Here is a 57,671-nt window from a genome sequence, read left to right on the forward strand (position 1 = left end):
ATATGTTTCAAACAAACGTAGGAAAAGCAACGGTTGAGCTGCTTGAGCGGCTTGGGTGTGAGGTTGATTTTCCGGAGGGGCAGATCTGCTGCGGCCAGCCGGCTTACAACAGCGGTTACGTGAATGATGCCAAAAAAGCAATGAAACGAATGATTGAAACGTTTCAGGAGTCAGATTATGTCGTCAGTCCATCCGGTTCCTGCACCACAATGTTCAGGGAGTATCCGCACCTGTTTAAAGATGACCCGAAATGGGCGGATAAAGCGCAGAAGCTTGCGGATAAAACGTATGAATTAACGGATTTCATCGTGAACGTCCTCGGGGTGGAGGATGTCGGCGCAACCCTTCATAAAAAAGCAACCTTACATACGTCATGCCATATGACAAGGCTCCTCGGGGTATCGGAGGAGCCGATGAAGCTGCTGAGTCATGTGAAAGGGCTTGAATTCACGCCGCTTCCGGGCAAACACAATTGCTGCGGATTCGGAGGAACATTCTCCGTCAAAATGGCGCAGATCTCTGAACAGATGGTCGATGAAAAAGTCGCATGCGTCGAAGAAACGGAAGCAGAGGTGCTGATCGGTGCTGACTGCGGCTGTTTGATGAATATCGGGGGACGGCTTGACCGAAAAGACAAGAATGTCAAAGTGATGCACATCGCCGAAGTGCTCAACAGCAGATAAAACTGGATTCAGAGGGGGAAAGGATCATGGCGATGAAAATCGGTACTGACGCTTTTAAAGAGCGGGTATCACAGGGGATTGATAATGAATTTATGAGAGGCGCTGTTTCAGGTGCGCAGGAACGTCTGCGGACACGGCGCCTTGAAGCAGCCGAAGAGCTGGGAAACTGGGAAGAGTGGCGCTCGCTATCAGAGGAAATCAGGCAGCATGTCCTTGAAAACCTCGATTTCTATCTCGGCCAGCTTGCGGAAAATGTGGCGAAAAGAGGCGGGCATGTCTATTTCGCGGAAACATCGGAAGAGGCGTCTTCTTACATTCGCGATGTCATTCAAAAGAAGAACGGGAAGAAAATCGTGAAATCAAAATCAATGGTCACAGAGGAAATCAATCTGAATGAGGTGCTGGAACAGGAAGGCTGCGAAGTCGTCGAAACCGACCTCGGCGAGTATATTTTGCAGATTGATGATCATGATCCGCCGTCACATATCGTAGCGCCCGCCCTTCATAAAAATAAAGAGCAGATACGCGATGTGTTTAAAGAGAGGCTGGACTATCAACATACAGAAAAACCGGAAGAGCTCGTCATGCATGCGCGCACCATCCTCCGGGAAAAGTTTCTGGAAGCGGATATCGGCATTACCGGCTGTAACTTCGCCATCGCTGACACGGGCTCTGTCAGCCTTGTGACCAATGAAGGTAACGGACGGCTTGTGAGCACTTTGCCGAAAACGCAAATCACCGTGATGGGCATGGAGCGGATTGTCCCGTCATTTTCTGAATTTGAAGTGCTTGTCAGCATGCTGACAAGAAGCGCTGTCGGACAGCGGCTGACAAGTTATATTACGGCTTTGACAGGCCCGAAGCTGGAAGGGGAAGTGGACGGGCCGGAGGAATTCCATCTTGTCATTGTTGACAATGGCCGCTCCAACATTCTCGGTACGGAATTCCAGTCTGTGCTGCAATGTATCCGCTGTGCCGCCTGTATCAATGTCTGCCCTGTGTACCGCCATGTCGGCGGACACTCTTACGGCTCAATTTATTCGGGGCCGATCGGAGCGGTTTTATCGCCGCTGCTCGGTGGTTATGACGATTTTAAGGAGCTGCCGTACGCGTCTACATTGTGCGCGGCTTGTTCAGAAGCCTGCCCGGTCAAAATTCCGCTTCACGAGCTGCTTCTCAAGCATCGCCAGAACATCGTCGAAAAAGAAGGAAGAGCGCCGATCAGCGAAAAGCTTGCGATGAAAGCGTTCGGACTTGGCGCGTCCTCTTTGTCGCTTTATAAAATGGGCTCAAAATGGGCGCCAGCCGCCATGACGCCTTTTACAGAGGACGAAAAAATTTCGAAAGGACCCGGCCTGCTCAAAAGCTGGACACAGATCCGCGACTTCCCGGCACCGCATAAATCAAGATTCAGAGACTGGTTTACAGACAGAGAAACAAGTGAACGCACGAAGGAGGAGCAGTGATGACGAAGGGAACCGTTCAGAATCAGGAGAGCTTTTTAAACCGGATCGCATCACGCTTGGGCCGTGAAAGAAGAACAGGAGGCGTGGCAGTCCCTGAGTGGGCGCACCAACCGCAATATAAAACACTTGAAGGATATTCAGCAGATGACTTAGTGACAGTGCTCAAAAACCATTGTGTCAAAATCCATACAGAGCTGATTGAAACCGATTCAACCGGCCTTTACGATGCCCTCCGCGAACAAGTCAGCCGGTTTTCCGGAGGCCCTGTCATCATTCCGAAAGACTCCCGCTTTGAAGCATACGGACTAAAAAGCCTGCTTACCAAAGACTGGCCGAGCGATGGAACACCGGTCTGGGAGTGGGATGCTGACAAAGGCGAAGAAAATATCAAAAAAGCGGAGCAAGCCAATGTAGGGATCACATTCAGTGAAATCACACTGGCAGAGTCGGGGACGGTTGTCCTCTTTTCCTCAAAAGACATCGGCCGGTCCGTCAGCCTTCTGCCGACGACCTATATTGCGATTGTGCCGAAATCAAGCATTGTGCCGAGAATGACGCAAGCCAGTGATATCATCCGCCAAAACATTGCGGACGGCGTCACTGTTCCCTCATGCGTCAACTACATTACCGGACCGAGCAACTCAGCCGACATCGAAATGGATTTGGTCGTCGGGGTGCACGGACCTGTAAAGGCTGCATACATTCTCGTATCTGATCGCTGATCTCAGGAAGCCCGGCATGTGCTGCCGGGCTTTTTGCTTGAAAAAACTTCAACTTCCAATTTTTTGGCCGATGAGAAGAGTATGACTTGAAAAAGGAGGAAATGCGATGAAAAAATGGCTGATTATTGCTGTTTCACTGGCAATTGCGATCGTGCTGTTTATGTATACAAAAACAGAAGCGAAGGCAGCCGGCATGACATTAGGCTACACCACTGGAGATACGGCCTCATACAATTCTCTTACGAAATATCATTCATACATGAATTCCATCGCCACAGATACGTTTGCCTTTGAAAAAAACGGACAAGTCATTGGCGATGCCCCGAGCAAGCAGCTGACATATGCGAAAAAGAAAAAAATCAAGACATGGGCTGTCATTTCAAACTATAATGACGCCATATACGATTTTGACGGAGATTTAGCAAAGCGGGTCATGAGTAATAAAACAGCGAAAAAACGATTCACAGATCAGCTGATAGCACTGGCCAAAAAGCACTCATACTACGGTATCAATATCGATTTTGAAGCAGTGCATCCAGAAGACCGATCCAAATACTCAAGCTTCATTCAATATGTCTCACAGGTCCTGAAAAAGAAACATATTAAAACAATGGTTTCCGTTCCGGCCAAAAGCGCCGATGATCAAAACGATGACTGGAGCTGGCCGTATGATTATGCGAAAATCGGTAAATATGCCGACTACGTACAAGTCATGACTTACGACGAACATGGTATTTGGGGCGAGCCGGGATCAGTGGCAAGCACAAGCTGGATCAAAAGCTCTCTGCAGTTTTCAGTCAAGAAAATCAAAGCCAATAAAGTCATTATGGGAATCCCTGCGTACGGCTATGACTGGGATGTAAAAGACGGAAGCGGCAGCGCCATGCGGGAATGGAATGAACTTATGTCCCTCATCAAGAAGCAGAAAGCAAAGCCGGCATTCAACAAAAAATCAGGTTCGATGACGTTTTCTTACGTTGACAAAAAGAAGCATAAACATGTCGTGTGGTATGAAAATGAAAAAACCGTTCAAACGAAAAGCCATCTGGCAAAGCAATATAAAATAGCAGGTGTCTCAGTCTATGCATTAGGAAACGAGTCAGAATCCTTTTGGAAAGCCATCCAAAAAGGGACAAAATAACAGTTTCTTTTTTCTCTGAAGTTATTGACAGGGAAAAGAGAAGCACGTATATTATGTTAATATATTCAGATCATAAAATTTAAGTTTTTCAGAAAACTACAACACATAGAATGGGAGCAGTAAAAGAAAGCGATCAGAAAAGAGAGCTGCGGGGTGGTGCGACGCAGCCTGATTCTTCTTTGAACTCGCCCGGGAGTGGTAAGACGGAACGGAATAGATTGAATATTCCCTATGTTTTAACGGCTAACCTTCGTTACAGGTCAAAAGCTGGATTCTTTACGAAGAATCAACAAGAGTGGTACCGCGGTCAGCCAAAGGCTCGTCGTCTCTTTATCTATTAGATAGGAGACGGCGGGCTTTTTTTGTTTTTGAAAATGAGAAGGAGAGGTACAAGAGGATGAAAAAGGACAATCAGACGTTAAAACGCACGATGACGTCCCGCCATATTATGATGATGGCGCTGGGCGGAGCAATCGGCGCAGGTTTATTTAAAGGGAGCAGCTCAGCGATCGATGTGGCAGGTCCATCTGTCATTATCGCATACCTGCTCGGCGGAATTATTTTGCTGTTTATTATGCAGGGGCTCGCGGAAATGGCTGTGCGCAACCGTAACGCCAGAACCTTCCGAGATCTTGTCCAGCAGGTATTAGGAAATTACGCTGCTTATTTCTTGGATTGGATATACTGGAAAATGTGGGTGCTTAACATTGCGGCTGAAGCTGTTGTCGCTGCGATCTTTATTCAATATTGGCTGCCGGGCTGCCCGATCTGGGTGCTGGCATTAGGGATTTCTCTTATCGTCACGATTGTGAACTTGCTTTCTGTTAAAATCTTTGCCGAAACTGAATATTGGCTGGCAATGATCAAGATTACCGTTATTATTGTCTTTATTATTTTAGGATTATTGCTCTTATTTGTATCATTCGGTGATCATACAGCTGCCGGGTTTTCAAACCTGACAGAGCACGGCGGATTTTTCCCGCACGGCGGCACAGGGCTGATTACGGCGATGCTTGTCGTGATCTACTCCTACGGCGGTACAGAAATTATCGGTGTGACGCTTGCTGAGACAAAGAATCCTGAAAAGGTTGTCCCGAAAGCAGTCCGCAGCACATTGACACGGATTGTCGCGTTCTACCTGCTGCCGTTTTTCATCATCGTCAGCCTGATTCCATGGAATCAAGTCAATTCCGTTCCAGAAAGTCCTTTCGTCATGGTCTTTAAAATGGTAGGTATTCCGGGCGCGGATCATATCATGAACGCAGTCATCCTGCTGGCGATCATTTCTTCAATGAATTCAGGTTTATACGGATCATCACGCATTTTATATACACAGGCTACTGACGGAAGGCTCCCGAAGATCTTTTCGAAGCTCTCATCGAAAAATGTACCGATGTTTGCGATTCTGATGTGCACTTCTTCTCTCTATATTGGCGTATTGATTTCTTTGTTCGCAGGAAGCCAAACGTTTAATTACTTAATGGGATCATTGGGGTATACCGTTTTATTCATTTGGCTGATCATCGGATTTGCTCATTTGAAATCGAGAAAAGAGCAAACAGAAACACCGGCCTATTATGTAAAATGGTTCCCGTACACGACATGGTTTGCGGTTTTGGCGTTACTCGCCATTCTGATCGGGGTCATCATGACAACGTCAATTGTCATTACCCTCATCACTGCGGCGATTTATCTTTTGATTACAATTTTTTATTGGATCAATGGACGTAAACATCAGTAAATGAGAAACCTCTTGTCACAACGACAAGAGGTTTTTTTATTATTGTGCAGCCTTCTCATTTACACCAATCGCCGCCGCTTTCTGTGCTTTTGATTTTGAATTCACGAGGCAGATGCTCGTCACAATCAACAGCAGACCCGCCAAGAGGCTTAAGGTAAGCGGTTCATGAAGGAAAATGGAGCTTGCCACGATCGAAATGAGCGGAATCAAAAAGGTATAGGATGCGACCTTGCTTGCTTCCCCTGAACCGACAAGTGTAAAAAAGACAAGCCATCCAAGCGCGATAACGAAGACAGAGATGAACAACAGGCTCGTAATAAACGGAACTGTCCATTGGATTGCAGAAAAGCTTTCTGTCCAAAAGCCGGATATAAGCAGAAACACGCTTCCGATCGTCAGCTGCAAAGCGACCATCCAGATGGAATCGACGCGGCTGCCTGTTTTTTTCATATATATTGTCCCGAGCGCCCAGCTGAGTGCGGAGCCGAGAGCCAGCAGAACCCCAATGACAGAAATATGCCCGCCAAAGCCTGCGGCACTGATGACAGCTACTCCCGCAAAACCGAGGATAAGCCCGATCACTTTCAGCGCAAACATGGATTCGCCGAGCCAAAGCCAAGAAAACACGCCCATCAGCACCGGCTGAAAGAAGACGATCGCGGAAAACAGTCCCGCCGGGAGGTAATTCAGCCCGATCGTTTGCAGGCCGTAGAATAACGTAATATTTAAAAGTGCAGAAACAAGATAAATCGGCCACGTTTCTTTTAATCGTAATTTATGAATACGCGGCAGTGCGACGATGACCAATAAAAGCCCGCCGATCAGTGTCCGGATGCCCGCGAACAATAATGGCGGCGAATAGGCGAGCGCTGCTTTCGACAACGGCCAATTGATGCCCCACGTGATGACGAGAAAGGCGAGAAGGATAGCTGTCTTCGTTTTTGAAAGCTGTTTCACTTTTCAATCACTCCTTGTAGAACTTTTCCATTATGATACTGTAGAATATAAGATAAATAAAATGAATCTTTTTTATAAGGAGCATAAGTAAATTGTTATGACCATTACACAATTAAGGGTTTTCGTAAAAATAGCTGAAACGGGGAGCTTTACAAAAGCGGGGCAGGCGCTGAACATGACACAGCCGGCTGTCAGCCATGCGATTTCTGCGATCGAGGCTGAGCTTGATGTGAAGCTGATCATTCGAGACCGCCGCAATGGCCTGATGCTAACCGATACGGGGAAAAAGATCTTAGTCCACATCAGGGAAGTCTTAAAAGGCATTGAAAAAGTTGAGCAAGTGGCAGCCGCGGAAAAAGGGCTTGAACTGGGAACGATCCATATCGGCACATTCTCAACTGCCTCGGCTTATTTTATGCCGAAGCTGATCAGTGAGTTTAAACAAAAATATCCGAAACTGGAGCTTGTGCTGCACGAAGGAACGGTAGATGAAGTCAAGGAGTGGCTTCACACGCGGATGATAGATGTCGGCATTCTTCTGTATCCGACGGAGGAAATCGAGTACATTCCGCTGAAAAAAGACAAAATGTCCGTCGTTCTCAGGGACGATCACCCGCTTTGCAGCCGTTCGGCCATTACGCTGAAAGATCTCGATCACGAACCGATGATCGTCTGTGACGGGGGCTATGAATCACCTTTTATCGATATGTTCAGGCAGGCGGGCGCTACACTGCACGCCGCTTTTACAGTCTATAACATTAACACCTCGATCAGTATGATCAGAGAAGGACTGGGCCTGGCGATCTTATCAGAAATGTCCATGTCGGGCATGCCGCTGCCGGAGCATGTGGTGACGCGGGATCTGGACCCGCCGGTATACCGTGATGTGCAGCTTGCTGTTCCGTCGCTAAAGGAGGCTTCTCTGGCGGCTAAACTCTTTATTGATATGGCGCAGGAGCTGTTTGGGGCAGAATAACGGTGCCAAACCGTTCGTTTTATATTGTTCGAATTTCATCGAATCAAATTCTTTTATTCCTGATTGCAGTTGTGTTATGGTGTGATAGAAGTCCTTTCGATCATGACTTGACAGCTTGAGGCTGTTTACTGATATCACAATTGCAAAGGAGAAAAACATGTCTACTCAACAACGCAAAGATACCTTGCTTTCTGTCTTGAATTTATCTCCGGTTGTTCAGGGAGGAACGGTTGCGGAATCATTCCGAAACAGCATGGACTTGGCGCGCCGTGCTGAGGAATGGGGCTATCATCGCTACTGGCTCGCTGAGCATCATAATATAGAAGGTGTCGCAAGCTCTGCCACCGCGGTTCTGATTGGCCATATTGCGGGCGGCACAAAGAAAATCCGCGTCGGTTCCGGCGGTATTATGCTTCCGAACCACTCATCACTAGTGATTGCCGAGCAATTCGGCACACTGGAAACGCTGTATCCCGGACGGATTGATCTGGGGCTCGGACGTGCTCCGGGAACGGACCAATTGACAGCAAGAGCGCTCCGCAGAAACATCAACAGCGGTGAAGATTTCCCGGAACAATTAGAGGAACTGCGCAATTACTTTAAACCATCCGGAAATGTGCGCAATCAAGTCCGCGCCATTCCGGGAGAGGGCATAGATGTGCCGATTTGGCTGCTGGGCTCAAGCGGCTTCAGCGCCCGTCTGGCAGGCGAACTAGGTCTTCCGTTTGCATTCGCCGCTCATTTTTCACCGGCGAATACGGTTCCCGCTTTGGAGCTGTACCGCAATTCCTTTACGCCGTCAGACGTGCTCGATGAACCGTATGCGATGGTCGGCGTAACCATTATCGCGGCAGATACAAACGAGAAAGCGCAGCACCTTGCGACTTCGCATTATCAAAGATTTCTTGACCTTGTCCGCGGCACGCCGAATCAGCTTAAGCCGCCTGTTGAGGATATGGATCAAATCTGGAGCCCGTATGAAAAAGCAATGGTCAATGAGCAGCTGAGCTCGACGATTGTCGGCGGTCCGGAAGAAGTGAAGGCGAAGCTCGAAGACTTTGTCAATACGACACAGGCTGATGAAATTATGGTCAACTCAGAAACCTTTGAACATACAGATAGAATGCGTTCGTTTGAAATCATCGCAGACGTTTGGAAAAACAGATAACAATTATAAAAAAAAGCAATGTAGCGGGGAGACCCATACATTGCTTTTTTATTCATTCAGTTTTCGTGCGGACTGGCGGATGATCAATTCAGGCTCAAAAATGACATCCTCCTGCTTCGGCTTTTTATGCTCTAAGCAGTCAATGACATATTTGGCAGCTGCTTTTCCAAGCACGGATTTCGGATGCTTCACAGAGGTTAATTTCACCTCGGAGATTTGCGCAAAATGCGAATCATCATACCCGACGATAGACATATCCTCCGGCACTTTGATATCCATCTCCCGCAGCATATCAATCACCTTCAGCGCAATTTCATCGTTATAACAAAGAATGGCTGTCGGCATATGCTTGCTGTTTTTCTCCAGTGTGGCCTTCACTTTCTCCAGCAGCCTTGATTCTTTTTCCTCCGTCGTAAATGTCACAATCATATCCGGAGAAGGGAATAGCTCACGATCCCGGTGCGCCTGAATAAACCCGTTCATCCGCTTCACACCTTGTGTATCATCAGCTTTAAAAATGCCCATCATGTGCGTGTGGCCGAGAGAAAGGAGATGCTCAGCCGCCATCATGCCGCCTTTCACATCATCCAAGGTAAAACTCGGTGCGGCAAGCTCAGCGTATGAAGCGTTAATCATCGCGAAAGGAATTCCGTTTTTCTCCAAATTTAAATAGTAGCCGATATTCGGCGTTTGCAGGGCGCTTTTTGTCGGCTCCACGATAAGTCCGTCGATATTCTGGGACAGCAGGTTCTCTAACCCTCTTCTTTCATTGTCCGGGTTGTTGTTTGTGCTGGTCAGCAGCATGGAGTATCCCTGCTCGCTTAAATAAGACTCGATTCCTCTGATGATGCTCGGGAAAATATAGTCTGATATGTAGGTTGTCAGAACACCAATCGTTTTATTGGAATGCAGCGCTGACTTAGCAGAGCGTGAAGCGACAAAGGTTCCCCCGCCTTGCACGCTGTACAGCAGACCTTGTGATACGAGGTCTCCGATCGCTTTGCGAATGGTATGCCGGCTGACGCCGAATTGCTGCATTAACTCGTTTTCGGTAGGGATCTTTTGATCAGGCAGTATTTTGCCTTGATTAATCCATGAACTGATTTCTTCTTTTACTTGAGCGTATTTTGGTAACATATCTATTCCTCCAAAATGTATACGGACAAATTTCAGTATATCACAGCGTTCTTTGTAAGAAAACATTGACAGAAAATGCAAACAAGATTATTCTATATTTGTACGTACTAATTAAATGAAATTTTCGTTAAATTTTAATATAAGTACGTACAATTACAAAGGTAAATGTAAACGCTTTACTCAACATTCGGGAGGGCAGGGAAATGAAGAATACTCCAACTCAATTAGAACCAAATGCTCCTGTAACAAGAAGCCATTCAATGGGATTTGTCATTTTGATCTCATGCGCGGCGGGACTTGGCGGCTTATTGTACGGCTATGACACGGCAGTGATTTCAGGCGCCATCGGTTTTCTGAAAGATTTATACAGCCTGAGTCCGTTTATGGAAGGTCTTGTGATTTCCAGCATTATGATTGGAGGAGTGGCGGGCGTCGGGATATCCGGATTTTTAAGCGACAGGTTCGGACGGAGAAAAATTTTAATGACAGCCGCTTTGTTATTTGCGATATCAGCAATTGTTTCGGCGCTTTCTCAAGATGTGTCTACCTTAATCATTGCAAGGATTATCGGGGGCCTTGGGATTGGGATGGGCTCATCACTCTCTGTTACGTATATTACGGAAGCGGCGCCGCCAGCCATCCGGGGAAGCCTTTCTTCCTTATATCAGCTCTTTACGATATTGGGCATATCCGCAACGTACTTTATTAATCTCGCTGTGCAGCGGTCTGGAACATACGAATGGGGCGTTCACACCGGCTGGAGATGGATGCTTGCTTATGGAATGGTGCCGTCCGTGATCTTTTTCCTCGTATTGCTCGTCGTGCCGGAAAGTCCGAGATGGCTGGCGAAAGCGGGCAAAACAAATGAAGCTTTAAAGATACTGACACGTATTAATGGGGAAACTGTCGCAAAAGAAGAATTAAAGAACATTGAGAACTCTTTAAAAATAGAACAAATGGGATCGCTCTCCCAGCTGTTCAAGCCGGGTCTCAGAAAGGCGCTTGTCATTGGAATCCTGCTGGCGCTCTTTAACCAAGTCATCGGCATGAATGCGATTACTTACTACGGGCCGGAAATTTTCAAAATGATGGGATTCGGTCAAAATGCCGGATTTGTGACAACCTGTATTGTCGGTGTTGTAGAAGTCATTTTTACAGTTATTGCGGTTTTGCTGATTGATAAAGTCGGACGAAAAAAATTGATGTCCATCGGTTCTGCTTTTATGGCTATTTTTATGATCTTAATCGGAACGTCGTTCTACTTTCAGTTAACAAGCGGATTTATGCTGATCTTCTTTATTTTAGGTTTTGTGGCGGCATTTTGTGTATCTGTAGGGCCGATCACATGGATTATGATTTCTGAAATCTTCCCGAATCATCTTCGGGCGAGAGCCGCAGGGATTGCGACCATCTTCTTATGGGGAGCAAACTGGGCGATCGGACAGTTTGTGCCAATGATGATCGACTCATTCGGGCTCGCCTATACATTCTGGATCTTTGCGGTGATTAATATCCTTTGCTTCCTGTTTGTCGTTACGATCTGCCCGGAAACAAAGAACAAATCGCTCGAAGAGATTGAAAAGCTCTGGATAAAATGAAAACGCTTTAAAAGAGCAGCCCTTTCTATTGGAAGGGCTGTTTATGTTGGGATGCACCTTTTGGCGTTTTCTGTATAAGATAAAGATATAAAGGAAAAAATATTGCTGGATAAAACCCCGCGGCATGAAAACTCTGCGATATTGTCGATGAATTGGCTCTTAACAGTTGAATAAACAATTCCACCCTGTTAAAATAATTAAAGAAAGCAGAAATAATTTTTTTTGGCTATGATGGGACGTTTTTTGTCATAGCGGGACATATAATGTCCAGCAAAAAAAGGAAGGAACGTTTGAGTCATGAACCAGTTAATACAAGCTCAAAAAAAATTATTGCCTGATCTTCTGGTCGTTATGCAAAAGAGGTTTGAAATCTTGCAGTATATCAGGCTGACAGAACCCATCGGGCGAAGAAGCCTGTCTGCCAGTCTCGGAATCAGCGAGCGTGTGCTGAGGGGCGAGGTTCAGTTTTTAAAGGAACAGAACCTGGTTGATATTAAAACAAACGGCATGACATTGACAGAAGAGGGCTACGAACTGCTTTCCGTTCTGGAAGATACGATGAAAGATGTTTTAGGTTTGACGCTTTTGGAAAAGACATTAAAGGAACGTTTAAATCTAAAGGATGCCATTATCGTATCCGGAGACAGCGACCAATCCCCATGGGTCAAAAAAGAAATGGGAAGAGCAGCTGTCGCATGTATGAAAAAAAGATTTTCAGGCAAAAATATCGTCGCTGTAACTGGCGGTACGACAATTGAAGCTGTCGCCGAAATGATGACGCCGGATTCTAAAAACCGCGAGCTTTTGTTTGTGCCCGCAAGAGGCGGTTTAGGCGAAGACGTGAAAAACCAGGCGAACACCATATGCGCGCATATGGCGGAGAAGGCTTCAGGCACTTACCGGCTTTTGTTTGTTCCGGGACAGCTGTCACAAGGCGCCTATTCATCTATTATTGAAGAGCCTTCAGTCAAAGAGGTGCTGAACACCATTAAATCAGCGAGTATGCTGGTTCACGGAATCGGCGAAGCTAAAACTATGGCTGAGCGGAGAAATACGCCTTTAGAAGACTTAAAGAAAATAGATGACAACGACGCGGTGACAGAAGCGTTCGGCTACTATTTTAACGCGGACGGCGAAGTGGTCCACAAAGTGCATTCTGTCGGAATGCAGCTGGATGACATAGACGCCATCCCCGATATTATTGCGGTAGCGGGCGGATCATCAAAAGCCGAGGCGATCGAGGCTTACTTTAAAAAGCCCCGCAACACGGTTCTCGTCACAGACGAAGGAGCCGCAAAGAAGTTATTAAGGGATGAATAATCCCTCAATATAAATATCTCTCACTTATTTAAAGGAGGAAACAATCATGGCAGTAAAAGTCGGTATTAACGGTTTTGGTCGTATTGGACGTAACGTATTCCGCGCAGCATTAAACAATCCTGAAGTTGAGGTAGTAGCGGTTAACGATTTAACAGATGCTAACATGCTGGCTCACCTTTTACAATATGATTCTGTACACGGAAAATTAGACGCTGAAGTTTCAGTTGACGGTAACAACCTTGTTGTTAACGGCAAAACAATTGAAGTTTCTGCAGAACGCGATCCTGCTAAACTTAGCTGGGGCAAACAAGGCGTTGAAATCGTGGTTGAATCTACTGGTTTCTTCACAAAACGCGCAGACGCTGCGAAACACTTAGAAGCTGGCGCGAAAAAAGTAATCATCTCTGCTCCTGCTAACGAAGAAGATATCACAATCGTTATGGGTGTTAACGAAGATAAATACGATGCGGCTAACCACGATGTTATCTCTAACGCATCTTGCACAACAAACTGCCTTGCGCCGTTTGCAAAAGTACTTAACGATAAATTCGGCATCAAACGCGGTATGATGACAACTGTTCACTCTTACACAAACGATCAGCAAATCCTTGATCTTCCGCACAAAGACTACCGTCGTGCGCGTGCAGCAGCTGAAAACATCATCCCAACATCAACTGGTGCTGCTAAAGCAGTTTCTCTAGTTCTTCCTGAACTAAAAGGCAAACTGAACGGTGGAGCAATGCGTGTTCCAACTCCAAACGTTTCTCTAGTTGACTTGGTTGCTGAACTGAACCAAGAAGTAACAGCTGAAGAAGTAAACGCAGCTCTTAAAGAAGCGGCTGAAGGCGATCTTAAAGGAATCCTTGGCTACAGCGAAGAGCCATTAGTTTCTGGCGACTACAACGGAAACAAAAACTCTTCTACAATCGATGCTCTTTCTACAATGGTTATGGAAGGCAGCATGGTAAAAGTAATTTCTTGGTACGATAACGAAAGCGGCTACTCTAACCGCGTTGTTGACCTTGCAGCTTACATCGCAAAAAAAGGTCTTTAATTTATAGCTGAAAAAAGGACCTGACTTGGTTCTTTTGAATAGAAGCGCTATAATGAAAGCGGACAAGGGAAGGGGACGGACTCCCTTTCCCTTTTTCCATGAAGACCGGCTTTCAGAAAACGTTCTGTGAAAGAGAAACGACCGCGTTTCAGCAGTTTTGCCGGCGCTTTCGCCTAAGGCCGCTGCCCTGGCTTCAGACGAACTGCCCTGTGCCGAAAAAGACTGCGATCTGCCCTGGCGGAGTTATCGCTTGACCAGACGGTTTCACGTTTTTCGTGCTGTATGCAAACCATTTTGAAGGAGGATCTCCTAGGCATGAATAAGAAAACTCTCAAAGACATCGACGTAAAAGGCAAAGTTGTATTCTGCCGCGTTGACTTTAACGTTCCAATGAAAGACGGGGAAGTAACAGACGATACACGTATCCGTGCTGCGCTTCCAACAATCAAACACCTTGCAGAACAAGGCGCGAAAGTCCTTCTTGCGAGCCACTTAGGCCGACCGAAAGGCGAAGTGGTTGAGGAGCTTCGTTTAACTCCTGTCGCTGCACGTCTCGGCGAACTGCTTGGCAAACAAGTGAAAAAAGCAGATGAAGCTTACGGCGATGCTGTAAAAGCACAAATTTCTGACATGAAGGACGGAGACGTTCTTGTATTGGAAAACGTACGTTTCTACCCTGGTGAAGAGAAAAATGATCCTGAGCTTGCAAAAGCATTTGCTGAGCTTGCAGATGTATATGTAAATGACGCATTCGGTGCTGCCCACCGTGCTCACGCATCTACAGCTGGAATTGCCGAGCATCTGCCAGCAGTTGCAGGTTTCTTAATGGAAAAAGAGCTTGACGTACTCGGAAAAGCGGTTTCTAACCCTGACCGCCCGTTCACAGCAATCATCGGCGGAGCGAAAGTAAAAGACAAAATCGGTGTGATCGAAAGTCTTCTTGATAAAGTAGACAACCTGATCATCGGCGGAGGTCTTGCTTATACATTCGTTAAAGCGCTTGGCCATGAAGTCGGTAAATCTCTTCTTGAAGAGGATAAAATCGAGCTTGCGAAATCATTTATGGACCGCGCGAAAGAAAAAGGCGTTAACTTCTACATGCCTGAAGATGTACTCGTTGCAGATGATTTCTCTAACGATGCAAACGTGAAAATTGTGCCGATCTCTGAAATCCCTAGTGATTTAGAAGCAATCGACATTGGTACGAAAACACGCGAAACGTATGCTGATGTAATCAAAAACAGCAAACTTGTCGTGTGGAACGGACCGATGGGCGTATTCGAAATCGACTTGTTCGCTCAAGGAACAAAAGCGGTTGCGGAAGCATTGGCAGAGGCGAAAGATACATACTCTGTCATCGGCGGAGGAGACTCTGCGGCAGCGGTTGAAAAATTCGGCCTTGCTGACAAAATGAGCCACATCTCAACAGGCGGCGGCGCATCCCTTGAGTTTATGGAAGGCAAAGAGCTTCCAGGGGTAGCTGCACTTAACGATAAATAATCTCAAAACTGCTATAAGGAAGTGGAACAGATGAGAAAACCAATTATCGCCGGTAACTGGAAAATGAACAAAACACTCGGCGAAGCTGTCAGCTTCGTTGAAGAAGTGAAATCTTCCATTCCAGCAGCAGACAAAGCGGAAGCTGTTGTTTGCGCGCCAGCACTTTTCTTAGAAAAGCTTACTTCTGCTGTTAAAGGCACTGACCTAAAAGTCGGCGCTCAAAACATGCACTTCGAAGAAAGCGGCGCGTTCACAGGCGAAATCAGCCCGGTTGCACTGAAAGACCTTGGCGTTGACTACTGCGTCATCGGCCACTCTGAGCGCCGTGAAATGTTCGCTGAAACTGATGAAACAGTTAACAAAAAAGCACATGCTGCTTTCAAACACGGCATTGTGCCGATCATCTGTGTGGGTGAAACGCTTGAAGAGCGCGAAGCCGGCAAAACAAATGATCTTGTTGCAGACCAAGTGAAAAAAGGCCTTGCTGGTCTTTCTGAAGAACAAGTTGCTGCTTCTGTTATTGCTTATGAGCCAATCTGGGCAATCGGAACAGGCAAATCTTCTACAGCGAAAGATGCGAACGACGTGTGTGCGCATATCCGTAAAACCGTCGCTGAAAGCTTCAGCCAAGAAACTGCAGACAAGCTTCGCATCCAATATGGCGGAAGCGTAAAGCCTGCAAACATTAAAGAATATATGGCAGAGTCCGATATTGACGGTGCTTTGGTCGGCGGCGCGAGCCTTGAGCCACAGTCATTCGTTCAATTATTGGAGGAAGGTCAATATGAGTAAAAAACCAGCTGCACTCATCATTCTTGATGGGTTCGGATTACGAAACGAAACAGTAGGAAACGCAGTCGCTTTAGCGAAAAAACCGAATTTTGACCGCTATTGGAACCAGTATCCACATCAAACATTGACTGCTTCAGGCGAGGCTGTAGGTCTTCCTGACGGACAGATGGGGAACTCCGAAGTAGGTCACTTAAATATCGGTGCGGGACGTATTGTGTACCAAAGCTTAACACGCGTCAATGTTGCCATTCGTGAAGGGGAGTTCGAACGCAATCAAACATTCCTTGACGCGATTAGCAACGCGAAAGAAAACAACAAAGCCCTGCACCTGTTCGGTCTTTTATCAGACGGCGGCGTGCACAGCCATATCAACCATTTATTCGCGCTGTTAAAGCTTGCGAAAAATGAAGGGCTGACAAAGGTTTACATTCATGGTTTCCTTGACGGCCGTGATGTAGGTCCGCAAACAGCGAAAACATACATCAAGCAGCTGAACGATCAAATTGAGGAAATCGGTGTTGGAGAAATCGCCAGCGTTTCCGGACGCTACTACTCAATGGACCGCGACAAACGCTGGGACCGTGTAGAAAAAGCGTACCGCGCAATGGCGTACGGCGAAGGCCCGACATACCGCAGCGCAATGGATGTTGTGGATGATTCATATGCGAATGGTATCTACGATGAATTCGTGATTCCATCCGTCATCACAAAAGAAAACGGTGAACCTGTTGCGAAAATCCAAGATGGCGATTCTGTGATTTTCTATAATTTCAGACCGGACCGCGCCATCCAGATTTCTAACACGTTCACAAACAAAGACTTCCGCGATTTCGACCGCGGCGAGAATTATCCGAAGAACCTGCATTTCGTTTGCCTGACTCACTTCAGTGAATCAGTTGACGGCTATGTGGCGTTTAAACCGATAAATCTTGATAACACAGTCGGAGAAGTATTATCTCAGCACGGATTAAAACAGCTTCGAATTGCAGAAACTGAAAAGTATCCGCACGTCACGTTCTTTATGAGCGGCGGCCGTGAAGCTGAATTCCCGGGTGAAGAGCGTATTCTCATCAACTCGCCGAAAGTTGCAACATATGACTTGAAGCCTGAGATGAGTGCGTATGAAGTGAAGGACGCGTTGGTCAAAGAAATTGAAGCTGACAAGCATGACGCGATCATTCTTAACTTCGCAAACCCTGATATGGTCGGCCACTCCGGAATGGTTGAACCAACAATTAAAGCAATTGAAGCAGTGGACGAATGCTTAGGCGAAGTCGTTGACGCGATTCTCGCTAAAGGCGGACATGCTATCATTACCGCTGATCACGGTAATGCTGACATTCTGATTACAGAATCAGGCGAACCGCACACTGCGCATACGACAAACCCAGTCCCTGTGATTGTAACGAAAGAAGGCATCACGCTGCGTGAAGGCGGAATCCTAGGCGACCTTGCACCAACGTTATTAGACCTTCTCGGTGTTGAAAAACCGAAAGAAATGACAGGAACATCTTTAATTCAAAAATAAGTTGAAATCAAAAGGAGAGACAAAACTCATGCCATACATTGTTGATGTTTATGCACGCGAAGTATTAGACTCCCGCGGCAACCCAACAGTTGAAGTTGAAGTATATACAGAATCAGGAGCTTTCGGCCGCGCATTAGTGCCAAGCGGAGCTTCTACAGGTGAATACGAAGCAGTTGAGCTTCGTGACGGCGATAAAGACCGTTACCTTGGAAAAGGCGTGTTAACAGCTGTTAACAACGTAAACGAAATCATTGCTCCAGAGCTTCTTGGCTTTGATGTAACTGAACAAAACGCAATCGATCAGCTTTTAATCGAGCTTGACGGTACTGAAAACAAAGGCAAACTCGGTGCGAACGCAATCCTTGGCGTATCTATGGCTTGTGCGCGTGCTGCTGCTGATTTCTTACAGATTCCTCTTTACCAATACCTTGGAGGATTCAACTCAAAAACGCTTCCTGTACCGATGATGAACATCGTAAACGGCGGAGAGCATGCTGATAACAACGTGGATATTCAAGAATTCATGATCATGCCTGTAGGTGCTCCTAACTTCCGTGAAGCACTTCGCATGGGCGCTCAAATCTTCCACAGCCTGAAATCAGTTCTTTCTGCTAAAGGAATGAACACAGCTGTAGGCGATGAAGGTGGATTCGCTCCAAACCTTGGTTCTAACGAAGAAGCGCTTCAAACAATCGTTGAAGCAATCGAAAAAGCCGGCTTCAAACCTGGCGAAGAAGTGAAGCTTGCAATGGATGCTGCATCTTCTGAGTTCTACAACAAAGAAGACGGCAAATACCATCTGTCTGGCGAAGGCGTTGTGAAAACATCTGCTGAAATGGTTGACTGGTACGAAGAAATGGTTTCTAAATACCCAATCATCTCTATCGAAGACGGACTTGACGAAAACGACTGGGAAGGCCACAAGCTTCTTACTGAGCGTCTTGGCAAAAAAGTTCAGCTTGTTGGTGATGACCTCTTCGTTACAAACACGAAAAAACTTGCTGAAGGTATCAAAAACGGCGTAGGCAACTCTATCCTGATCAAAGTAAACCAAATCGGTACATTGACTGAAACATTCGATGCGATCGAAATGGCGAAACGCGCAGGCTACACTGCTGTTATCTCTCACCGTTCTGGTGAAACAGAAGACAGCACAATCGCTGACATCGCTGTGGCAACAAACGCAGGACAAATCAAAACAGGTGCTCCGTCTCGTACGGACCGTGTTGCGAAATACAACCAGCTTCTTCGTATCGAAGATCAGTTGGCTGAAACTGCTCAATACCACGGTATTAACTCTTTCTACAACTTAAACAAGTAATAAAATGACCGCCGAGATATGTCTCGGCGGCTTTTTTGTGCTTTTAGAGATCCAAATAAAGCCTCACCATATCACGGCATTGAATGCCGTTTTCAAAGATCTCCTCATCGTAGTGTCTGATAAAAAAATCATGGTCAATTGCTTGAAGGCGAAATCCGCATTTTTGATAAAGCGACAGTTGATGGATGCTGGAATTTCCAGTGCCAATCTCAATCACCTTTGCTCCCATGTGTTTCGCTTTTTCAATGGCGTCGCGGATAAGAAGCTTGCCAATGCCCTGTTTTTGCATTGTTTGTTTTACTGCGATGTTAACGATTTCTGCGGTTTGCGGTCTAGTTGTGATGATCACGTATACACCAGCTAATTCGCCCGATATATAAGCAGTGTAGCATTCTCCTCTGGCAATGTATTCATCAACAATCTCTTTTGAAGGGTCGGCGAGCAGCAGAAGCTCATACAGCGCTTGATCATGGTTTATTGCTTTTTGAATGGTGAGATGTTGCATCGTCATTCCACCTTTTCATATGTTTATAGAGATATTTTCGTGATTTCCTCCAATTTCATACCATTCTATTATAAAATATGTAACATAGGAAATATGTACAAAATAGTGGATAACAAATAGGAGGAAAGTCACATGTTTTGTAAGGAATGCGGTCAAAAAAATAATGAAGGGGCCAAGTTTTGTAAAGAATGCGGCACCCCGATTGGAGGGAGCAGCAGACAGGTACAAAAAGAAACAGCAAGCACTGCTGAAACGAGGCAGGCTCCGCGAAAACCAATCCCTAAGAAAACCATCATTTTATGGAGCAGCATTGCCGCAGCGTGCGTCATATTATTTGCCGCATATAAAACCGGAGCGTACTTTACTTCAAAGGATAGGTTAGTCGACAAGTTTGAACAGGCTATAAATGATGAGGATAAAGACCAAATCGCGTCTCTCCTTACGCCGGTAAATGACAAGCTTAAGCTTACTAAAAATAATGTAAAACCGTTTCTTACATATTTAAAGGATCATCCTGACAAAAAAGATGAGCTTTTTGCATCACTGCGTGCTGAAACACCTCAAAAGGATATCGTATACGCAGAGAAAGACGGAAAAAGCCTGCTGATATTTGATCATTATGACTTAAAGATAGCACCTGTTTATTTTGAAGTGACCAGCAATTATAAAAATACCGATCTATATGTCAATAAAGAGGATGCCGGATCTGTAAAGAAAGCGGATCAAGCACAAACCCTCGGACCGTACATTCCCGGAGAATATACAGTCTCAGCCAAACTGAAAAACGATGTAGTCGATCTTGTGAAAAAGGAAGACATTCAGGCGGTTGGCGATAACAGCTTTCGTGTGGATCTCTCATTGGAAGCAGACGATGTGACATTCAGGTTAGCGGATGACATCAAGAGCGGGAAGGGAGATTTGCTGATTAACGGCAAATCGATTCATAAAGACCCGTTCAAATCCGTAACTTACGGTCCGCTTCTGACAGACGGATCAATGACGGCTGCGGTCGAAGCGGAATTTCCGTGGGGAAAAACAAAAACAGAGGGCGTTCCGATCGATCATAAAGATATGGAGTTAACATTAATTCCTGATCAAGATACACAGGAAACGATTATGAACACGATTGTCAAAGCCACTAAGCAGTACTCCAAAGCGCTATCTGACGGGAATACAGCCCAGATGACAGAGGCGAGTGCCAAATGGAAGGCAAAGACGAAGGATACCGTCGATTCTATGAAAAACACGGATTCATATTTAAAAGACAAGTACTTAGAAACTGATTTTGACCTGGATACATTCGCGCTCTCTCAGGAAAATGACGGGACGTGGCAGGTATCGGTAATAGGGAAAGAACTTCACCAGTCTTCATCATATAACGACTATTCAAAACCCGAAATGACTGATGACAGCCCGAGTTACGAATATCTCCTTTCATATGATAAAAAACAGAAAAAGTGGATTTTCGAAGATACAGAATCAACATTCGAATCTGCCGGAACAAATTCAAAGAAAATCAAAAATGATAAACCGGAGACATACACATCCGCCTGGGCAGGCTCGAAAAACAAAAACAGTGAAAGCTCTGCAAGCGGTGATGTTACAGATGAACAAGTGACATTATTTATGGGCAGTTATCTGCAAAGTCAGGCAGATGCCGTCAATCAAAATAATTTCTCACTGATGGCAGACAGCCTTGAAAAAGGCAGTTCCCTTTATTCCGACCAGCAGCATCTCGTAACGAAATTAAATAAAGAGGGGACAACAGAAGACTTTAATAACTATAAAGTGAAAAGCTGGAGTCAAAATGGATCAGCGATTACGATTAAGACGTATGAAGAATTCTATATCACAAAATCAGGCGGCAGTCCAAAGCTTAGAACATATAACTGGACCTATACCGGTACAGTGAAGGACGGAAGAATTTATTTAACATCGATTCAATAAAAAACACCCCTATCACCAGCAGGTGATGGGGGTTGTTTTTTAAAAGAACATATAACGGAAAATCTCTTTAATATAGTGTTCGATAATAAGCTGAAATGTAACGCAGGTGATCAGATAAATCACAATCGTTGAGTAAATAATATCAACCTTTCCTTTATATGAATGCTGGTAACTGCTCAGCATTGCAGGAGGAATGGCAAAGAATGCACCGATTAAACCAACGGCTAACACGGTGAAGCAAATGTCTGTTTGTAATAAAAATAATAAAAGGGCAAGAATCAAAATAGCTGTAAACGGAATGAGAAACGCACCAAATCTGGAAAATGAATCTTTAAAAGATACTTGGTTTCCCGCGAGTTTCAAGGCGAAAAAGATCAATGCATGCAAACCGAAAATAAACAGGGCAAAGTAAATGGTTGGCTCTAAAAAGACTGCTGTAAAGCTTACGCTTCCGGGACCGTCTGAAAAAAGAGTATAAAACATCAAAGGGGTCAGCAAACTGAATAGAACCATCGTAATCACCGCGCTGATCAGCTGTTCTCCGCCTGTTGTTTTACATTCCTGATAAGGGCGTTTCAGGACGGCCAGGACAAAAGAACCGAACTGCTTTGCCGCTTGTTTTGCAGCGGCTCCGGTTTGAACTGCCTGCTGCTGGCCTGATTGACCAGGGAGCGGCGATCCGCATTTCTCACAAAACTTTCCGCCATCTGTTTGATGGCCGCATTGAGGACAATACATAAGATAACTCCTTTATCTGTAATATAGGGAAAATAGACTAATAGTTTTATTATAAAAGAAAAAAGTTGTAAAGTAACCAATATTCATACAAAAATACCACATAAAAAAAGACACGAGCCTAATACCAGCTGTGTCTTTTTTTATGCTAGTTATTCACATATTTCTCAAATACATCTCCAAAATCCTTAATATGATACTGCGAGCGAACGGATGTCAGCCATGTGAATCCGAATTCAGTCAGCTCTTTATATTGCGTTTCAATATTGACGTGCTCGGGGCGGGTATGGTGAAGAATCGTCACGGCTTTATCCAAGCTTTGTTCCGCTTGATTGATTAAAATATCATTTTCATAGGTTGTTTCAGCGATGCGAAGCAGTGCTTTATAAAGGTCTTTTAACTTTTCAATTTGGTCTTTGTGCACATCGATGTCGAATTGTTCACCGCCCAGCTTGAACTTAATCTCAACATCCAAATCGACTTTTCCGGCAGTTTCCAGAAAAACATCAGAGATTTTATATTGCGAATAAGGATAGCGTTTCAACGTTCGTTTTGAGGAAGTGGCGCGTGCGCCGTCTACATGGATCAGAGCCAGATTCGTAAAGCAGTATTCGTCTGCTTTCGTTTTAATCAAGAAATAAATTTTTTCATTGTCTTCATGCATGACATAGTCATCAGCATCTGTTTTGTCATAATCCTGAGGTTCGATAATTTTTCCGATATCAGATAAGCCCAGTGCATCTGCTGCAATTTTTTTGAACATCTGTATACGTCCTTCCTATTCCATTTGTCACTTCATTGTAGCATGGAGCGTTTCTGACAGGCTATAAACGTTTATTGAGAAATCGCCTCAAGGTACTAGGGTGGAGAATATTTCTTTTTCCTATGCAGATACTGATAAAATCCTAAAACTAAATTTTAGGATTTCATTAACAAAAGAAAGCAGTTCCCCTACTTCAGGGAACTGCTTTCTTTCGTTCTAGGCACGTATTGAAAGACTTCCTCACTCTCAAAGAATTCAATCAATCTGCTCAGCCAGTCATAGTAATGGAGCCATTCTCTTAATTCATTCAGCAACTGATTGACTTTCTCTTCCGCTTCCGGGGTTAGCCCGTCCCTTTGTAAAAGATCAGTCAGCTCCCGGTTTAATTTTTTATACAGCACTTTGTTTTTGCTTACGACCTTTGTCCAGTTCGCCGCAAATAAAGAAATGAAGGTTTGATAATAATCCTGCTCGACGTCATATAGGTCTTTTCGTACGCCTTTTTCAAACACCTTTTCGGCAATATTGGCATCGATCATTTCGCGGACAACTTGGCTCATCCGTGTTTTGCTCATGCCTGTTGCCTCCGAGAGCTCGCTTAAGGTCATCGGTTTTCGATTCATATAGATAATTCCAAGCACACGCCCGACAGTTGAAGGCATTCCAAACGTATGCATATTTTCGGCAATCTTCTCAATGAGATGCTCTTCAGCATGTTCAATGATGTCGAGAGCAGTTTTTTCCACAGCTGATCATCCCTTCAAATGGCAATTGATGGTGTCAATATAACATATTTCTGCCAGTTGTTGAAAATAGCTGAATACAGAGGAAGAGGGAGGGATCCGGCGTAATTGTAAGAACACCCTCTCCGTCTTGGTCATAACAATAAATAACCTGTAAATAACATATAATTTCAACACATTGTAAACTTTTTATTTTACAAAGTTCAAACTATAATAAGGATTATACTTTTCAGAAAATTTAAAGGAAACCTGCGGAGGTGCACGGATTGCTGAAATTGGAACAAGTATCAAAAGTATATAAAGGCGGCAAAAAAGCTGTGAACAGCATTGATTTAGATATTGCCAAGGGCGAATTTATCTGTTTTATCGGCCCGAGCGGCTGCGGAAAAACGACGACGATGAAAATGATTAATAGATTGATTGAACCATCGTCAGGAAAGATCTTTATTGACGGAGAAAATATTATGGAACAGGATCCGGTTGAACTGAGGAGAAAAATCGGTTATGTGATTCAGCAGATTGGTTTATTCCCCCATATGACCATCCAGCAGAACATCTCACTCGTACCGAAACTGCTGAAATGGCCTGAAGAAAAACGGAAAGAACGGGCGAGAGAGCTGTTAAAGCTAGTCGATATGGGCCCGGAATATTTAGACCGTTATCCCCATGAGCTCAGCGGCGGACAGCAGCAAAGAATCGGTGTGCTGCGCGCATTGGCTGCGGAACCCCCACTCATTTTGATGGATGAACCGTTCGGAGCGCTTGATCCGATTACGCGTGATTCCCTTCAGGAAGAATTCAAAAAACTGCAGAGAACCTTAAATAAAACGATTGTGTTTGTAACCCACGATATGGATGAAGCGATTAAGCTTGCTGACCGGATCGTGATTTTAAAAGCGGGAGAAATCGTTCAAGTCGGCACACCTGATGAGATTCTCCGGAACCCGGCAAATGAATTTGTTGAAGAATTTATCGGGAAAGAACGCCTGATCCAGTCAAGGCCGGATATCGAGCGGGTTGAGCAAATGATGAACAGAACGCCAGTGACGGTGTCAGCGGACAAAACGCTTTCCCAGGCGATCCAGCTAATGAGAGAAAAACGTGTCGATTCACTGCTCGTTGTAGACCGGCAAAATGTGCTGAAGGGCTATGTTGATGTGGAAATGATAGATCAAAACCGCAAAAAAGCGAGCGTCGTTGGCGATGTATACCGCTCCGATATATATACCGTGCAAAAAGGGGCGCTTCTTCGCGATACGGTCCGAAAAATCTTGAAGCAGGGCATCAAGTATGTTCCTGTGGTGGATGAGGAGAACCATTTAGCAGGAATTGTGACGAGAGCAAGCCTTGTTGATATCGTATACGATTCCATATGGGGCGAGGAAGACCAGCTCATGACGATCTGACCAGGGGAGGAGCTCTATTAGGATGAATCAAATGATGACTTTTTTGCAAACGAACGGCGGAGAGCTGTTGTATAAAACAGGAGAACATTTATATATTTCACTCATTGCCGTTGTATTGGGCATTATCGTTGCAGTGCCGCTCGGTGTTGCTCTCACTAGAATGAAAAAAGGCGCAGGCACGGTTATAGGCGTGGTCAACATTGTGCAAACCCTGCCGAGTCTGGCGATTTTAGCCTTTTTTATTCCGCTTCTCGGCGTAGGAAAAGTGCCTGCGATTGTCGCTTTATTTTTCTATTCGGTGCTGCCGATCCTGCGCAATACGTATACCGGTATCAAAGGTGTCAACAAAAATCTGCTGGAATCGGGTAAAGGGATCGGTATGACCGGATGGGAGCAGATTCGGCTCGTCGAAATCCCGCTGGCGATTCCGATCATTATGGCGGGAATCCGCACGTCAACGATCTATTTAATCGGCTGGGCGACACTTGCCTCTTTTATCGGGGGCGGCGGTCTCGGTGATTACATTTTTATCGGCTTGAACCTGTATCAGCCTGAATATATTATTGGCGGCGCCGTGCCGGTCACGATCCTGGCGATTATTATTGATTATGTGCTGGCCGTGACAGAACGAAAGGTGACGCCGAAAGGATTGCAAGGGATGAAGGAAGTTTCGTAAGGAGTTGGCTCTGTTGAAAACAAAAAAAATCAAATGGCTCGGCGCGCTCGCTCTCGCCTTTGTCCTGCTGCTGAGCGGCTGTTCTCTGCCGGGGCTTGGCGGCGCTTCAGACGATACGATCAAAATCGGGGCGCAAAGCATGACAGAATCAGAAATTTTAGCGAATATGATGGCGCAGCTTATTGAACATGATACAGATTTGAATACCGCTTTAGTGAAAAATCTCGGGTCAAACTATGTTCAGCACCAAGCGATGCTCGGCGGTGACATTGATATTTCTGCCACGCGCTATTCCGGGACGGATTTAACAAGCACCCTCGGCAAGGAAGCGGAAAAAGATCCAAAAAAAGCGCTGAAGATTGTGCAGAATGAATTTGAAAAACGCTTTGCTTATAAATGGTTTGATTCCTACGGATTTGATAACACATATGCCTTTACCGTGACAAAAAAGTTTGCGGAAAAGGAGCAAATCAACACCGTGTCTGACCTGAAGAAAAACGCTTCCCAATATAAACTGGGCGTCGACAATGCCTGGCTGAAACGGAAAGGCGACGGGTATAAAGGCTTTGTCAGCACGTACGGATTTGAGTTCGGCACAACCTATCCGATGCAGATCGGGCTTGTCTATGACGCAGTCAAAAACGGGAAAATGGACGCTGTTCTGGCTTATTCAACAGACGGACGGATTAAAGCCTATGATCTGAAAATCTTAAAAGACGATAAACGTTTTTTCCCGCCGTATGACTGTTCACCGGTGATTCCGGAAAAGGTGCTTAAGGAGCATCCGGAGCTTGAAGGCGTTATAAATAAGCTGATTGGGCAAATCGATACGGAAACGATGCAGGAGCTTAACTATGAGGTGGATGGCAAGCTGAAGGAGCCGTCTGTCGTAGCAAAGGAATTTTTAGAGAAACATCATTATTTTGATTAAGAAAAGAGGCAGATTATATGGAAGTACTACAGCAGCTAGGCACTTACTATTCGCAAAACGGCGGTTACGTGCTGCAGGAGTTTTACCGCCATTTTCTGATGTCGGTGTACGGCGTTTTGTTTGCCGCCATTGTTGGGATTCCGCTCGGCATCCTGATAGCCAGGTACAGAACATTAAGCGGATGGATTTTTGCGGTGACGAACGTCATTCAGACCATCCCGGCTCTCGCCATGCTCGCCGTGCTGATGCTTGTCATGGGGCTGGGCGCTAATACGGTGATATTGTCATTATTTCTGTATTCTCTTCTGCCGATTATCAGAAATACGTATACAGGCATTATCAGCATTGAACACGCTTATCTTGAATCCGGAAAAGCGATGGGAATGACAAAATTTCAAGTCCTTCGGATGGTCGAGCTTCCGCTTGCGCTTTCTGTCATTATGGCCGGCCTCCGCACCGCCCTTGTCATCGCCATCGGGATTACGGCCATCGGGACATTTGTCGGTGCAGGCGGTCTCGGAGATATCATCGTCAGGGGATCAAACGCAACAAACGGAACCGCGATTATATTAGCGGGCGCAATCCCCACGGCTCTGATGGCGGTGATAGCCGATTTGGTCATGGGCTGGATTGAGCGCGCGTTAAGCCCGATTAAAAAGAAAAAGAAGAAAAACCTGGCCGGCGCCGCATAAGAAAAAACGCCTTGTGAATGACAGGGCGTTTTTTTACGGCTTCGGCACATATTTAAAAATCTCTTCGCTCTCAAAAAACTCAATCAAACGGCTGAGCCAATTATAATAATCGAGCCATTCCTTTAGTTCCTTCAGCAGCTCATTCACTTTTTCTTCCGCTTCAGGGGTAAGCTCTTCATCCAAGACGCTGAGCAGCTCCCGATTGAGTTTTTTGTGCATCATTTTGTTTTTGCTGACGACTTTGCTCCAAGTGGCTGAAAACAGCGTGATAAACGTTTGGTAGTAATCCTGCTCAACCTCATATAAATCTTTTCGCACGCCCTTTTCGAACACTTTCTCGGCGATGTTGGCATCAAGCATTTCCCGCACAACCTGGCTCATGCGTGTTTTGCTCATGCCGGTCGCTTCAGATAATTCGGCCAGCGTCATCGGTTTTCGATTCATATAAATAATGCCCAGCACACGTCCGACGGTAGAGGGCATTCCAAATGCATGCATGTTTTCCGCGATTCTTTCTATTAAATGGTCCTCAGCTTGTTCAATGATCGTTATCGGATCTTTCTCCAACGGTTTCAATCCTTTCAGCTAACAATTCCGATGTCAATATACCACATTTTTGATGCGGCGGAAATGCCGCATCAAGAGAATTTGGCAGGAAATTGGAGCAATAAGGAGATCATTACAGGTCAATGCGGGTAAATCAGCGTTTATACATACTTTATAAATAATATGAACAAATTGTAAACTTTTTATTTTATAAACTTTATTCTATAATGGGAACCATTCAATTGTCTGAAAAATTAAATACAAACTGAACGAATTGAATAAACTTAACTTTGGAGGTGCGATGTTTGCTGACATTAGAAAATGTCTCGAAAACATACAAAGGCGGCAAAAAAGCCGTGAACAACGTGAATCTTAAGATTGCAAAAGGTGAATTTATCTGTTTTATCGGCCCGAGCGGCTGCGGAAAAACAACAACAATGAAAATGATTAATCGATTAATTGAGCCTTCTGCCGGCAAGATTTTCATTGACGGCGAAAACATCATGGAACAGGACCCGGTAGAGCTTAGGCGTAAGATCGGCTATGTCATTCAGCAGATCGGCCTGTTTCCGCATATGACTATTCAGCAGAACATCTCACTTGTCCCTAAGCTGTTGAAATGGCCGGAGCAGCAGCGAAAAGAGCGGGCGCGTGAGCTTCTAAAATTGGTCGATATGGGGCCAGAATATTTAGACCGTTACCCTCATGAATTAAGCGGGGGGCAGCAGCAGCGAATAGGTGTATTACGGGCACTTGCCGCGGAGCCGCCGCTTATCTTAATGGATGAACCGTTTGGGGCACTCGACCCGATTACGAGGGATTCCCTTCAGGAAGAATTTAAAAAACTGCAAAAAACCTTACATAAAACCATCGTATTTGTTACCCACGATATGGATGAAGCGATTAAACTGGCAGACCGGATTGTGATTTTAAAAGCGGGAGAAATCGTTCAAGTCGGAACGCCCGATGATATTTTGAGAAATCCGGCAGACGAATTTGTTGAGGAATTTATCGGCAAGGAGCGGCTGATTCAGTCATCCAGCCCGGATGTGGAACGGGTTAACCAGATTATGAACACACAGCCTGTGACGATCACCGCGGATAAAACGCTTTCTGAAGCGATTCAGGTAATGAGGCAGGAGCGTGTCGATTCACTGCTTGTCGTCGATGACGGGCACGTTCTGCAAGGCTATGTGGATGTTGAAATCATTGATCAATGCCGGAAAAAAGCCAATCTCGTAGGAGAGGTTTTACATGAAGATCTTTACACAGTATTGGGCGGAACACTGCTGCGCGACACGGTCCGAAAAATTTTAAAACGGGGTGTTAAATACGTACCTGTTGTGGATGAAAACCGGCGTTTAATCGGAATTGTGACGAGAGCGAGTCTGGTCGACATTGTATATGACTCTCTCTGGGGAGAAGAAAAGCAGCTCGCGGTATTGTCATAGGGAGGCGATAAGTTGTGAATCATATTGTTCAATTTTTGCAAACCAACGGGGGCGAGCTCCTTTATAAAACATATGAGCATATCACGATATCGCTCATTGCTGTTATTTTAGGCGTACTCGTTGCCGTACCCCTCGGGGTTGTGCTTACTAGAATGAAGAAGGGCGCCGGCACCATTATCGGCATCGTTAATATCATTCAGACGCTGCCGAGTCTGGCGATTCTCGCCTTCTTTATTCCGCTCCTAGGTGTCGGGAAGGTTCCAGCCATTGTGGCTTTGTTTTTCTACTCCGTTCTGCCGATTCTGCGCAACACGTACACCGGCATTCGCGGCGTCAACAAAAATCTGCTTGAGTCTGGCAAAGGCATCGGCATGACGCCGGCTGAACAAGTCCGCCTGGTGGAGCTGCCGCTTGCCGCGCCTGTGATCATGGCGGGAATCAGAACATCGACGATTTACTTAATCGGCTGGGCAACGCTCGCTTCCTTTATTGGAGGCGGCGGTTTGGGTGATTACATTTTTATCGGACTGAATTTATATCAGCCGGAATATATCATCGGGGGCGCGGTGCCCGTCACGATATTGGCAATTGTAATAGATTACGTGCTGGCGGTGACTGAACGAAAACTGACACCTGCCGGCATGCAGAGATTGAAGGAAGTTTCATAAGGAGGCGGCTCATGAAAAGAAAATATCTCAAATGGATGATCGGGTTAACGCTAGCAGCAATGCTGACGTTGAGCGGCTGTTCACTTCCGGGTCTCAGCGCTGCTTCAGACCAGACCATTAAAATCGGCGCGCAAAGTATGAGCGAATCAGAAATTATCGCCAGCATGCTTGGGCAGCTGATCGAACATCATACTGATTTCAAAACAACAACCATTAAAAATCTCGGCTCCAACGCGGTGCAGCAGCAGGCCTTAATGAACGGGGAAATCGACATTGCGGCCACAAGATATACGGGAGACGCGCTGACAGGAACGCTGAGAATGGAACCTGAGAAAGATCCGGACAAAGCGCTGGCGCTGACACAGCGGGAGTTTAAAAAAAGATACGATTTAAAATGGTATGACTCCTACGGGTTTGATAATACATATGCCTTTACGGTCAGCAAGGAACTGGCCGATCAATATCATTTAGAAAACGTATCAGACGTTAAAAAATGGGCGCCGCAATTAAAGCTGGGTGTCGATAACTATTGGATGAAGCTCAAGGGAAACGGCTATCAGGATTTTACGAAAACCTACGGCATGACATTCGGAGGCACGTATCCAATGCAGATCGGGCTTGTGTATGACGCGGTGAAGAGCAGAAAAATGGACATTGTGCTTGCGTATTCGACTGATGGAAGAATCAAGTCCTATGGTCTTAAAATGCTAAAGGATGATAAGCAATTTTTCCCGCCGTACGACTGCTCTCCGGTTGTTCCGGAACAAGTGCTCAAAGAACATCCTGAGCTTGAAGGCGTCATTCAGAAAATGATCGGGAAAATCGACACAGCCACAATGCAGGAGCTCAACTATGAAGTCGACGGCAATTTAAAAGAGCCTTCTGTCGTTGCCAAGGAATATTTAGAAAAGCATCATTACTTCGAATCATGAAAGGGGGAAGAAACCAATGAATGTGCTTGAACAGGTCATGACGTATTATGCGCAGAACGGCAGCTACGTCATGGAAGAATTCGGCCGGCACTTTCTTATGTCGGCTTACGGCGTTTTGTTTGCCGCTGTCGTCGGGGTTCCGGTCGGAATCCTCATTGCGCATTATCGCCGCTTGTCAGCCTGGGTGTTCGCCGTAACAAATGTTATCCAGACAATCCCGGCGCTCGCCATGCTGGCCGTCTTAATGCTTGTCATGGGGCTCGGCGCAAACACGGTGATTGTATCATTATTTCTGTATTCCCTTCTGCCGATTATCCGAAACACGTACACAGGCATAGTCAGCATTGAACATGCCTACTTAGAATCGGGAAAAGCAATGGGCATGACGAATTTCCAAGTTCTCCGGATGGTTGAGCTTCCACTCGCGCTTTCTGTCATTATGGCAGGCTTGCGCACGGCTCTCGTCATTGCCATCGGGATTACAGCGATCGGCACATTTGTCGGAGCCGGCGGCCTTGGAGATATGATCGTCCGCGGCTCAAACGCGACAAACGGAACAGCGATTATTCTCGCCGGCGCGATACCGACTGCAGTGATGGCGGTTGCAGCTGATTTGCTCATGGCCTGGCTGGAGAGGGCATTAAGTCCGGTAAAGAAAAAACGAACCAGAGCGAAACGCGTTCAAACAGCTGCATAGAATAGAAAAAGAGGCTTGGATGACTCCAGCCTCTTTTTTTTCTTTAGATTGTAAACTGATCCATCTTCTCATTAAGCTCCTTCGCCAGCTTCTCAAGCTCTTTAGCATTCTGGAGCACTTGATCCATGGAATGGGCGGACTGCTCGGTAATCGAAAATGTTTCTTCAATGCCGGCGGCCGACTCTTCAGATACAGAAGCGATATTTTCAATCGATTGATTGATGGTAATCGATTGGTTTGTTAACTGCTTCAGGCCATCCGTTACTTCCTTAATGCTGTCTGCAACGTGAGTGACCGATTGTCGGATATGCTGCATAGCTTGTCCGGTGTCTGTCAGGTTTTCTGTTCCTTTTTCGACTTCTGTAAAGCTGCTTTCTAAGTACCCAATGACAGTGTGGATTTCCTGCTGTGTCCCGTTGACAATCCGGGTAATATCTTGGACAGAATCAGAAACGCCGTCAGCCAGCTTTCTGACCTCCTCTGCCACAACGGCGAAGCCTTTGCCGCTTTCTCCTGCGCGGGCAGCCTCAATTGCGGCGTTAAGTGACAGCAAATTCGTTTGTTCGGCAATGCCGTTGATGACCTGAACGAGCTTGTTGATATCCTGAGAATGCTGTTCCAGTGATCTCACTTTATGCACGGCCTCCTGAACGATATGATGGATGGTTTTCATTTGCTGTAATGACGTATCCATATTTACGTTTCCGCTTACTGCGAGTTCGAGGACATTTTGAGACGTATCGCTGATTGTGATGCCGCGATTATAGGCTTTATCAATGCTTTCAGTGAACTCATTCATTGATTCTGCAATTGTCACGGCGTCTTGGGCCTGCTGTTCAGAGCCTTCAGCCATTTCGTTCATTGTTTCGGTAATATGTTTGCTGCCGGATCTCGTTTCATTTGTTGCGGTTGCCAGCACTTGTGAAGAAGAAAGAACCCGGATTGATATTTCTTTGGAGTACCCGACAATATCTCTCAGATTGCCTACCATTTTTTGCAGTGCCTCGTTCAGATCGCCGAGCTCGTCTTTTGATTTGAGCGGCTCCATGTCATTCGACAGATCTCCCTCGGCAATATGATTGGCAGACTCCTTCATGCGAATGATAGGCTTTACAATGTTTCGCGTGATATAAAGCCAGATGAAAATACTGATAATGATAGATGCTGCCAGAAGCAAAGCATTGTAAATGAGCCCTTTATGGTATACGTCCTTCGTTTCTTTTACCGCTGTGTTGCTGCCTTCTTTATTAAAGTCAATGAGCTGAGTGACTGATTTTTTCATATCCTCAAATCTGGCCTCAGTCTGCACCAATAAACCTCTTGCTTTGTCCATGTCATTCGTGCGGCCGCTTTCTATAATTTGCGTATGAATATCAGTATAGGTGTTTACTTCAGTTTGAAGCTGCTCAAACAGTTTCTGTTCTTTGTCATTGGAAATCGTTTTTTCGTAGCTATCAAGCTTTTGATTGATGTCTTCAAGGATCTGATTCATGTCTTGTTCAAGCGTATCCATTTTGCTTTTGTCTGTGAAAATCAGAAAATCCTTTTCTTTAGAAGACAGATGCTCGGTCAAATAATTAATCGAAGTAATTTCTTTGATGCCGTCAATCCATTTTGTGTTGATTTCATCTGTCTTTTGAATGATGTGCTGCATATTAAAAACGCCTATTCCGCCTATAAGTAAATTGATCAGGATCAGTGTCAAAAATACCAGGCTGAATTTGCGGGAAATCGTCAGTCGCATATAGTGGTATCCTTTAAAAACGTAATGTGTGGATGTACTATATATCGGCTGAGAAATCGTTTTTTCACTGGAAAATAAAAAATAAAAAAACGGCTCCTTTTCTCGTCTTTGAGATCAGAACCGTTTTAGCAATTAGTCAAGAAAGGAAGGGTCAATCCAATCCGTTGCCCATTTTGAAATCTCACCCAAAATGGGGGCTAGCGCCTTTCCTTTATCGGTCAATGAATATTCGATGCGAACCGGAGTTTCCGGGATGACATCCCGCTTCACCACTCCTTCAAGCTCAAGTTCTTTCAGCCGTTCTGACAGAACTCTGCCGCTTAGATTTGGAAGTGCTGCTTCAATTTCGCTAAATCGCTGCGACCCGTTCAAGAGCTGAAATACGATCAAAGCGACCCAGCGTTTACTCAAGATGTCGACTGCTTTTTCAAATCTAGGACACATTTCTGATTGGTTCATACTTTTCACCTCGTCTGTCACTATTATAACGCAAATAACGAGGGAAGGTATGCAAGCGTGATTGATAAAATGCAGAAAGAGAAGCAGGGGATTATGAAGAAGAGGCGCGTTTTTTCGCTTCCGAGGCTAGAAAATCGAAGTATTTGCTGAGATTTTCAATATCCTGCTTTGAGAGATGTTCCCACTTTTGGCTGTTGAAAATCGGAAGGTGCTCCGCTCCGCGAGTGATTGCAGTCTGGTAAATGTCATAAATGGACTGATAGCTTTCCGAAGCCTCGCGGATTTCTTCTGGAAAGGCTTGAATATGACCAGCGGCAGCCATCAGGTTTTCGTAGGGCACTTTCAGTACTGCCGCCAGTTTTTTGATAGTGGCAGGTTTTGGCGTGCCGCGCTTGCCGTTTTCAATTTTTGAAATGGTGGCCGAGCTGATGCCTGAGTACACCGCAAGCTGATTCACTGTCAGTTTGCGGGCGCGGCGCAGCTCCCGTAATTGCTGTCCGAACGGTGACATGGTGATCGCCTCGCATTCCTATCAAGAGTTAGTCATCAGCAGACCGTTTTTTGGCTTCGTCTGAAATAAACGAAAAATAATGATCCAGCATGAGCAAATCCTCTTTATTGAGATATTGCCACTTTTCGTTCTCAAGAAGAGCAAGGTTTTTCAGGTCATAGGCCTCCGCTTTTTCAAGCAGCTTGCACTTCGTTTCATAAGGAGCTCTGTCTTCATGTACTTCTTCGATGTAACCAGCCTTATACATAAGCCCTTCGTAAGGAATTTTTAAGGCCTCTGCCAGTTTTTTGATGGTGGCAGGTTTGGGAACGCCCCGTTTGCCATTTTCGATTCTGGAGATGCCGGCCGCGCTTACGCCAGAATAAGTCGCCAGCTGGTTGACTGTTAACTTTCTCTCTTCGCGCAATGCCCGCAATTGTTCGCCAAAGCTTTCCATATGTCTCACCCCGTCCCTCACTGTTACTCATATTTTAGTATGTTTATTGACTAAAGGGAATAGGTAGGCTGGAAATGTATTGACAAAAGTTAACATAAGCCGTAATGTAAAAGTATAGAAAAAAGTTTTTTCAGGAACGGAAGGTGAGGAAAGTGCCAGTAGAAAAGATACAGATTAGACGTGATTATGTCTTGCAGTATATGGTCAATAACGATTATTCCCTTAATCAGCTTGCGCTGGAAATCGGAGTCTCACCCGCCACACTGAGCCGCGTGCTGAATGGAGAAAGACGGCCGGGGCAGCTTGTGATCGGTAAAATGCTTCACTATTTTAATTTGAAATTTGAGGATCTTTTTTACTATGATTTTATTGACAAAAGTCAATAAAACAACGAAAAACGCCTGGAAGCCAAGCGTTTTCTATTTCTATGAATGATGTGTCAGCACAAACCCTGTCACCAGTTCGTTGCATGTTTTCCATTGTTTTGTCGGCAGCTGATGCCCCTGATATTCCAATCTGAAAAATTCGGCATGGCTGCAAGCTTTGCGGTAATAGCCTGAGGCTGGGAAGGTCCAGTCCCGCAGGCCGCCATACATAAACAGCATGGGCATGTGTAAATGGGGCAGCTGTTCAATGCAGTTGTAGTGGAGCGAATCCTGATAATATTGATGCCAATGGGCAAGGTCTGCTTTTTTCATATGGCCTGTTAATAGGTTTCGAAGTTCTTTGTTTTTTGTATGGCTGACGGCGAGGATTTTTATGAGCAAACGGGCGTTTTTCTCAAGCAGATACATCCCCGTCTTATGTATCTTCTCTCCGATTACGTTATGGACAGCCGGGTAAGCGCCGGACAGAACAAGATGTGACACTTTGTCCGGGCGGGTAAAGCCGATATGCTGGGCGATTAAGCCGCCGGCGGAATATCCGAATAACACAGCCTTATCAATGTGCAGAGCGTCCATGAATTGCACGATCTCATCTGCGTAATAAGAAATAGAGGCGGGCTGATCCGCGTGATCACTGTCGCCGTGGCCGCTTAAATCGGGAAAAATCACCCTGAAATGTTTGGAGAGAAGGCGCTGATAATAAAAGACCATACGTCCCATGCCCGGCGGGTGGATAAAAATGATAGGCATTCCCTGTCCATATTCCTCATAATAAAGATGTTTTCTGCTGGCTATGCTGATAAGGGGCATCGTTTTTCTCCTTTTGACCTTTTCATATGAATAGGGTAACCAAGATAAAACGTCTTATCCGGCCTTTTGGCGTCTGATACAGCGTGACATGCCAACCCTTTTCATGTAAAATAGAAGTAATGTAGGCCAGTGAGTCTGGAGGTGTAAGGGATGCACGCGGTTTTGATTACCTTATTGGTTATCGTCAGCATTGCACTTATTATTGTCGTTTTGCTTCAATCCAGTAAAAGCGCCGGATTATCTGGTGCGATTTCAGGCGGAGCGGAGCAGCTCTTCGGGAAACAAAAAGCAAGAGGTCTTGATTTGATTTTGCACCGCATCACGGTTGTGCTGGCAGTCTTGTTTTTCGTGTTAACGATTGCGCTTGCTTATATCCTATAGGGCAATGTTTGTATAAGGTCTGATGTGAAGTCAGGCCTTTTTCACGTTTCTGGCTGATATTCAGAGTGTTTTTTTCTGATCAAACTGTGGAAAACTAAAATGATCGTGCAGATAGAAAGGGAGACATGAGCATGAAAGTTGTGACACCAAAACCATTTACATTTAAAGGCGGAGACAAAGCGGTGCTTTTGCTGCACGGCTTTACAGGAAATACAGCGGACGTACGAATGCTGGGACGTTATTTGAATGAACGGGGCTATACATGCCACGCGCCTCAATATGAAGGACACGGCGTTCCCCCTGAAGAACTTGTACATACAGGGCCTGAAGACTGGTGGAAAAACGTGATGGATGGCTATGAATACTTAAAATCTGAAGGCTATGAGAACATCGCTGCCTGCGGACTGTCGCTTGGCGGGGTTTTTTCGCTGAAATTGGGTTACACTGTACCCATAAAGGGAATTGTCACAATGTGCGCGCCAATGCATATTAAGAGTGAAGAGGTCATGTATCAGGGCGTTCTTTCATACGCTCGCAATTACAAAAAGTTCGAGGGGAAAAGCCCGGAGCAAATTGAAGAGGAAATGAAGGAATTCGAAAAAACGCCGATGAACACCCTCAAGGCGCTGCAAGACTTAATTGCCGATGTGCGAAACAATGTCGATATGATTTATTCACCGACATTTGTGGTGCAGGCCCGTCATGATCACATGATTAATACCGAAAGCGCAAATATTATTTACAACGAAGTGGAAACTGATGAGAAACAGCTGAAATGGTACGAGGAATCAGGCCATGCCATTACGCTCGACAAAGAACGTGACCTCGTCCATCAGGATGTGTATGAATTTTTAGAGAAGCTCGATTGGTAATCAACAGGAGGTCGGATAATGGAAAAAGAAGCATTTATGGATAAGCTTCTCTCGTTTATGAAGGAAGAGGCGTACAAGCCTCTGACCGTTCAGGAACTTGAGGAGATGTTAAATATTACGGAAGCCGAGGAGTTTAAAGAGCTCGTCAAAGCGTTAGTCACTTTGGAAGACAAAGGGCTTATCGTACGGACGAGAAGCGACCGCTACGGCATTCCGGAGAAGATGAATTTAATAAAAGGAAAAATTTCAGCACATGCAAAAGGATTCGCCTTTTTGCTGCCTGAGGATACATCATTAAGCGATGTGTTTATTCCGCCTACTGAGCTGAATACGGCAATGAACGGCGATATCGTCATGGTTCGGCTGAATTCACAGTCAAGCGGCTCAAGACAGGAAGGGACCGTCATCCGCATTTTAGAAAGAGCGATTCAGCGGGTTGTCGGTACGTATACAGAAACAAGAAACTTCGGCTTTGTCATTCCGGACGACAAAAAAATCACGAGTGATATCTTTATCCCGAAAAATGGGGAAAACGGAGCGGCGGAAGGACACAAGGTTGTTGTCAAGCTGACGAGCTATCCTGAAGGCCGCATGAACGCAGAGGGCGAGATTGAAACCATTCTCGGCCACAAAAATGATCCGGGCATTGATATTTTATCGGTCATTCATAAGCACGGCCTGCCGGGAGAATTTCCTGCTGACGCAATGGAACAGGCATCAAGTACGCCTGACACAATTGACGAAAAAGACCTGAAAGACCGCCGTGATCTCCGTGATCAGGTGATTGTCACCATTGATGGTGCGGACGCGAAGGATTTGGATGATGCAGTTACCGTGACGAAGCTTGATGACGGAAGCTACAAGCTTGGCGTTCACATTGCTGATGTTAGCCATTACGTAACCGAAAACTCGCCGATTGACAAAGAAGCGCTCGAAAGAGGGACGAGTGTGTATTTGGTTGACCGAGTCATCCCTATGATTCCGCACAGACTGTCAAACGGCATCTGTTCCTTAAATCCAAAGGTTGACCGCCTGACACTTTCTTGTGAAATGACAATTAACAGTCAGGGACAGGTGACGGAGCACCAAATCTTCCAAAGTGTCATCAAAACAACGGAAAGAATGACTTATTCAGATGTGAATAAAATTCTTGTTGACGATGACGAAGAGCTGAAACAAAAATACGAGCCTCTCGTTCCGATGTTTAAAGACATGGAGCGTCTGGCGGAAATTCTGCGCGATAAGCGGATGAACCGCGGCGCCGTTGATTTTGATTTCAAGGAAGCGAAAGTGCTTGTCGATGACGAAGGCGCGGTTAAAGACGTTGTCATCAGAGAACGCTCTGTCGCCGAGAAACTGATTGAAGAATTTATGCTTGTGGCGAACGAAACGGTAGCGGAGCATTTCCATTGGATGAATGTACCGTTTATATACCGGATTCACGAAGAGCCGAATGCTGAAAAACTGCAAAAGTTTTTAGAGTTCGTGACGACATTTGGCTATGTGGTGAAAGGAACGGCGGGAAATATTCATCCGCGCGCGCTGCAAAGCATTCTGGACGCTGTGCGTGACAGACCTGAAGAAACCGTTATATCTACTGTCATGCTCCGTTCGATGAAACAGGCGAAATACGACCCGCAAAGCTTGGGGCATTTTGGTCTGTCAACGGAATTCTATACGCATTTCACATCACCGATTCGCCGTTATCCGGACTTAATCGTCCACCGTCTGATTAGAACGTACTTAATCAACGGCAAAGTCGATGAAGCGACACAGGAAAAGTGGGCTGAACGCCTGCCGGATATCGCCGAGCATACATCAACGATGGAGCGCCGTGCAGTTGACGCCGAGCGTGAAACGGATGATCTGAAAAAAGCGGAATACATGCTTGATAAAATCGGTGAAGAGTTTGACGGGATGATCAGTTCAGTGACAAACTTCGGAATGTTCGTCGAGCTGCCGAATACAATCGAAGGACTCGTCCACGTCAGCTTTATGACGGATGACTACTACCGATTTGACGAACAGCATTTTGCGATGATCGGCGAGCGGACAGGCAACGTCTTCCGCATTGGGGATGAAATCACAGTCAAGGTTGTCGATGTCAACAAAGACGAGCGCAATATCGACTTTGAAATCGTCGGCATGAAGGGCACTCCGCGTCGTCCGAGAGAACTGGACAGCAGTCGGAGCAGAAAACGCGGAAAGCCTGCCAGAAAGCGCGTCCAAAGCACCAATACGCCTGTTTCTCCAGCTCCGTCTGAGGAAAAAGGGGAGTGGTTCACTAAGCCGAAGAAGAAAAAGAAAAAACGCGGCTTCCAAAACGCGCCGAAACAGAAACGGAAAAAGAAGAAATAGCAGCTCAACCAGCAAATAGGGCCGCAGCGCTCTATTTGCTTTCTTTCGGAAACAGCTTTTCATTGTAGCGGTACGTGACATTTGGTAAAATAGAGCGTATCGCAAAAGGTGGACAGTTTTTCCTTAGAGAGAGGAGGTTCTGGCATGCCAAAAGGGTCAGGAAAAGTATTATCTCAAAATAAGAAAGCCAATCACGATTATTTTATAGAAGAAACCTATGAAACAGGCATCGTTCTGCAAGGAACCGAAATCAAATCGATTCGCGCCGGCCGCGTAAACCTTAAGGATTCCTTTGCCAAAATCGAACGGGGAGAAGTGTTTCTTCACAATATGCACGTCAGCCCGTATGAGCAGGGAAACCGCTATAACCACGATCCGCTCCGGACGAGAAAGCTGTTAATGCATCGCAAGGAGATTAATAAGCTGATCGGGTTAACAAAGGAAAAAGGCTATTCCCTCGTTCCGCTGAAGCTGTATCTGAAAAACGGCTTTGCCAAAGTGCTTCTCGGCCTTGGAAAAGGGAAGAAGAACTATGACAAACGGGAAGACCTGAAGCGCAAGGACGCGAAGCGGGAAATCGAAAGAGCGTTCAGAGACAGTCAAAAAGGCTTCTAAAGGCATAGTGCTTGATTCAAAAATCAGGCCTGTGCTATACTGTGTTCACGATCAGATCATAACGCTTTTCATTTCAAGGATTTTACAATTGAAAAGAACCGTGATCGTGTTATAATAAGACTATAGCCAGTTTGAGTGAGAGCTTGATATTTTCTCCCGTATTTCCCTTATAACAAGGGGACGTTACGGATTCGACAGGGATGGATCGAGCTTGAGCTGCGAGCCGAGAGGCGATCTCGTAAACACGCACTTAAATATAACTGGCAAAACTAACAGTTTTAACCAAAACGTAGCATTAGCTGCCTAATAAGCGCAGCGAGCTCTTCCTGACATTGCCTATGTGTCTGTGAAGAGCACATCCAAGTAGGCTACGCTTGCGTTCCCGTCTGAGAACGTAAGAAGAGATGAACAGACTAGCTCTCGGAAGGCCCGCCCGCAGGCAAGAAGATGAGTGAAAACATAAATATGCAGGCTACGCTCGTAGACGCTTAAGTAATCGATGTTTCTGGACGTGGGTTCGACTCCCACCGTCTCCATACATACTGACAATAAAGCAGAACCTCTTTGAGGGTTCTGCTTTATTTTTTCTCCAGATCACAGGCACCAAAAAGTGCGTACTTCCATTTCAATCCCAGCTGTTTCATACTGATTGCAGAGCAGATGTTTCACCAAACGCATTTCTGTCAATAAATAAGAGGAATCAAAAACGGAGGGATGAACGAATGAAGCTGAATTTACAAGGAAAAACCGCACTGGTGACTGGTTCGACATCGGGAATCGGAAAAGCCATTGCCTCTTCGTTAGCTGAAGAAGGCGCGGCAGTGATCATTAACGGACGCCGGGAAGAGAAAGTGAATCAGACGATAGATGAATTGAAAACACAACATTCTGAAGCGGTACTATATCCGGCTGCATTTGATTTGGGAACAGAAGAAGGCTGCAATGAGCTGTTTCAGGCATATCCAGAGGTTGATATTTTGGTCAACAATTTAGGGATTTTTGAACCGGCGGAGTACTTTGATATTCCCGATGATGAATGGTTTCGTTTTTTTGAAGTGAACATTATGAGCGGGGTAAGGCTGACACGCAAGTATTTGCACAACATGATAGAGAAAAAAGAAGGGCGCGTGATTTTCATTGCCAGTGAAGCGGCGGTTATGCCGTCACAGGAAATGGCCCATTACAGTGCGACAAAAACGATGCAGCTGTCCATTTCCCGCAGTTTGGCGGAGCTGGCAACCGGCACGAATGTCACGGTCAACACCGTCATGCCGGGCTCTACCTTAACAGAGGGTGTGGAAACCATGCTGAACTCGCTGTATCCTGATGAAAACCTGACTGTTCAAGAAGCTGAGGCACGTTTTATGAAAGAAAACCGGCCGACATCCATTATTCAAAGACTGATCCGTCCGGAAGAAATCGCCCACTTCGTTACATTTTTAAGCAGTCCGCTTTCCTCCGCGATCAATGGCGCGGCGCTTCGGGCGGACGGCGGTTTGGTTCGCAGTGTCTTTTAAACCTCTCCTTTTGGGAGAGGTTTTTTTATGTGTTGTTGATTTCCATAAATTGCTGTCGTATAATTTTGGTACCAATATAGTTTTATTAGTACCGAAAGCGAGGGATTGATTTGGAAAAAAGAATTCTGGAGGAAACCATCCGGCTGATCAGGCAGAAAGGATTTTCATTTACGATGAATGATTTGGCAGCAGTGCTGGGAACGAGCAAGCGGACGCTCTATGCGCATTATTCATCAAAAGACAAGCTTGCGGAAGCGGTTGTTGAGCAATTTATCGCAGAGATGAAGCAAATGGAAAAAGACATCTATGAAAATGAAAGTTTAGACATTCTTGAAAAAGTGAAAAAAATGCTGATCGGTCTTCCGCAGGGGATGGAACTGCTGAATATGGGATTATTAAGTGATCTGAAGAAATACCATTACGATGCGTGGCTTACATTAGATACGTTTATTAAGGAAGAATGGACAATTGTCCTTGAATTATTAAACGAGTGCAAACAGCAAAAGAGAATCAGAAACATCAATCCGGACCTGTTTGTTCACATGTATATAGGAAGCATCAACCAAGTGTATGATCCCGAATATCCGCTCAAACATCAGTTCACAACAGGAGAGGTTCTTGAGTCGATTGTAGATGTATTGTTTAACGGCATAACAGCTGATGAGGAGGCTGATGCTACGTGAATTGGCTGTTTCTATGCTTAGCGATTCTGTTTGAAGTTGCCGGGACGGTCAGTATGAAGCTATCATCGGGTTTTACAAAGCTTACTCCCAGTGTCCTGTTGATTTTCTTTTATGGCGGGAGTCTTTTCTTTCTGACGCTTACGCTAAAATCAATTGATGTCTCTGTTGCTTATGCTGTATGGTCAGGGATGGGGATTGTCCTGATTACAGTCGTTGGTTTTTTGTTTTTTCAAGAGAATGTTAGCGTCATGAAACTCATTTCAATCGGATTGATTATCGGCGGTGTTGTGTCTTTAAACCTGATCGATCATGGGGCGCAGTCTGAGCCGATACATAAAAGCGGGCAGTACAAATGAGATATATGAAACTGTTTTTTCTCGTGACTGATATCGGTTTTATCTTGTACTGGCTGTCAGCTGGGTTTTCGCTGATACCGGAAAGCTGGGCGTTTAAACATCATGCCCATCCGTTTATGATCGCCTGGAACTGGTCCTTTTTCCCGCTGGATATCCTGATCTCTTTCACAGGATTGTACAGCTTGTACTTGCAGCGGAAGAACAGTGCTGACTGGAAGCTGATGGCGCTGATTTCTCTTGTACTGACCTGTTGTTCAGGCCTTCAGGCAATTTCATTCTGGACATTCAGCCGGGACTTCGATCTTGTTTGGTGGCTGTTTAATGGGTATCTATTGATTTATCCTTTATTTTTTATTCATCTTCTCTTAAAAGAAAGCAAATGGACAAAGCAGTGCTGTTAGGCGCTGCTTTTATTTTTGTCTTTTTTTAAATCGCCGCAAAATTCGATTGAAGAACATGAACAAATCATTGCGGCATGTAGGGAAAAGGATCGGAAAAAAGCTGCCGAGCTGACGTACAGCAACTGGATCAAGCCGATTCAGGATATTGCGAATAAACTGATGTAAAACAGGCAGAGACGGTATGGTCGCTGCTTTTTTTTGCGGACATCTATTGAGAAGCGAAGGCGTTTTTGGGGCATACTATAGTGAATAATCGGGAAAAGTCCTATACATTCATAGAAAAGGATTTTGTCAAATGAACAAAACTGTTGAGAACAATCAAAGAACCATGCCAAGCATCGTGAAGGATGCCTTTCGCATTCATGCGAATCCATTTCCATGGAAAAAGGCGATCGGATCAGGGATCGCTTCAGGGTTTCCTGTGCTGATCGGCGCATTGGCGGGTCACACGGATTATGGTTTAACTGCAAGCATCGGGGGCTTTGTTTATTTATATGCGGGCGGTGAATCGTATAAAAAGCGCGCTTTGAAGCTGCTCTTGGTTTCCATTGGGATTGCGCTCTCATTTGGATTAGGCACTATTTTGTCTGGGACGGTTTGGATAATGGCGGCTGTCCTGGGCTTGATCGGTGCAGCTGCAATGTTTATTTTTAGCGCGCTCGGTATACAAGGTCCTGCGCCGATGTTTTTTGTCCTTGCATTTTTAGTCAGCTCCGGGCTGCCGGCCGATCCTTCACAAGCGTTGTTCAGAGCGGGACTGACGTTTCTCGGCGGCATTTTCGCCATGGGTATCGCCTTAATCGGCTGGTTATTGAACAAACATGGACCGGAGGAGGCGGTGCTGCAAAAAACATATCATCAGCTGGCTGCATGTCTTTCAGCCGTCGGTACGCAAGGCTTTCATAATGCGCAGCATCAGACGGTGCTTATGCTCAGAACAGCTCGTCAAACGGTTCTCGGCAAGGGGAACAGGCGGAAAAAATCACAGTCTGATGAACGATTTTTCCGCCTGCTCGAAAAAGCTGACGACATATTCCTTGCCATTATTCATTTTTCAGCTGAAACGCCAGACAGAGAGACGGCCGAGATTGAAAAGGCACTCCGTCAAACCGGAGATGCGCTGGGGCATGCTCGTAGTTCCAGTGCGTTTCAGATTAAAGAGAATGAATCTGAGCCAAGCCGGAAGCTGTTTGAAGAAATCAATGAGGCTTTGTCTATCGCTTCAGGACGGAATGATAAGCAATCGGACGGGGAACCGAGCCGCCTGCCAGCCTCTTTTTACTTTTTGAGAAATGCCTTTGACTGGCAGTCTCCTGTTTTGATACGGGCGTTAAAGTACGGAATTGTGCTGTTTGCCGCCGATATGTTTGCCCTCACATTCGGCTTTGCACGCTCCTATTGGATTCCGCTTTCGGCAGCAGCGGTCATGCTTGGCACTACTGTTCTCTTTACGCTTCACAGGGCCATTCAGCGTTCAATCGGAACCGTGATCGGTGTTGGGCTGGCAGGAGCAATCCTGTTTGTTAAGCCGGGCGGTGTTTATATTGCGTTGTGTATTGCAGCGCTGCAATGTCTTCTTGAGATGCTGATTGTCCGCAATTATGCGCTGGCGGTTCCTTTTTTGACCGCAAATGCGCTTGTCATAACAGAAAGCATGCATGGCGGCTCGGACGTCGGTTATTTTATGATAGCGAGGCTGACGGATGTAGCTGTTGGCAGTGTAATCGGGCTATTGGGAACGATAGTTTTGTGGAGACTGTTTTCAACGAAGCGGCTGCCTGAACTAATGCGAGACGTGATTCGGCTGGAAGGGCACTTTATGGAGAAACTGTTGACCGGGCAGAAAGCAGACGAGAACAAGTTAAGGGTGAGTCTGGTTAGGCTTCGGGATGCGTATGACAAGGCGCTTGGGGACTTTCCTAACGCGAATGCAGATGTGCTTTGGCCTGCCATTTCCGGTGCTCAGCACTTAGGGTATTATTTGCTCTCGGCCCAAGCCCATCATCGACCGCCTGCTCCGTTTTCTGAAAAAGAGATGAACCAGTTAAAAGTGTTTTTTGAACAGGCTGAGCAATCCGCTTTGATGAAAAGGATGCCGGCTGACATACAAGTGCCGCATGTTCCTTATTACCCGCGTATCAGTAAAGAGCTCTCCGCACTGTATTCGGGCTTGCGGACAGCTTTCGAAAAGCGAAATAATCTTTAATTCAAGATGTTTTACTTGAAAGTAATTTTTAGTGCCCCTATAATAAAGACTAATAGAGAAAGAATAATCATAATGCGTCTGTATGATAATAATTGATGTGTGATTTTTAAAAACGAAAGGGCTGGTAAAAATGGCAAAAGTATTGTATATCACTGCTCACCCGCATGATGAAGCAACTTCTTACAGTATGGCAACAGGTAAAGCATTCATCGAATCTTACAAAGAAGCGAACCCAAATGATGAAGTTGTACATATCGATTTGTACAAAGAAAACATCCCGCACATTGACGCGGATGTATTCAGCGGCTGGGGCAAGCTGCAGTCAGGCACAGGCTTTGACGAGCTTTCTGAAAGCGAAAAAGCGAAAGTGGGCCGTCTGGGAGAGCTTAGTGATCAATTTGCATCTGCTGATAAGTACGTATTCGTTACTCCTTTATGGAACTTCTCATTCCCGCCAGTAATGAAAGCGTATCTTGATTCTGTTGCAGTTGCAGGAAAATCATTCAAATACACTGAACAAGGCCCGATCGGCTTGTTAACTGATAAAAAAGCGATTCATATCCAAGCGCGCGGCGGCTACTATTCTGAAGGCCCTGCGGCTGAAATGGAAATGGGTCACCGCTACATCGGCATCATGATGAACTTCTTCGGTGTACCATCATTCGATGGCATTTTCGTAGAGGGACATAATGCGGAGCCTGATAAAGCACAGCAAATCAAAGAAGACGCGATTGCGCGTGCGAAAGAAGCAGGTAAAACATTTTAATGAAAAAGCCTCCCTTTTCTTGGGGAGGCTTTTGTTTATTTCTCCAGCATAATGGTTTGTTTCTCTTCACTGCTTTTCATCGCGGCTTCAATGATGCGAATAACATCAATTCCTTCCTCAGCGGTGACGGGCAGCGCAGCGCCTTCTCGTATACTCTCTGCTATTTTGCGGTAATAGGTAAGGTAGGAGCCATTTACTGATGGGATGGTTTCTGTTTTTTTGTCCGTGCCATGAACGGTTGTCAGCTTTCCGTAAAACTCCGGATCATCCGCTCCCCAGCTGTCATCCTCCGGTTTTCTTCCCGCTCTGAGTGCGTCTTCCTGTCCGTCGATTCCGTATTTCATAAAGCTGGCATGTTGTCCGTGGATTTGATAACGAGGGCCGTTTGCCGGAACGATCGATCCTCCGTATAGAATGGCTTGGAGTTTGCCGTAATCCAGAGTCAAATGAAAATAGTCAACGGTTTCGGCATTTTCACGCTGGGCCATTACGTTTGCAGTCACGGCTTTTGGCAACCCGAACAAATGCAGGGCTTGGTCTATGATGTGGGAGCCGAGATCATACAGCGTACCAGTGGCCGAGCCTCCTTTTTCCCGCCACCGTGCTTGAACCTCAGGTCTGTAGCGGTCATAGGAGACTTGATATGTATTGATATCTTCAAGGGATCCGTCAGCGATCAGCTTTTTAATCGTTAAAAAGTCGTTATCCCAGCGCCGGTTATGATAGACACTTAACAATACACCTTTTTCATCGGCAGCCTTCTTTAATTTCTCCCCTTCTTCGGCCGTCGCTGTCATCGGTTTTTCGATCACAACATGTTTTCCGGCCTGAATGCATGCCATAGCGTGCTCGTAATGAAGGCCGCTCGGTGTGGTGACAATGACAAGCTCAATGGCCGGGTCATTTGTGATGTCCTCAAGTTCATGCACAACTTCTGCATCCGGAAAATCCCGTTTCACTTCTTCTGTCCGCGATGTCATGACTTTGCTGATGTGATACTCTTCCAGAACAGCAAGCAGCGGCGCGTGAAAAACAGAACCAGACAGTCCGTACCCTAATATCCCAACCTTTATTGTATCCACTTTTGTTCTCCCCTTTAAAAGCGTTTTCACAAGAGATATATACCCTCCTGTATAAATGGTAAAACCTAACTGATTCATTTTTTTGCGGCGGCATGCTTAGACAACAGTTTGGACAATCAGTATAATGGGAATTAATATAAGAAACAGAGGTGTACGCATGGAGAAGCATAACGAACATAAAGCATTAAACCATAAAAGCTCGAAAGAAAAGGATCAAATCACAAACCGGCTGAAGCGGATAGAAGGCCAGGTCAGAGGCATTCAAAATATGGTGGAAAACGATAGATATTGTGTAGATATTCTTGTGCAGATTTCAGCTGTTCAGGCGGCAATGAAAAATGTGGCGCTTCACTTGCTTGAGGACCACGCCCATCACTGTGTAGCAGATGCCATCAAAAGCGGAGACGGGGAACAGGCCATTTCTGAGCTTTTGGACGTATTTAAAAAGTTCACAAAATCATAAAGTCTTTTTTTGTTGTAATACCCTACGGGGGTATGGTAGGATGAAAACAGAAAGATAAACAGGAGGAATTCAAATGGAACAAAAAACATTGCAAGTTGAAGGAATGTCTTGTCAGCACTGCGTCAAAGCTGTGGAAACGAGCGTAGGAGAACTGGACGGCGTCAGTGCTGTTCATGTCAATCTGGAAGCGGGAAAAGTCGATGTTTCGTTTGATGCTGACAAAGTATCAGTCAAGGACATTACGGATGCGATAGAAGATCAGGGCTATGATGTAGCCGATTGATTCAAGGTGTCGCGCCTTTAGGGAGGCGCGATATTTCTTTCATTTTTATATACCCCCCGGGTGTATATAAAGGAGTGAGTAGATTGAGTGAACAAAAGGAAATCGCGATGCAGGTATCGGGTATGACCTGTGCGGCATGTGCCTCCAGAATTGAAAAAGGCCTGAAGCGGATGCCCGGTGTGACGGATGCCAATGTCAATCTGGCAATGGAAACGTCAAATGTCACCTACGATCCCGCTGAGACAGGGGCTGCAGCGATTCAGGAAAAAATAGAAAAGCTGGGCTATCACGTCGTGACAGAAAAAGCTGAATTCGATATTGAAGGCATGACTTGTGCAGCCTGTGCCAATCGGATTGAAAAGCGGCTTAACAAAATAGAAGGCGTCACAAATGCTCCTGTAAACTTCGCTTTAGAAACGGTTACGGTTGAGTACAATCCAAAAGAAGCGTCTGTCGGCGATTTGAAAGAAGCCATAGATAAGCTGGGATATAAGCTTCAGCTGAAGGGTGATGAGGAACGAGAAACGGCAGCTTCTAAAAAGAAAGAAGAACGGAAGCAAACGGCGAGACTGATCTTTTCAGCGGTTCTGTCATTTCCATTGCTTTGGGCGATGGTGAGCCATTTTACGTTTACATCGTTTATTTGGGTGCCGGATATATTCCTCAATCCGTGGATGCAGTTTGCGCTGGCGACACCGGTCCAGTTTCTGATCGGCTGGCCGTTTTATGCGGGTGCGTATAAGGCGCTCAGAAATAAAAGCGCCAATATGGATGTATTGGTCGCGCTCGGAACGACGGCTGCTTACGCTTACAGTCTTTATCTTACCATCCAAAGCCTTGGTTCCCATGGGCATACAGACGGCCTTTACTATGAAACAAGCGCGATTTTGCTGACGCTGATTTTATTAGGCAAGCTGTTTGAAACAAAAGCAAAGGGCCGTTCTTCGGATGCAATTAAAAAGCTGATGAAGCTCCAAGCGAAAACAGCGACTGTCGTAAGAGACGGACAGGAGCAAATCATTCCGATAGACGAAGTACTAGTCAATGACATTGTTTACGTCAAACCGGGCGAACGAATTCCTGTCGACGGGGAAGTGGTTGAAGGCCGCTCGGCAGTAGATGAATCGATGATTACAGGAGAAAGTCTTCCTGTTGACATAAATCCAGGTGACAGTGTGACAGGTGCAACCGTCAACTCAAACGGCTTCCTGAAAATCAAAGCTGTCAACGTTGGAAAGGATACGGCACTTTCTCATATCATCAAAATTGTCGAGGAAGCACAAGGGTCAAAAGCGCCGATCCAGCGTCTCGCTGATCAGATTTCCGGCATTTTTGTGCCTATCGTATTGGGGATTGCCGTTCTCACTTTCCTCATTTGGTATCTTTGGGCGGCTCCCGGCGATTTTGCCGAAGCGATCAGCAAGTTCATTGCGGTTCTTGTCATTGCTTGTCCTTGCGCCCTCGGCCTTGCCACTCCGACGAGCATTATGGCCGGATCTGGGCGCGCTGCTGAATTCGGAATTCTCTTTAAAGGCGGCGAGCATTTAGAAAAAACACATCGTCTCGATACGATTGTTCTTGATAAAACCGGAACTGTGACAAACGGGAAGCCACGACTGACTGATGCCATTCCGTTCGGTCGTTTTGAAGAAACAGATCTGCTTCAATTTACGGCGGCAGCCGAAACGGGATCTGAGCATCCGCTCGGTGAAGCGATTGTTGCCGGCATGAAAGAAAAAGGGCTTGAGATACCGAGGCTGACCCGCTTTGAAGCAAAGATTGGCGCAGGCATTTTGGCTGAAGCCGGAGGCAAAACCATTCTCGTCGGCACAAGAAAGTTAATGGAGAGCAAACAGGTTGAGCATGGGGTTCTTCTTGCGCAAATGGAAGAACTTGAGGCAGAAGGAAAAACGGTTATGCTTGTATCCATTGATGGGGAAGCAGCGGGACTTGTAGCCGTTGCCGATACGATAAAAGACACGTCACGGGCGGCCGTGGCCCGTCTGAAAGAGTTGGGCCTGGATGTCATCATGATGACAGGTGACAATCGCAGAACTGCAGAAGCCATCGCGAAGGAAGCAGGAATTACGAGTGTCATTGCGGAAGTCCTTCCTGAACAAAAGGCGGCGGAAATTTCCCGCCTGCAAAAAGAAGGCCGTCAGACGGCCATGGTGGGCGACGGAATTAACGATGCGCCGGCGCTTGCCACAGCCGATATCGGCATGGCGATTGGAACAGGCACGGACATTGCCATGGAAACAGCGGATATTACGTTGATTCGCGGAGATCTGAACAGCATTGCCGACGCAATTCGCATGAGCAGATTAACAATGAAAAACATTAAACAAAACTTATTCTGGGCGCTTGGTTATAACAGCCTCGGCATCCCAATCGCAGCGCTCGGATTTTTAGCGCCGTGGATAGCGGGAGCGGCAATGGCATTCAGCTCCGTTTCTGTTGTTCTGAATGCGCTGCGTCTGCAGAAAGTAAAATAAAAACCGGCCATATGCCGGTTTTTGTTTTTCATTGACACTTTCTTGGGAAACGCCATATAATAGATGTAACCATTATATGAGTATGTGCTCATATATAAAAATTCATGACCAATACTCATTGATACGCTTTGAAGAGGGAACCCTAAATCGGAAGGTAAGGTGAGACTAGTGAAACAGGAATACGTTCTGGACGGTTTGGATTGCAGCAATTGTGCCCAAAAAATCGAAAACGGAGTCAAAGGCATAAAAGGCATTGACGGATGTGCGGTTAATTTTGCGGCAAGCACCTTGACTGTCTCAGCCGATGGAAAAGAAGAGCAATGGGTCACCAATAAGGTGGAGAAAAAAGTGAAATCAATCGATCCGCATGTAACGGTTCGTCAAAAGCATAAAAAGAAATCAGCTGATGACGGCTATCGTCATCGAATGATCAATATGCTGATCAGAATGGCGGCGGCTATCATACTCGGAGCAGCAGCATATGTCGTTCATTCCGGACCCATTGAATTTATACTTTTCCTCGCTGCCTACTTGATCATCGGCGGTGACATTATCATCCGTGCAGTCAAAAACATCAGCCGCGGTCAGGTGTTTGATGAACATTTCTTAATGGCTCTTGCCACAATCGGTGCTTTTCTGATTCAGCAATACCCTGAAGGTGTCGCCGTTATGCTGTTTTACCAAATCGGTGAGCTTTTTCAAGGAGCCGCGGTCAGCCGGTCCAGAAAATCAATCAGTGCGTTAATGGACATACGGCCTGATTACGCCAATGTCAAAACAGAGAACGGCATCGAACTGGTTTCTCCGGAGGACGTACAGACAGGAGACATCATTGTGGTCAATCCGGGAGAAAGCATACCCCTTGACGGTAAGGTCGTGCAGGGATCAGCGATGGTTGATACGTCTGCTTTGACAGGTGAGTCCGTTCCGAGAAAAGCTGCAGAAGGACAAGATGTGATGTCAGGCTTTATCAATCAAAACGGCGTTCTGCATATTGAAGTCACAAAAGGCTACCAGGAATCTGCAGTATCAAAAATATTAGATTTGGTTCAGAATGCGAGCAGCCGTAAAGCCCGGACAGAAAACTTTATCACGAAGTTTGCCAAGTATTATACACCTGCTGTTGTGATCATCGCGGTATTGCTGGCCTTTGTCCCGCCGCTGGTGATTCCTGGCGCCGCACTTTCCGATTGGGTGTACCGCGCACTTATTTTCTTAGTAATTTCTTGTCCATGTGCGCTTGTTGTCTCTATACCGCTCGGTTTCTTCGGCGGAATCGGCGCAGCCTCAAAGGCCGGAGTGCTTGTGAAGGGAAGCAATTATTTAGAAGCCTTGAATCAAGTCAAATACGCGGTGTTTGATAAAACAGGAACATTAACAAAAGGCAGCTTTGAAGTGACAGAAATCAAACCTGCGGAAGGATTTAAAAAGGACACATTACTTGAAGCGGCGGCATATGCTGAGCTTCACTCCCAGCATCCAATTGCTGAATCTGTGCGTAAAGCTTACGGGAAAATGCTTTCATCTGATGCGATAGAGTCATATGAGGAAATATCCGGCCACGGCATTTTTGCAAAAGTAAACGGAACAGAAATCCTTGCTGGGAATAAGAAGCTCATGGAAAGAGAACAGGTTAAGGGCGTCCCGGATGAACATGCCGGAACAATCGTGCACGTTGCTGTTGATCAACGCTATGCCGGAGCAATCATCATAGCGGATGAAGTAAAAGAAGATGCAGCACAGGCGGTTGCTGATCTGAAGTCGCTTGGAATCAAACAGACAGTTATGCTGACAGGTGATTCGAAACAAACGGGAGAAGCCGTTGGAAAACAGCTTGGCATTGACGAGGTATATGCGGAGCTGCTGCCGCAGGATAAAGTGTCGCGGGTCGAAGCATTGGAAGCCAAGCTTTCGCCAAACGAAAAACTCATTTTTGTCGGTGACGGCATCAATGATACGCCGGTGCTTGCGCGCGCGGATATCGGAGCGGCCATGGGAGGCCTTGGCTCAGACGCTGCGGTAGAAGCCGCAGACGTCGTGCTGATGACAGATCAGCCGTCGAAAATAGCGGAAGCGATTCGGATTGCGAAACGGACAAGACGAATCGTGTGGCAAAACATCGGCTTTGCTTTAGGGGTAAAAGCAATCTTTCTCATTCTTGGAGCATTTGGAATTGCGACCATGTGGGAAGCGGTTTTCTCAGATGTAGGCGTTACCCTGCTCGCTGTGGCAAACGCCATGCGCGTTATGCGTCTCAAAAACAGATAAATTGTCGGAGAGAATTCATTTTTTCGGGGTTTTCTTATAGGCACTTGTCTTGTTAAAATAAAGAAGTGGGTCAATTGCGATCCGCTTCTTTTTTAATTTGAAAACGATGAGGTGTCGGAGTGAAAAAGAAACAGCAGTCTTCTGCGAAATTCGCGGTCATCCTTACGATTGTGGTTGTTGTATTGCTAGCAGCCATTGTAATCATTAATAACAAAACGGAACAAGGCAATGAAGCGGTTTCCGGACAGCCTTCTATCAAAGGCCAGCCTGTGCTTGGCAAGGATGATGCACCGGTAACTGTAGTAGAATTCGGAGATTACAAATGTCCGTCTTGTAAGGTGTTTAACAGTGACATCTTCCCAAAAATACAAAAAGACTTTATTGATAAGGGCGATGTGAAATTTTCCTTCGTGAACGTCATGTTACATGGAAAGGGTTCTAGATTAGCGGCTCTTGCATCAGAAGAAGTATGGAAAGAAGATCCTGACTCTTTCTGGGCATTCCATGAAAAGCTGTTCGAAAAACAGCCGGACACAGAACAGGAATGGGTGACTCCAGCCGTTCTCGGTGATCTTGCAAAAAGCACCACAAAGGTAAAACCTGAGACGCTCAAGGACAATCTTGATAAGGAAACATTCGCTTCTCAAGTGGAAAAGGATTCTGACCTTAATCAAAAAATGAACGTAAACGCAACACCGACGATTTACGTAAATGATAAAGTGATCAAAAATTTTGCGGATTATAATGAAATCAAAAAAACGATAGAAAAAGAGCTGAAAGGGAAGTAATCATATGAAAAATAGAATTGTATTTTTATATGCTTCCTGGGTTGTGGCTCTTGTCGCTATGCTTGGCAGCCTGTATTTCAGTGAAATCAGAAAGTTCATTCCATGTGAACTGTGCTGGTACCAGCGTATCCTCATGTATCCGCTCGTCCTGATTTTAGGCATCGCCACCTTTCAAGGTGACACACGCGTGAAAAAATATGTGCTCCCGATGGCGATTATCGGGGCATTTATTTCGATCATGCACTACTTAGAGCAAAAAGTGCCCGGCTTTACCGGCATTAAGCCGTGTGTAAGCGGCGTGCCGTGCTCAGGCCAATATATTAACTGGTTTGGTTTTATTACCATTCCATTCCTGGCCCTGATTGCTTTTATCCTGATTATTGTTTTTATGTGTCTGCTGAAAGGCGAAAAATCTGAATAACAAAAAAGCGCCCGCTGTATGCCGGGCGCTTTTTTTATCTCGAAAACTCATGCTCGATAGCGTTTGGTGTACTCTCTCTAAATTTATCTTTTTTTATCGTGAAAATGTTATTGATTTTACGCTTGAGCGATTATAAAATCTAGAGGTCGTCAGAAAATTTAACAAACATAAAGGGAGTCATCAGAATGGCTTGGGAGCTGCTCAGTGTGATTGGTATCATTGCGTTTGCAGTCAGCGGCGCAATCGTTGCGATGGAAGAGGAATATGATATTTTAGGAGTTTATATATTAGGGATTGTCACAGCTTTTGGAGGGGGAGCGATCCGCAATTTGCTGATCGGTGTTCCGGTGTCAGCACTATGGGAGCAGGGAGCGTACTTTCAAATCGCGCTCTTATCCATTACGATTGTGTTTTTGTTCCCGAAGCTGCTGCTGAAGCATTGGAATAAGTGGGGCAATTTATCAGATGCGATCGGTCTCGCAGCCTTCGCTATCCAAGGCGCACTGTATGCCGTCAAAATGGGCCATCCGCTTAGTGCCGTCATCGTGGCAGCGGTGTTGACGGGAAGCGGCGGCGGAATCATTCGCGATCTTCTTGCCGGGCGCAAACCGCTTGTGCTGAAAGCAGAAATTTATGCGGTCTGGGCGGCTCTCGGCGGTTTAATCGTCGGCTTGGGCTGGCTGGGAAACTCGTTCGGCTTGTACGTACTGTTTTTCGTGCTCGTTGTTTGCCGCGTTTGTTCCTATATGTTTAATTGGAAGCTGCCAAACCGTTCTTTTCGTTTAGATAACTAACATTAAAAAAACCGATTTCAATTTGAAATCGGTTTTTTTGCATATAAATAACCCAAACCTTGATTGATATTGGGTGAATGTGCTAAGATAAATTGTATTTGCGTATTTTTATCATATATTGATTATATGTATCCAATTATATTTTACAGTGTTTCATCGGTGTTTGTCAACTATTTTCTGGAGGTGCCGTTCATGAATCAGCAGGATAAGGAATGGAAGGAAGAGCAGTCAAGAATAGATGAGGTGCTGCAGGAGCTCGGCAAAAAAGAGCGGTTTCTGGAAACGTCTGCGGGCGGGTTAAAGCAAGATATTATCGGATTAAGAAAAAGCTTTTGGGAGGATGTTACGGTTAATCTTGATGATGCCCATGAAGCGGTTGAAACGATGGCAAGCATTAAGCAGCAGGCAGAGCTGCTGTCTGATCGGGAACGGAATCATCGGCGTATGGATCAGCAGCTCAAACGAATTCATCAATTAAAAGCTTCGCCTTATTTCGGCCGGATTGATTTTATTGAAAACGGTGAGGAGCAGGCAGAGCGAATTTATATCGGTTTAGCTTCTTGTATGGATGAGAAGGAGGAACACTTTCTGATCTATGACTGGAGGGCGCCGATATCAAGCATGTACTACAATTATTCCCCAGGAAAAGCGGAGTACGAAGTGCCCGGTGAAACGATAGAAGGAGAAATGGTACTGAAACGCCAGTTTATCATTAAAAACGGCGCTCTCAAGGCGATGTTTAATACTGATATGACGATCGGCGATGAAATGCTGCAAGAAGTATTAAGCCATCACTCTAATACCCAAATGAAAAACATCGTGTCTACGATCCAGAAAGAACAAAATCAGATTATCCGTAATGAAAAAAGTAAATTCCTAATCGTGCAGGGAGCGGCTGGCAGCGGGAAAACATCGGCAGCGCTTCAGCGTGTCGCTTATTTGTTATACAGGCACCGCGGCGTCATAGATGCCGGACAAATCGTTTTATTTTCTCCCAACTTTTTATTTAACAGCTATGTCTCCTCTGTTTTGCCTGAGTTAGGGGAAGAGAACATGGAGCAGGCGACGTTTCAGGAATATATCGAGCATCGGCTTGGCCGCAAGTTTCAATGTGAAAGCCCCTTTGATCAGCTTGAATATTGTCTGACAGAAACAAAGGATAGCGGACTTCCAACAAGGCTTGCGGGAATCACATGGAAGGCGGGCTTATCTTTTCAGCAATTCATTGATGAATACGTCACACGGCTGTCCTCTGAAGGGATGATCTTTAAAAATATCATCTTCCGCGGACAAAAGTTGATCACAAAGGAACAAATTCAATCCTATTTTTACTCACTGGATCAAAGACAGTCCATTCCGAATCGGATGGAGCAAACAGCGAAGTGGCTGCTGAGTGAGCTAAACAAGCTTGAGAAAAAGGAACGTCGTAAGGATTGGGTCGTTCAGGAAGCTGAGCTGCTCGACAAAGAGGATTACCTGGACGTGTACAAAAAGCTCCAGGAAAGGAAACGGTTCAGTGAGAGTACGTTTAACGATTATCAAAGAGAGCAGCAGCTACTTGCCGCTATCATTGTAAAAAAGGCTTTCAAACCGCTCAAACAGGCGGTCAGACTCCTTGCATTTCTTGATGTGAAACAGCTGTACCTGCAATTGTTTTCTGGCTGGGGAGGGAAATTCCAGCATGAGAAGATGGCAGCAATAGGAGAGCTGACCCGATCGGCATTTGCGGAAAATAAATTGCTCTATGAGGACGCGGCACCGTTTCTTTATATGCAGGATCTGATTGAAGGCAGAAAGAAAAATACGAAGATCAAACATCTTTTTATCGATGAAGCTCAGGACTATTCACCGTTTCAGATGGCGTACATGAGAAGCATTTTTCCGGCTGCCAGCATGACAGTGCTCGGTGATATCAATCAGTCCATCTACGCCCATGCCATACATGGCGCAAAGCGTATGGATGCGTGTTTTGAAGGTGAGCCAGCTGAATATGTTCGTTTAAAGAGAACGTACAGATCGACAAGGCAGATTGTCGAGTTAACAAAAGCGATGCTTCAGGACGGAGCGGACATCGAGCCTTTTAACAGAAACGGGGAAATGCCTCTCGTTTTCAAAAACGAAGGACGAGAGGATCTTTGTCAAAAGCTTACGAAAGAAATTGAACGGCTCAAGAAGCAAGGGCACGAAACGATAGCCGTCATTTGCAAGACTGCGCAGCAATGTATACAGGCGCACGCTCATATGAGTGAATATATAGATGTTCGACTGATTCATAAAGAAAATCAAACATTCCAAAAGGGAGTTTGTGTCATTCCGGTGTATTTAGCGAAGGGAATTGAGTTTGACGCAGTACTTGTCTATGATGCCTCAGAAGAACATTATCAAACAGAGCACGATCGCAGGCTGTTATACACTGCCTGCACCCGTGCGATGCATACGCTGACGGTGTTTTATACAGGTAAGGCAAGTCCGTTTGTAACGGCTGTGCCGTCTCATTTATATGAGAAAGCTGAATGAAGAGAAGGGAACCCTTCTCTTTTTTTATTTAAATGAAATAAGGCGGTTTTATCATTAGGATTCTTAATAGTTATCATCATGTAAATATATTTTACTTAAGCCTAGTATTCCGGTAAAGTTCAATTAGATGCAATTTTCGATCAGTTTATAACTTTGTGAGGTGGATACGTTGCAACTTCAGGTAATGAACAGTCCGTTTAATCAGGAGCAGGCAGAGCTCCTTAACCGCCTTCTGCCAACCTTGACCGAATCTCAGAAAATCT

57 protein-coding genes, 1 other RNA gene and 1 other annotated feature (2 of these 59 running past the window's edge) are annotated in these 57,671 nt (G+C 45.6%); of the genes, 45 read left to right on the forward strand and 13 right to left on the reverse strand.

Annotation, left to right across the window (positions count from 1 at the left end; genetic code table 11):
- The 5 genes from lutA to LWH95_RS00855 form a co-directional block, all read left to right on the forward strand.
- Positions 1–683: the 3' portion of a lactate utilization iron-sulfur protein LutA gene (gene lutA, locus LWH95_RS00835; RefSeq protein ID WP_003235238.1), read on the forward strand. 34 nt of this gene lie to the left of the window's left edge; only the last 683 of its 717 coding nucleotides appear in the window; the start codon falls outside the window, past its left edge; the stop codon is at positions 681–683.
- A gap of 26 nt (positions 684–709) precedes the next feature.
- A complete protein-coding gene (gene lutB, locus LWH95_RS00840) occupies positions 710–2,149 on the forward strand; it encodes a lactate utilization iron-sulfur protein LutB (protein WP_148982578.1) in 1,440 nt (479 codons plus the stop codon).
- Positions 2,149–2,871 (forward strand): lactate utilization protein LutC, encoded by a 723-nt coding sequence (gene lutC / locus LWH95_RS00845; RefSeq protein ID WP_003235234.1) that lies wholly within the window; start codon positions 2,149–2,151, stop codon positions 2,869–2,871. Before lutB ends, lutC begins: the two co-directional genes overlap by 1 nt.
- A 106-nt stretch (positions 2,872–2,977) precedes the next feature.
- Positions 2,978–4,012 (forward strand): glycosyl hydrolase family 18 protein, encoded by a 1,035-nt coding sequence (locus LWH95_RS00850; protein WP_232918772.1) that lies wholly within the window; start codon positions 2,978–2,980, stop codon positions 4,010–4,012.
- Positions 4,013–4,109: 97 nt separating this feature from the next.
- Positions 4,110–4,345: a binding site (T-box leader), on the forward strand.
- A 64-nt stretch (positions 4,346–4,409) separates the two neighbouring features.
- Complete coding sequence (locus tag LWH95_RS00855) at positions 4,410–5,753, forward strand: amino acid permease (protein ID WP_003235229.1); 1,344 nt, start codon at positions 4,410–4,412, stop codon at positions 5,751–5,753.
- A gap of 39 nt (positions 5,754–5,792) precedes the next feature.
- Here the strand turns inward: LWH95_RS00855 and LWH95_RS00860 are convergent, their stop codons facing one another.
- Positions 5,793–6,710 carry a DMT family transporter gene (locus LWH95_RS00860; protein ID WP_060399512.1) on the reverse strand — a complete coding sequence of 306 codons (918 nt, stop codon included), beginning with the start codon at positions 6,708–6,710 and terminating at the stop codon, positions 5,793–5,795.
- A gap of 97 nt (positions 6,711–6,807) precedes the next feature.
- Between LWH95_RS00860 and LWH95_RS00865 the strand changes: the two genes are divergently transcribed.
- Both LWH95_RS00865 and LWH95_RS00870 read left to right on the forward strand, forming a co-directional pair.
- Positions 6,808–7,686, forward strand: a complete 879-nt coding sequence (locus LWH95_RS00865; protein ID WP_225514620.1) for a LysR family transcriptional regulator — start codon at positions 6,808–6,810, stop codon at positions 7,684–7,686.
- Positions 7,687–7,843: 157 nt separating this feature from the next.
- Positions 7,844–8,854, forward strand: a complete 1,011-nt coding sequence (locus tag LWH95_RS00870) for an LLM class flavin-dependent oxidoreductase (protein WP_133485971.1) — start codon at positions 7,844–7,846, stop codon at positions 8,852–8,854.
- Between the two features lie 48 nt (positions 8,855–8,902).
- Here LWH95_RS00870 and araR read toward each other — a convergent pair whose 3' ends face one another.
- Positions 8,903–9,991 (reverse strand): arabinose utilization transcriptional regulator AraR, encoded by a 1,089-nt coding sequence (gene araR / locus LWH95_RS00875; protein ID WP_133485974.1) that lies wholly within the window; start codon positions 9,989–9,991, stop codon positions 8,903–8,905.
- Between the two features lie 203 nt (positions 9,992–10,194).
- On the opposite strand from araR, the gene araE reads away from it, so the two are divergent.
- The 7 genes from araE (at position 10,195) to eno (ending at position 19,104) form a co-directional block, all read left to right on the forward strand.
- A complete protein-coding gene (gene araE, locus LWH95_RS00880; protein WP_003235220.1) occupies positions 10,195–11,589 on the forward strand; it encodes an arabinose-proton symporter AraE in 1,395 nt (464 codons plus the stop codon).
- 297 nt (positions 11,590–11,886) lie between these two features.
- Complete coding sequence (gene cggR, locus LWH95_RS00885; protein WP_088112062.1) at positions 11,887–12,909, forward strand: gapA transcriptional regulator CggR; 1,023 nt, start codon at positions 11,887–11,889, stop codon at positions 12,907–12,909.
- 46 nt (positions 12,910–12,955) lie between these two features.
- On the forward strand, positions 12,956–13,963 hold the full coding sequence (gap, locus tag LWH95_RS00890) for a type I glyceraldehyde-3-phosphate dehydrogenase (protein WP_003219957.1): 1,008 nt from the start codon (positions 12,956–12,958) through the stop codon (positions 13,961–13,963).
- 315 nt (positions 13,964–14,278) lie between these two features.
- Entirely contained in the window at positions 14,279–15,463 is a 1,185-nt protein-coding gene (locus LWH95_RS00895) for a phosphoglycerate kinase (RefSeq protein WP_003235216.1), read from the forward strand.
- 30 nt (positions 15,464–15,493) lie between these two features.
- The gene (tpiA, locus tag LWH95_RS00900; protein ID WP_003235214.1) at positions 15,494–16,255 is read left to right on the forward strand and encodes a triose-phosphate isomerase; all 762 of its coding nucleotides are present in this window, start codon (positions 15,494–15,496) and stop codon (positions 16,253–16,255) included.
- Positions 16,248–17,783 (forward strand): 2,3-bisphosphoglycerate-independent phosphoglycerate mutase, encoded by a 1,536-nt coding sequence (gpmI, locus tag LWH95_RS00905; RefSeq protein ID WP_225514622.1) that lies wholly within the window; start codon positions 16,248–16,250, stop codon positions 17,781–17,783. Before tpiA ends, gpmI begins: the two co-directional genes overlap by 8 nt.
- Before the next feature lie 28 nt (positions 17,784–17,811).
- Positions 17,812–19,104, forward strand: coding sequence for a phosphopyruvate hydratase (gene eno, locus LWH95_RS00910; RefSeq protein ID WP_003235209.1), 1,293 nt, complete (start codon positions 17,812–17,814; stop codon positions 19,102–19,104).
- 43 nt (positions 19,105–19,147) lie between these two features.
- On the opposite strand, the gene LWH95_RS00915 is transcribed toward eno, so the two are convergent.
- Positions 19,148–19,609, reverse strand: a complete 462-nt coding sequence (locus tag LWH95_RS00915; RefSeq protein ID WP_003235206.1) for a GNAT family N-acetyltransferase — start codon at positions 19,607–19,609, stop codon at positions 19,148–19,150.
- Between the two features lie 132 nt (positions 19,610–19,741).
- Between LWH95_RS00915 and LWH95_RS00920 the strand changes: the two genes are divergently transcribed.
- The gene (locus tag LWH95_RS00920; protein WP_232918773.1) at positions 19,742–21,556 is read left to right on the forward strand and encodes a zinc ribbon domain-containing protein; all 1,815 of its coding nucleotides are present in this window, start codon (positions 19,742–19,744) and stop codon (positions 21,554–21,556) included.
- Positions 21,557–21,595: 39 nt separating this feature from the next.
- On the opposite strand, the gene LWH95_RS00925 is transcribed toward LWH95_RS00920, so the two are convergent.
- The 3 genes from LWH95_RS00925 to opcR form a co-directional block, all read right to left on the reverse strand.
- A complete protein-coding gene (locus LWH95_RS00925) occupies positions 21,596–22,294 on the reverse strand; it encodes a zinc ribbon domain-containing protein (RefSeq protein WP_232918774.1) in 699 nt (232 codons plus the stop codon).
- Positions 22,295–22,439: 145 nt separating this feature from the next.
- Positions 22,440–23,054 (reverse strand): PH domain-containing protein, encoded by a 615-nt coding sequence (locus tag LWH95_RS00930; protein ID WP_148982585.1) that lies wholly within the window; start codon positions 23,052–23,054, stop codon positions 22,440–22,442.
- Positions 23,055–23,242: 188 nt separating this feature from the next.
- A complete protein-coding gene (gene opcR, locus LWH95_RS00935) occupies positions 23,243–23,800 on the reverse strand; it encodes an opuC operon transcriptional regulator OpcR (protein ID WP_133485982.1) in 558 nt (185 codons plus the stop codon).
- A gap of 263 nt (positions 23,801–24,063) precedes the next feature.
- Between opcR and opuCA the strand changes: the two genes are divergently transcribed.
- The 4 genes from opuCA to opuCD are packed head-to-tail and all read left to right on the forward strand — an operon-like array spanning position 24,064 to position 27,502.
- Positions 24,064–25,203, forward strand: a complete 1,140-nt coding sequence (gene opuCA / locus LWH95_RS00940) for an osmoprotectant ABC transporter ATP-binding protein OpuCA (RefSeq protein WP_003235198.1) — start codon at positions 24,064–24,066, stop codon at positions 25,201–25,203.
- Between the two features lie 22 nt (positions 25,204–25,225).
- Entirely contained in the window at positions 25,226–25,879 is a 654-nt protein-coding gene (gene opuCB / locus LWH95_RS00945) for a glycine betaine/carnitine/choline/choline sulfate ABC transporter permease OpuCB (RefSeq protein ID WP_003235195.1), read from the forward strand.
- 13 nt (positions 25,880–25,892) lie between these two features.
- Positions 25,893–26,810 carry an osmoprotectant ABC transporter substrate-binding lipoprotein OpuCC gene (gene opuCC / locus LWH95_RS00950; RefSeq protein ID WP_119914288.1) on the forward strand — a complete coding sequence of 306 codons (918 nt, stop codon included), beginning with the start codon at positions 25,893–25,895 and terminating at the stop codon, positions 26,808–26,810.
- Between the two features lie 17 nt (positions 26,811–26,827).
- Complete coding sequence (gene opuCD / locus LWH95_RS00955) at positions 26,828–27,502, forward strand: glycine betaine/carnitine/choline/choline sulfate ABC transporter permease OpuCD (protein ID WP_148982587.1); 675 nt, start codon at positions 26,828–26,830, stop codon at positions 27,500–27,502.
- Between the two features lie 33 nt (positions 27,503–27,535).
- Here opuCD and LWH95_RS00960 read toward each other — a convergent pair whose 3' ends face one another.
- Positions 27,536–28,069 carry a GbsR/MarR family transcriptional regulator gene (locus LWH95_RS00960; RefSeq protein ID WP_148983426.1) on the reverse strand — a complete coding sequence of 178 codons (534 nt, stop codon included), beginning with the start codon at positions 28,067–28,069 and terminating at the stop codon, positions 27,536–27,538.
- Positions 28,070–28,353: 284 nt separating this feature from the next.
- Here LWH95_RS00960 and opuBA point away from each other — a divergent pair, with 284 nt between their 5' ends.
- The 4 genes from opuBA to opuBD are packed head-to-tail and all read left to right on the forward strand — an operon-like array spanning position 28,354 to position 31,796.
- Positions 28,354–29,499, forward strand: coding sequence for a choline ABC transporter ATP-binding protein OpuBA (gene opuBA, locus LWH95_RS00965; RefSeq protein ID WP_232918775.1), 1,146 nt, complete (start codon positions 28,354–28,356; stop codon positions 29,497–29,499).
- A 14-nt stretch (positions 29,500–29,513) separates the two neighbouring features.
- Complete coding sequence (gene opuBB, locus LWH95_RS00970) at positions 29,514–30,167, forward strand: choline ABC transporter permease OpuBB (RefSeq protein ID WP_084993412.1); 654 nt, start codon at positions 29,514–29,516, stop codon at positions 30,165–30,167.
- Positions 30,168–30,178: 11 nt separating this feature from the next.
- Positions 30,179–31,099 (forward strand): osmoprotectant ABC transporter substrate-binding protein, encoded by a 921-nt coding sequence (opuBC, locus tag LWH95_RS00975; protein ID WP_232918776.1) that lies wholly within the window; start codon positions 30,179–30,181, stop codon positions 31,097–31,099.
- Positions 31,100–31,115: 16 nt separating this feature from the next.
- Positions 31,116–31,796: a choline ABC transporter permease OpuBD gene (gene opuBD, locus LWH95_RS00980; RefSeq protein WP_232918777.1), complete on the forward strand. Its 681-nt coding sequence runs from the start codon at positions 31,116–31,118 to the stop codon at positions 31,794–31,796.
- A 43-nt stretch (positions 31,797–31,839) separates the two neighbouring features.
- Here opuBD and LWH95_RS00985 read toward each other — a convergent pair whose 3' ends face one another.
- The 4 genes from LWH95_RS00985 to rghR all read right to left on the reverse strand — a co-directional run bounded on the left by LWH95_RS00985 (position 31,840) and on the right by rghR (position 34,946).
- Positions 31,840–33,540 carry a methyl-accepting chemotaxis protein gene (locus LWH95_RS00985; RefSeq protein WP_232918778.1) on the reverse strand — a complete coding sequence of 567 codons (1,701 nt, stop codon included), beginning with the start codon at positions 33,538–33,540 and terminating at the stop codon, positions 31,840–31,842.
- A gap of 132 nt (positions 33,541–33,672) precedes the next feature.
- Positions 33,673–33,999 (reverse strand): catDE operon transcriptional regulator CatR, encoded by a 327-nt coding sequence (catR, locus tag LWH95_RS00990; RefSeq protein ID WP_003220037.1) that lies wholly within the window; start codon positions 33,997–33,999, stop codon positions 33,673–33,675.
- A 91-nt stretch (positions 34,000–34,090) separates the two neighbouring features.
- Positions 34,091–34,510 carry a helix-turn-helix domain-containing protein gene (locus LWH95_RS00995; RefSeq protein WP_232918779.1) on the reverse strand — a complete coding sequence of 140 codons (420 nt, stop codon included), beginning with the start codon at positions 34,508–34,510 and terminating at the stop codon, positions 34,091–34,093.
- 28 nt (positions 34,511–34,538) lie between these two features.
- Positions 34,539–34,946 carry a transcriptional repressor RghR gene (rghR, locus tag LWH95_RS01000; protein WP_003235175.1) on the reverse strand — a complete coding sequence of 136 codons (408 nt, stop codon included), beginning with the start codon at positions 34,944–34,946 and terminating at the stop codon, positions 34,539–34,541.
- Between the two features lie 152 nt (positions 34,947–35,098).
- Here rghR and LWH95_RS01005 point away from each other — a divergent pair, with 152 nt between their 5' ends.
- On the forward strand, positions 35,099–35,332 hold the full coding sequence (locus tag LWH95_RS01005) for a helix-turn-helix domain-containing protein (protein WP_003220031.1): 234 nt from the start codon (positions 35,099–35,101) through the stop codon (positions 35,330–35,332).
- Positions 35,333–35,371: 39 nt separating this feature from the next.
- On the opposite strand, the gene LWH95_RS01010 is transcribed toward LWH95_RS01005, so the two are convergent.
- Positions 35,372–36,142, reverse strand: coding sequence for an alpha/beta fold hydrolase (locus tag LWH95_RS01010; protein ID WP_133485999.1), 771 nt, complete (start codon positions 36,140–36,142; stop codon positions 35,372–35,374).
- A 150-nt stretch (positions 36,143–36,292) separates the two neighbouring features.
- On the opposite strand from LWH95_RS01010, the gene secG reads away from it, so the two are divergent.
- The 12 genes from secG (at position 36,293) to azoRB (ending at position 46,297) form a co-directional block, all read left to right on the forward strand.
- Entirely contained in the window at positions 36,293–36,523 is a 231-nt protein-coding gene (gene secG, locus LWH95_RS01015; RefSeq protein ID WP_003220028.1) for a preprotein translocase subunit SecG, read from the forward strand.
- 131 nt (positions 36,524–36,654) lie between these two features.
- On the forward strand, positions 36,655–37,395 hold the full coding sequence (locus LWH95_RS01020) for an alpha/beta hydrolase (protein WP_133486001.1): 741 nt from the start codon (positions 36,655–36,657) through the stop codon (positions 37,393–37,395).
- An 18-nt stretch (positions 37,396–37,413) separates the two neighbouring features.
- Entirely contained in the window at positions 37,414–39,753 is a 2,340-nt protein-coding gene (rnr, locus tag LWH95_RS01025) for a ribonuclease R (RefSeq protein ID WP_232918780.1), read from the forward strand.
- 144 nt (positions 39,754–39,897) lie between these two features.
- Positions 39,898–40,368, forward strand: a complete 471-nt coding sequence (smpB, locus tag LWH95_RS01030; RefSeq protein ID WP_003220025.1) for an SsrA-binding protein — start codon at positions 39,898–39,900, stop codon at positions 40,366–40,368.
- A gap of 176 nt (positions 40,369–40,544) precedes the next feature.
- Positions 40,545–40,907: a transfer-messenger RNA gene (ssrA, locus tag LWH95_RS01035) on the forward strand.
- A 183-nt stretch (positions 40,908–41,090) separates the two neighbouring features.
- Positions 41,091–41,885 (forward strand): SDR family NAD(P)-dependent oxidoreductase, encoded by a 795-nt coding sequence (locus tag LWH95_RS01040; protein WP_225514645.1) that lies wholly within the window; start codon positions 41,091–41,093, stop codon positions 41,883–41,885.
- Positions 41,886–41,995: 110 nt separating this feature from the next.
- Positions 41,996–42,568: a TetR/AcrR family transcriptional regulator gene (locus LWH95_RS01045; RefSeq protein WP_003235164.1), complete on the forward strand. Its 573-nt coding sequence runs from the start codon at positions 41,996–41,998 to the stop codon at positions 42,566–42,568.
- The gene (locus LWH95_RS01050; protein WP_232918781.1) at positions 42,565–42,924 is read left to right on the forward strand and encodes a DMT family transporter; all 360 of its coding nucleotides are present in this window, start codon (positions 42,565–42,567) and stop codon (positions 42,922–42,924) included. Before LWH95_RS01045 ends, LWH95_RS01050 begins: the two co-directional genes overlap by 4 nt.
- On the forward strand, positions 42,921–43,325 hold the full coding sequence (locus LWH95_RS01055; RefSeq protein WP_232918782.1) for a YvaD family protein: 405 nt from the start codon (positions 42,921–42,923) through the stop codon (positions 43,323–43,325). Before LWH95_RS01050 ends, LWH95_RS01055 begins: the two co-directional genes overlap by 4 nt.
- 15 nt (positions 43,326–43,340) lie before the next feature.
- Positions 43,341–43,490 carry a hypothetical protein gene (locus LWH95_RS01060; RefSeq protein ID WP_003235161.1) on the forward strand — a complete coding sequence of 50 codons (150 nt, stop codon included), beginning with the start codon at positions 43,341–43,343 and terminating at the stop codon, positions 43,488–43,490.
- A 130-nt stretch (positions 43,491–43,620) separates the two neighbouring features.
- Entirely contained in the window at positions 43,621–45,531 is a 1,911-nt protein-coding gene (locus LWH95_RS01065) for an FUSC family protein (protein WP_232918783.1), read from the forward strand.
- A 130-nt stretch (positions 45,532–45,661) separates the two neighbouring features.
- On the forward strand, positions 45,662–46,297 hold the full coding sequence (gene azoRB, locus LWH95_RS01070; protein WP_019259473.1) for an FMN-dependent NADH-azoreductase AzoRB: 636 nt from the start codon (positions 45,662–45,664) through the stop codon (positions 46,295–46,297).
- Positions 46,298–46,332: 35 nt separating this feature from the next.
- Here the strand turns inward: azoRB and LWH95_RS01075 are convergent, their stop codons facing one another.
- The gene (locus LWH95_RS01075) at positions 46,333–47,409 is read right to left on the reverse strand and encodes an oxidoreductase (protein ID WP_232918784.1); all 1,077 of its coding nucleotides are present in this window, start codon (positions 47,407–47,409) and stop codon (positions 46,333–46,335) included.
- 127 nt (positions 47,410–47,536) lie between these two features.
- On the opposite strand from LWH95_RS01075, the gene csoR reads away from it, so the two are divergent.
- The 9 genes from csoR to LWH95_RS01120 all read left to right on the forward strand — a co-directional run.
- The gene (csoR, locus tag LWH95_RS01080) at positions 47,537–47,842 is read left to right on the forward strand and encodes a copper-sensing transcriptional repressor CsoR (protein ID WP_014115157.1); all 306 of its coding nucleotides are present in this window, start codon (positions 47,537–47,539) and stop codon (positions 47,840–47,842) included.
- A gap of 73 nt (positions 47,843–47,915) precedes the next feature.
- Positions 47,916–48,125: a copper chaperone CopZ gene (gene copZ / locus LWH95_RS01085; protein ID WP_014115156.1), complete on the forward strand. Its 210-nt coding sequence runs from the start codon at positions 47,916–47,918 to the stop codon at positions 48,123–48,125.
- Between the two features lie 83 nt (positions 48,126–48,208).
- Complete coding sequence (gene copA, locus LWH95_RS01090) at positions 48,209–50,620, forward strand: copper-exporting P-type ATPase CopA (protein WP_232918785.1); 2,412 nt, start codon at positions 48,209–48,211, stop codon at positions 50,618–50,620.
- A 159-nt stretch (positions 50,621–50,779) separates the two neighbouring features.
- Positions 50,780–52,888 (forward strand): heavy metal translocating P-type ATPase, encoded by a 2,109-nt coding sequence (locus tag LWH95_RS01095; RefSeq protein ID WP_232918786.1) that lies wholly within the window; start codon positions 50,780–50,782, stop codon positions 52,886–52,888.
- Between the two features lie 119 nt (positions 52,889–53,007).
- Positions 53,008–53,676, forward strand: a complete 669-nt coding sequence (bdbD, locus tag LWH95_RS01100; protein WP_232918787.1) for a disulfide bond formation protein BdbD — start codon at positions 53,008–53,010, stop codon at positions 53,674–53,676.
- Positions 53,677–53,680: 4 nt separating this feature from the next.
- Complete coding sequence (locus tag LWH95_RS01105) at positions 53,681–54,097, forward strand: disulfide oxidoreductase (RefSeq protein WP_003235152.1); 417 nt, start codon at positions 53,681–53,683, stop codon at positions 54,095–54,097.
- A 185-nt stretch (positions 54,098–54,282) separates the two neighbouring features.
- Positions 54,283–54,891 (forward strand): trimeric intracellular cation channel family protein, encoded by a 609-nt coding sequence (locus tag LWH95_RS01110; protein WP_003219999.1) that lies wholly within the window; start codon positions 54,283–54,285, stop codon positions 54,889–54,891.
- 192 nt (positions 54,892–55,083) lie between these two features.
- Positions 55,084–57,408 (forward strand): RNA polymerase recycling motor HelD, encoded by a 2,325-nt coding sequence (gene helD, locus LWH95_RS01115; RefSeq protein WP_232918788.1) that lies wholly within the window; start codon positions 55,084–55,086, stop codon positions 57,406–57,408.
- Between the two features lie 169 nt (positions 57,409–57,577).
- A protein-coding gene (locus LWH95_RS01120) for an assimilatory sulfite reductase (NADPH) flavoprotein subunit (RefSeq protein ID WP_232918789.1) crosses the window boundary here: on the forward strand, positions 57,578–57,671 show its start. Its footprint extends 1,712 nt past the window's final position; 94 of the gene's 1,806 nt are visible here — the first part of the coding sequence; the start codon lies at positions 57,578–57,580; its stop codon lies off the right edge, out of view.

This window comes from Bacillus sp. G16 (genome assembly GCF_021282335.1).
Taxonomy (GTDB): domain Bacteria; phylum Bacillota; class Bacilli; order Bacillales; family Bacillaceae; genus Bacillus; species Bacillus inaquosorum.

Excerpts from the sequence above, each read along its gene's own strand:
- lutB (WP_148982578.1), top strand. The coding sequence starts at position 710 with ATGGCGATGAAAATCGGTACTGACGCTTTTAAAGAGCGGGTATCACAG.
- lutC (WP_003235234.1), top strand. The coding sequence starts at position 2,149 with ATGACGAAGGGAACCGTTCAGAATCAGGAGAGCTTTTTAAACCGGATC.
- LWH95_RS00850 (WP_232918772.1), top strand. The coding sequence starts at position 2,978 with ATGAAAAAATGGCTGATTATTGCTGTTTCACTGGCAATTGCGATCGTG.
- LWH95_RS00855 (WP_003235229.1), top strand. The coding sequence starts at position 4,410 with ATGAAAAAGGACAATCAGACGTTAAAACGCACGATGACGTCCCGCCAT.
- LWH95_RS00865 (WP_225514620.1), top strand. The coding sequence starts at position 6,808 with ATGACCATTACACAATTAAGGGTTTTCGTAAAAATAGCTGAAACGGGG.
- LWH95_RS00870 (WP_133485971.1), top strand. The coding sequence starts at position 7,844 with ATGTCTACTCAACAACGCAAAGATACCTTGCTTTCTGTCTTGAATTTA.
- araR (WP_133485974.1), bottom strand. The coding sequence starts at position 9,991 with ATGTTACCAAAATACGCTCAAGTAAAAGAAGAAATCAGTTCATGGATT.
- araE (WP_003235220.1), top strand. The coding sequence starts at position 10,195 with ATGAAGAATACTCCAACTCAATTAGAACCAAATGCTCCTGTAACAAGA.
- cggR (WP_088112062.1), top strand. The coding sequence starts at position 11,887 with ATGAACCAGTTAATACAAGCTCAAAAAAAATTATTGCCTGATCTTCTG.
- gap (WP_003219957.1), top strand. The coding sequence starts at position 12,956 with ATGGCAGTAAAAGTCGGTATTAACGGTTTTGGTCGTATTGGACGTAAC.
- LWH95_RS00895 (WP_003235216.1), top strand. The coding sequence starts at position 14,279 with ATGAATAAGAAAACTCTCAAAGACATCGACGTAAAAGGCAAAGTTGTA.
- tpiA (WP_003235214.1), top strand. The coding sequence starts at position 15,494 with ATGAGAAAACCAATTATCGCCGGTAACTGGAAAATGAACAAAACACTC.
- gpmI (WP_225514622.1), top strand. The coding sequence starts at position 16,248 with ATGAGTAAAAAACCAGCTGCACTCATCATTCTTGATGGGTTCGGATTA.
- eno (WP_003235209.1), top strand. The coding sequence starts at position 17,812 with ATGCCATACATTGTTGATGTTTATGCACGCGAAGTATTAGACTCCCGC.
- LWH95_RS00915 (WP_003235206.1), bottom strand. The coding sequence starts at position 19,609 with ATGCAACATCTCACCATTCAAAAAGCAATAAACCATGATCAAGCGCTG.
- LWH95_RS00920 (WP_232918773.1), top strand. The coding sequence starts at position 19,742 with ATGTTTTGTAAGGAATGCGGTCAAAAAAATAATGAAGGGGCCAAGTTT.
- LWH95_RS00925 (WP_232918774.1), bottom strand. The coding sequence starts at position 22,294 with ATGTATTGTCCTCAATGCGGCCATCAAACAGATGGCGGAAAGTTTTGT.
- LWH95_RS00930 (WP_148982585.1), bottom strand. The coding sequence starts at position 23,054 with ATGTTCAAAAAAATTGCAGCAGATGCACTGGGCTTATCTGATATCGGA.
- opuCB (WP_003235195.1), top strand. The coding sequence starts at position 25,226 with ATGAATCAAATGATGACTTTTTTGCAAACGAACGGCGGAGAGCTGTTG.
- opuCD (WP_148982587.1), top strand. The coding sequence starts at position 26,828 with ATGGAAGTACTACAGCAGCTAGGCACTTACTATTCGCAAAACGGCGGT.
- opuBC (WP_232918776.1), top strand. The coding sequence starts at position 30,179 with ATGAAAAGAAAATATCTCAAATGGATGATCGGGTTAACGCTAGCAGCA.
- opuBD (WP_232918777.1), top strand. The coding sequence starts at position 31,116 with ATGAATGTGCTTGAACAGGTCATGACGTATTATGCGCAGAACGGCAGC.
- LWH95_RS00985 (WP_232918778.1), bottom strand. The coding sequence starts at position 33,540 with ATGCGACTGACGATTTCCCGCAAATTCAGCCTGGTATTTTTGACACTG.
- catR (WP_003220037.1), bottom strand. The coding sequence starts at position 33,999 with ATGAACCAATCAGAAATGTGTCCTAGATTTGAAAAAGCAGTCGACATC.
- LWH95_RS00995 (WP_232918779.1), bottom strand. The coding sequence starts at position 34,510 with ATGTCACCGTTCGGACAGCAATTACGGGAGCTGCGCCGCGCCCGCAAA.
- rghR (WP_003235175.1), bottom strand. The coding sequence starts at position 34,946 with ATGGAAAGCTTTGGCGAACAATTGCGGGCATTGCGCGAAGAGAGAAAG.
- LWH95_RS01010 (WP_133485999.1), bottom strand. The coding sequence starts at position 36,142 with ATGCCCCTTATCAGCATAGCCAGCAGAAAACATCTTTATTATGAGGAA.
- secG (WP_003220028.1), top strand. The coding sequence starts at position 36,293 with ATGCACGCGGTTTTGATTACCTTATTGGTTATCGTCAGCATTGCACTT.
- LWH95_RS01020 (WP_133486001.1), top strand. The coding sequence starts at position 36,655 with ATGAAAGTTGTGACACCAAAACCATTTACATTTAAAGGCGGAGACAAA.
- rnr (WP_232918780.1), top strand. The coding sequence starts at position 37,414 with ATGGAAAAAGAAGCATTTATGGATAAGCTTCTCTCGTTTATGAAGGAA.
- smpB (WP_003220025.1), top strand. The coding sequence starts at position 39,898 with ATGCCAAAAGGGTCAGGAAAAGTATTATCTCAAAATAAGAAAGCCAAT.
- LWH95_RS01040 (WP_225514645.1), top strand. The coding sequence starts at position 41,091 with ATGAAGCTGAATTTACAAGGAAAAACCGCACTGGTGACTGGTTCGACA.
- LWH95_RS01055 (WP_232918782.1), top strand. The coding sequence starts at position 42,921 with ATGAGATATATGAAACTGTTTTTTCTCGTGACTGATATCGGTTTTATC.
- LWH95_RS01065 (WP_232918783.1), top strand. The coding sequence starts at position 43,621 with ATGAACAAAACTGTTGAGAACAATCAAAGAACCATGCCAAGCATCGTG.
- azoRB (WP_019259473.1), top strand. The coding sequence starts at position 45,662 with ATGGCAAAAGTATTGTATATCACTGCTCACCCGCATGATGAAGCAACT.
- csoR (WP_014115157.1), top strand. The coding sequence starts at position 47,537 with ATGGAGAAGCATAACGAACATAAAGCATTAAACCATAAAAGCTCGAAA.
- copZ (WP_014115156.1), top strand. The coding sequence starts at position 47,916 with ATGGAACAAAAAACATTGCAAGTTGAAGGAATGTCTTGTCAGCACTGC.
- LWH95_RS01105 (WP_003235152.1), top strand. The coding sequence starts at position 53,681 with ATGAAAAATAGAATTGTATTTTTATATGCTTCCTGGGTTGTGGCTCTT.
- LWH95_RS01110 (WP_003219999.1), top strand. The coding sequence starts at position 54,283 with ATGGCTTGGGAGCTGCTCAGTGTGATTGGTATCATTGCGTTTGCAGTC.
- helD (WP_232918788.1), top strand. The coding sequence starts at position 55,084 with ATGAATCAGCAGGATAAGGAATGGAAGGAAGAGCAGTCAAGAATAGAT.